Raw genomic sequence first — 45567 nt, 5'->3', positions numbered from 1 at the left:
TGAAGGTGGCCGAGTACGAATCCATGGACGTGACGCTGACGTGGGATGCCATCCAGGGGCGGCCGACTTCGACTGCTGCCCAGATCGACACGGCGGTGAGCCAGACCCACAGCCACACCAACAAGGCCACCCTGGACAAGTTCAGCGAATCCGGCGGCCTTCCCCGATACAACGGCGCGCCGATCCCGAAGGAGTGGGACGGCGCGAACTGGTGACCCCATGGCGGAACTCAAGCTGTTCAAAGTCGTCGCCAGCCTGCCGGCCAGCCTGGAGCCCGATGCCCTCTACCTGGTGCGCGCCGGCGCGGGCTTCGACCTCTACGCCACCAACCACGCCGGAACCGTCGTCAGCTACCCGCTGAACCTGCCTGACCTCAGCACCAAGCAGGATGCGCACGCCAACCTCAGCGCCCTGAGCGGGGTCACCGGCTCGGCCGGGGCGGTGTTCTACTTCACCGCCGCCGGGGCTGGGGCGCTGGCGGCGAGCAGCAGTTTTGGGCGGTCGCTGTGGGCGCACACCAACCTGCCGAGCTTCCGCCTCGCCACCGCTGCGCCGCTGTACCTGAGCAACTACCGGGTGCTCGACGAGTTCAAGCATTCCTATCAGCAGGTGGCGACGGTGACGGGCTGCCTAAAAATCACCCTGCCGGCGTTACCCGTGGGGCAGACCAAGAACACCATGCTGGGGCTGCGCCTGCGCCTCTACGAGTACACCGGGCGCGGCTTGTGCTACGTCGAATGCGGCGGCTACATGATGGAAGCCTCCGACGTTAAGACGTGGTATCAGACCAGCAAGAAGGTCACCTCCATGGTGACGCCGGGCAGCATGAAGGAGGTTACCGAGGTCAAGTTCGGGGTCGAGGCGGGGCGCTACGTGATCCTGCTCGGCAAGACCGCGATCATGACCGACTCCACATGGGCCTATCCCAGCGTGGCGGTGGAGAAGGTGGTCGCGCAGTTCTCGGGTGCGACGGACGAAGCGCTCTGGAACGACCCGGCGCAATGGGCCATCGAGTACGTGGCCGATATCAGCGGTGTGACCATCATCGAAGGTTCGGTGCCGACGCTGAACGATTGGCACTCGGGCAACTTCGATCCGGCGACCAAGGCCAACCTCGCCAGCCCGACGTTCTCCGGCACGGTGACGCTGCCCACCACGTCGGTCACCGGCACCATGACGTTATCCGGCAACTTGATACTGAGGAACGCCAGCGCTGGCAGTATCGCGACGGCACCGTCCAGCGCGGCGGGCTTGGAGGCGCGCGGCGACGCGGACGACGCCGCGTTTATCGCGTTTCACCGCGCCGGCGTCTATGCGGCGTACCTGGGCCTCGACACCGACAACCGACTGAAATACGGCGGCTGGTCGGCGGGTGCCAGCGCCTACGAAATTTGGCACGCGGCGAACACCCCGAAGCAGGCCAACGCCAGCGACACCACGTTGGGCGCCATGCTGGTCAATGGCTCGCATGGTATCGGTATCGGCCTCATCGCCACCGACCCCGAGCTGGACAACTACCTGACTCCCGGCAAGTACCTGACCCCAACATCGGGGCTGACCCCGCTACCTGCCGGCTTCAGCATGACCCGCCAGACGCTGGAGGTCATCGGTTACGAGGCGTCGAGCTACATCACGCAGATGCTAGCTACGGTCGGCGCGGACAGCATTACCACCCCGCGCGTCGCGGTGCGCTCGAAGAAAGGCCCGGTGCAGGGCTGGACCAATTGGGGCGAACTGTGGCACTCGGCCAACTTCGACCCGAACAGCAAGGCCAGCTTGAGCGGCGCGACCTTTACCGGCGGCGTGGTGGCCAACTACCTGCGCTCGCAGGGCAGCAGCGAGGGACTGCGCCTCACCGCGCCAGCTGCCGCCAATGCCGCCTACGCAACGATCTACGACAACACGAACGTGCGCATTGGGTTCGTCGGAAAAGGCAACGCTGGCAGCGACAATATGTATCTGGCCGCAGATATCGGTGAGGTGGTGCTGACTCGCGCCGGCCTGACCGTGCTGACTACGGACGCGGCCGGCTGCACCCTCGGCGGCGTACCGAAGGCGAACACGGCAGCGGCCGGGACCAACACTACCCAGCTCGCCACCACCGCCTTCGTACAGGACGCCAGAACCAAGGATGTCGAGGCGACCGCCTCCACCGCCTACACCCTGGTGCTGGCCGACCAGAACAAGCACAAGCGCATGACCGGTACGAGCGCGGTGACGGTCACCATCCCGCCGAACAGTTCGGTGGCCTTCCCGGTGAGCACCGAGGTGGACATCGAGCGCTATACGGTCAGCACCGTGACCATCGCCGCAGGGGCCGGGGTCACCATCCGCACGCCGGACGACCTCACCATCCCGCTGCGCTGGCAGGTGGTGACCTTGAAGAAGGTCAGCACCGACGAGTGGATTCTGATTCGCTAGGGAGCACCCAATGGCTGATTACCAAGAAAAGACTGTCAACGGCACCAGCTGGAAACGCTGCCGGTCGATCTACATCGACAACCCCCGCCCGCACCTTGGCGCGCCCAGCGTGCAGTTCAACGAGGAACGAGTGGTCAGCTTCGAGGGCGTCGAGCTGGTGTCCCCGGACGGGATGCTGACCGAGGGCTTCACCCCGGACAACGCGCTGACCGAGTTCAATCTGCTGCACCCGGACACCGGCGCCGTGCTGGGCACGGCGACCTTCACCGATGCCTACGTGATGCTGGCCAGTCTCTATCGGCATCTAGCCGAGAAGCGCGATGCCGCGGCGGCTCTTGCAGCGACAGAGTGATCAATCCCATTCCACCACCCACCCCGCTTCGGCGGGGTTTTCATTTCTGGAGACCCGCATGCAGATCACTGAGCAGCAGCTGCTGCTGATCCTCCCGAACGCCCGCCCTGTTGCGGGCGTTTTCGTTGCTGAGCTCAACGCGGCCATGGCGCGGTACCGGATCGACTCCCGGGTGCGTGCCGCCGCCTGGCTGGCCCAGATCGGGCACGAGAGCGCCCAGCTCACGCGCCTGGTGGAAAACCTGAACTACAGCGCCCAGGGCCTGGCCGCCATCTGGCCGGCGCGGTTCCGGGGGGCCGATGGCAAACCGAACGCCCGCGCATTGGCGCTGGCCCGAAAGCCCGAGGCGATTGCCAACGCGGTGTACGGCGGCCGCTTGGGCAACGGGCCCGAGGCGAGCGGCGACGGCTGGCGCTACCGGGGCAGGGGGTTGATCCAGACCACTGGTCGGGCCAACTACCGGGAGACGGGGCGCGCCCTGGGAGTGGACCTCGAAGGCATTCCGCAACTGCTGGAGCAGCCGCGCTACGCCGCTTTGTCGGCGGCCTGGTTCTGGGCCGAGCACGGCCTGAACGAACTGGCGGATGCCGGTAAGTTCGAGACCATCACCCGCCGGATCAACGGCGGCACCCACGGATTCGAGGAGCGCGTGCTGTTCTGGGAGCGCGCCAAGGCGGTGCTGGCATGACCTGGCTGAAGGTGGTTCCGGCTTGGTGCTGGTGGGTGCTGGTGCTGATCCTCGTGGCCGGCGGCCAGCAGTTGCGGGTGGGCTGGGCCCAGGCCGATGCGGCGAAGGCTCAGGCCGAACTGGCCGACTACCGACTGGAGGTCTCGGAGCGTGATCGCCGCGCTGCCGCCCAGGCCCGAACTGAAGAGCAACGCCGCCAGAAGGCGGTCGATGAGGTGGGAAATGAAGCAGATGGGGAATTGGAAGTGGCCCGGGCTGATGCTGATCGGTCTGGGGATGCTTTGCAGCGCCTGCAGCAGCGGTACGCCGAGCTTGAACAGCGCAGCCGAGGCTGCGGCAATGCCCTCACTGCCCAGCTCGGCCAGGCAGCCGAAGGCGAAGCCCGAGTGCGAGCCGACCTGCTCGGCCGGCTCGGAGAGGCTGTTCGATTCTATGCTGCTGAAGCCGACCGCCGGGGAATAGCGGGGCGAGCCTGCGAGTTGGTTTATGACCGCGTGAGGGGAGAGGCGGGCCTTCAGAAGTAAAGGTAGAGCGCGCCGATGCCTACCGAGAGGAACGCGAACAGTAGGAGCGCCAGGAAGAAAGGAGGCCCTGACCTACTTTTGCGAGCTTCAAGGATTTCCTGCGCCTGTAGATGAACGTAGGACGGGGGAGTGCGCGGTTTGGGCGGCTGTGGATTGTGCTGGACCGGCTCGGTGCTCACCTCGGGCTTGGGAGCGGTGAATCGGCCAGGACGCTTCCATTGCTTACCATCCCGTTCCGCGCGAGCTTCCTGGAACCAGTCGCGGTCTTCGAGACCCATATGCCCTCCTTAGCCATCCGTGGTTATCTGCCCGCGTGACGATACCTTGGGAAGATCAGAAAGCATAGAACTGCTATCCAGACGCTAGTCCGCCAGCAGCACCTCTACCGGCTCCAGCAATTCCGGGTAGTCGTTCCGGTTGTTGCCGACGTCTGTGGTGACCGGGTGGGCGGTGAAGTCCTCTCGACTGAGCACGATGGCGCTGTGGACCTGCTCGCTGCTGGTACTGGGCGACAGCCAGAGGTCGAACTGTTCCGGACGCAGGATCACCGGCATCCGGTGATGGATCTCGGCCACGGGGCCGGCAGCGTCTTTGGTTAGCAGGGCGCAGGACAGCACGTCTTGGCCTTCCGGTCCGGTCCAGATGGACCAGAGCCCGGCGATGGCCAGCATCCCGTTGTCGGCCGCGTGGTGGTAGTAGGGCTGGTTGACCTTGCGGCCGGTGCGGCTGCGCACCTGCTGCCGCTCGTTCCATTCGTACCAGCCCAAGGCGGGCATCAGGCAGCGGTGGGTGCGCAGGCTCTGGCGCCACATCGGCTTGCTCGCGGCTTCTTCGCTGCGGGCATTGAAGGTCAGGCCCGGCGGCTTCAGTTGTTTCCACCAGAACGGAATAAGGCCCCAGCGGGCGGAGACCAGTTCCAACTCACCCTGTTCGTCCAGGCGCAGCATGGGCACCTGGGTAGTCGGGGCGACGTTGAAGCTCTGGATCCATCGGCCCGAGTTCCGGGCGCCGATATGCCAGAAGTCCTCAATTGCCCGGTCCGATGGGGTGACGTAGCGTCCGCACATGGCTATCCCTCCTCGTCAGTGAGGTTAGTACCGCTGTGCAGGGTATCCCTGTTTGTCCTTTTCTGGTGGGCGGTTGTCACGACCGACGCCGCGATAGTCCGGTTGGTACTGCGCGAACTTCTTGCGGAGGAATAGCCGGGCGCCCTCGGTGCCTAACTCGGCAACCAACAGCTGGAGCCCGAATTCGGCTAGATCTTCAGCCGTGGATGGGGTCAGCACCCAATCATGCTCGGGGCTCTTTACCAGAATCAGGGACTTGAGGCTGACATATCGGTGCATGGTTGCCTCCTGAATTTTCAACACAACTCACACAAGAGAAGCGGCTGGCCCGGGTGTTCCACCACCCGAGCCAGCCACTGAACCCGCAGACCGTACCTGCAAGCCCAGCCAAGGCTCCTCGCCTCGTGCACGAAGCGCGGCGAGTCTAACTGCTGGATATCCATACAGTAAAGGCTTGCACAATATGACCAATCCGATCGTTCCGTGGATGGGCGGTAAGCGCCGCCTCGCCGACCGTCTTATCCCGCTGTTCCCGCCCCATGAGTGTTACGTCGAGGTGTTTGCCGGCGGCGCTGCGCTCTTCTTCCTCCGCCCGATGCCAGCGCCCACCGAGGTGCTGAACGACATCAACGGCGACCTGGTGTGCCTCTACCGGGTGGTGCAGAACCACCTTGAGGAGTTCGTGCGCCAGTTCAAATGGGCCCTGTCCAGCCGCCAGATCTTCGAGTGGCAGAAGATGACCCGCCCCGAGACCCTGACGGATATCCAGCGCGCCGCACGTTTCTTCTACCTGCAGCACCACGCTTTCGGCGGCAAGGTGTCCGGGCAGACGTTCGGCACGGCCACGACCGCCCCGGCCATCAACCTGCTGCGCATCGAGGAGAATCTCTCCGCGGCTTGGCAACGCCTTTCGGGGGTATACGTCGAGAGCCTACCCTGGCTGGAATGCGCTGAGCGCTACGACCGGCCGCATACCTTCCACTATATGGACCCGCCCTACTGGCAGACCGAGGGCTATGGGGTGGACTTCCCCTTCGAGAACTACGAACGGATGGCCGACTTCATGCGACGCTGCAAGGGGAAGGTCATGGTCAGCATCAACGACCACCCGGACATCCGGCGGGTGTTTGAGGGCTTCCACCTGGAGCGGATAGACATCCGCTATAGCAACACCAATCAGCGGCAGGGTCAGGCGGAGATCACTGGAGAATTGGTGATCACGAGCTGGATTCCGGCTGCCCTTGGTGGTCTTTTCGATGGTCTGACGTGAGCCAACTCTTTTCGAACCAAAATGCAAAAGCCCCGCACATGGCGGGGCTTCTGTTAGCCGTTCAGCTCAATCACGCGATGGCGCGCTGAGTCTCTACTTGATGGACGCGATCATTGATTACGAAACGAATGATGGATTTGAGGTCGTCCGAGCAGTTCTTAAACGAAATTTTCGATAGAACCGAGCGGCCATACTTTAGAACGAGAGCGCCAACCAGTTCGTCTACAAACGACTGAGTAGCGTCCTTGTTGGAAAAGTCGATGGACACGGCGACGCCCTTGGAAAGCTCTCGTTCGATTTCCATTCGAATAGGCGTAGCGGTAGCCCTCATACCCAGAGTGCGAATAGCCTTATTTGACTCGTTCGCCAAACTGATTTGAGTGTGCATGACGCTTCCCTCTGCGATATACGCAAATATGTAATTCATATCCTACTGACGGTCAATGACCGTGCAGTGGCACCCTTCAAGGGGCTTATTCGAAGCTGATATCTGCATCCGCCACGCCCTCAGCTTCAGGGAGGAGGGACGGTATGTTGATCAGGTGCAGCTTCTCACGATGGCAGGTGAAGGCGATGGCTACGCCCTTCCAGCTGCTACCTTCCATCACTACTTCGAGACCGTTGGATGTCATCACCCAAGCGTCTCCACTAGCGACTACTAATAAACCACCAGCCGCTTCTGCAATCCTAGCAGTAGTCGTCAAACCTACACCTTGGTTCTGACTATCTGTCTCATAGCCGACATGTGGGCCTCGGTTGCAGCTCACCCGCTCTTGGAGCGCTGCTTCGATTGCTGCTAGGTGTGTGTGTTCCTTGAGCTGGGCATGACCTTTCAGCGTTGCCAGGAAACCACATCCGTTGTCGACGATAGCTAGACGCACATAGTCGTTCGATTCGAAATGCTGGCAGGCGACCCAGACCGACGCGTTACCATTGCCTTCTTTCTTGGCGTGGGATAACGCATTTTCGAGAAGCTCTTTCAGAGCGTACTCGATGGGGCGGCGATCAGCGTCCAGCTCCTCATCCACTGCAGTCTCGTCTTCGCCACACATTCCCGTCATGGCTTGGATCAAGCGCGAGGCGATCTCCTCGGAATTTCCTTCCCGAACCCGGATTAACTCGACGCAATGGTCGGGCTCGCCCTGAGGGTTACGTGCAGACTGCGTATCGATACCTTCGACTGCCAGCCCTTCGAAAAAGTCCATCCGAACCAGGTACGTGATCAGCTCCTCGTTCATCCAGCGAACAGAAACCTTCTTCGTCGCCGGTTGGCTTTCGAGGGTCGCCCGGAGCATCGCCAGGCCGAACGGATCAATGAATGCCAACTCGGTAGCGTCGATGATGACGTCATCCTGGATGGCGTTGATCTGACTGCAAAGCTCAAGCACGGGAGTAGGTGCAGAGGCGCTGAGCGAAGATGGAGCATAGATAACGTCATCTTCACGAGCTAGTTCATCAAGCGCCACGATCCACTTCCCTGCCAAAAACGGTCGGAGACTATAGCGTTATAGTGGCATAAATCTCAACGCCGCTTCGTCGACATATCGAAGACTGACGGGTGGATAGAAATGACCGAAGAGTGGCGTTAGCGCCGTAGTGGCGCAGGTAGGAAGGGAAGGAAGCCGTACCAAGAATTTTACCACTGCTGGCGTAATTAGGCGTAGTTGACCGGAATGTGGCGGCTGTGGGCTTCGTAAATCTAGGGGGGGCGAGCCGCCGTGACACGCGCACCTAATCGCAGGATGATGCCGGCTTTTTTGTTCCGTTCGTAGTTCAGGGCGTCAGCAGTCGCCCGCCGGCTCCGGCTGATTTGGCTGGGTCTTCCGCCGGAAGCTGCTTATCCTCTACGTAAACTGCCCTGGCAGATGACCGTCTGTCGGGAGACTGGCGAGCGCCGTTTCAGTTCGAGCGACTGCGCTTACAGCGTTGAGAAAAGCGGGTATCAAAGCGGGTAAGGATTCGATCTTTTCTCGGAATGCTTAGGTAAATCAGCGTCTTATGTCGCAAAGAAAAATCGTCCACATTGACTGCGATTGCTTCTACGCCGCCATCGAGATGCGCGACGACCCGTCGCTGGCGGGTAAGCCCCTGGCGGTTGGCGGCTCGCCGGACAAGCGTGGGGTCGTGGCGACCTGCAATTACGACGCCCGCGCCTACGGCGTGCGTTCGGCGATGCCGATGCGGACGGCGGTCAAGCTGTGTCCGGACCTGACCATCGTCCGGCCGCGCATGGACGTGTACAAGGCGGTGTCGCGGCAGATCCATCAGATATTCCGCGACTACACCGAGATCATCGAACCGCTGTCCCTGGACGAGGCCTACCTGGACGTTTCCGACAGCTCGCATTTCAACGGCAGCGCCACGCGCATCGCCCGGGAGATTCGCCGGCGCGTCGCCTCCGAGCTGCACATCACGGTGTCGGCCGGGGTGGCGCCGAACAAGTTCATCGCCAAGATCGCCAGCGACTGGCGCAAACCGGACGGGATGTTCGTGGTTACGCCGGAGCAGGTGGATGAGTTCGTTGCCGCATTGCCGGTGAACAAGCTGCACGGCGTGGGCAAGGTGACGGCGGAGAAGATGGCGCGCCTGGGCATACGCACCTGCGCCGATCTGCGGGACTGGAACAAGCTGGCGCTGGCGCGGGAATTCGGCAGTTTCGGCGAGCGGCTTTATAACCTGGCCCGTGGCCAGGATGACCGCGTCGTGCAGGTGGACAGCCGGCGGCAGTCCATCAGTGTGGAAAACACCTACGATCAGGACCTGCCCAACCTGGATGCCTGCCTGGAGCAACTGCCGGCGCTACTGGACGAGCTGCGCGGGCGCATGGCGCGGTTGGACAGCAGCTACAGGCCGGACAAACCCTTCGTGAAACTGAAGTTCCATGACTTCACCCAGACCACTCTGGAACAGGCCGGCGCTCGCCGCGACCTGGACAGTTACCGGCAATTGCTCAGCGCGGCGTTCGCCCGTGGCGACAAACCGGTGCGGTTGATCGGGGTGGGGGTGCGTTTGCAGGACCTGCGTGGTGCAGTCGAGCAGCTCAGCCTCTTCTAAGGCACGGCTGCGCTGTTCCGTAGGGGGGAATTCATTCGCCAAGGGCAGCAACGCTGCCCCATGCTACTTCTGAGGGCAGACCTTCGGTCTGCTTGGCGAATGAGTTCGCCCCTACAAGAGAGGGGGGCGACGCGGCGAAGCTCAGCCTTCCACCGGCCACAGCCGGATCGGCTTGCCCTCGGCCGGCCACAGCCGGAGCTGGTCGATGGGGGACATGTCCCAGCGCTGCACCTTGCCCAGGGCATCGAGGAAGCGTTGTTCCTGTTCCATCAGCGCGGGCGCGCACATCTTGCGGGTGCTGCCGGCGGCGCCGAAGGTCAGCTGGTCGCCTTCCATGGTGTAGGAGGCGAACCAGTGGTTGCAGCCGGCGTTGCCATAGGCGCGGTTGTCGCTGCCCAGGGTGATGGTCAGGTGGCTGTTATCGATCAGCGGGCGTTCACCGATCCATTCCACCTGGTAGGTCGTGCCAGTTTCCAGTTGCGGACGATCGCTGGCGCAGCCGGTGATGGCGGTGGCCAGAGCGGCCAACAGCAGGGTGTTTCGGGTCATTGGTTGTCCTCCTGACAGTTCGGGCAGTAGTGCTTGCCTGCGTGATTGCGCCAACCCAGTTCGGCGATGCGCGCCTCGGCGGCCGGTGCCTGGGCCTGTTTGCCGAGGCCGCTGTCGACGGCGAATTCGAAGTCCAGGCGCTTGCCGCAGGCGTCGCAGTCCACGTGCCAGTTGTGGATAGCGAGTTCCTTGAAGGCGGGCCCCTTGGCCACCGCCAGCCATTGTCCGGGCGGGTTGATCAGGTGGCGCACCTTGTCCACGGTGAGAAGCATGCTGAGGTCGCGGCTGCCCTTGAGGGTCACCACCAGGGTGTCGCCGGTCTGGATCGAGCCGCCGGTGCCCGTGACTTGGTAAAGGCCTGGGGAGAGGGCGCGGCATTCGTTCAGGGTGTGGGCGGGGTTGAGCAGGTTGTAGCGAAAATCGTGTTCGGCCATAGGTCCTCCGGCTGGGGCGCGCATCCTAACATGGCCTAGGCGTCCACCTGATTGCACGGCCGCCCGGCGGCCCAGGCGCTGATGTTGTCCAGGGTGGTGCGGGCGATGGCGGCCAGGGCCTCGCGGGTGAGGAAGGCCTGGTGGGCGGTGACGATCACGTTGGGGAAGGTCAGCAGCCGGGCGAGTACGTCGTCCTGCAATGGCAGGTCGGAGCGGTCCTCGAAGAACAGGTTGGCTTCCTCTTCGTAGACATCCAGGCCCAGGTAGCCGAGCTGGCCGGATTTGAGCGCGTCGATCAGCGCTGGCGTGTCCACCAGGGCGCCTCGTCCGGTGTTGATCAGCATGGCGCCGGGCTTCATCCGCTCCAGGCTCTGGGCATCGATCAGGTGGCGGGTGGTTTCGTTGAGCGGGCAGTGCAGGCTGATGATGTCGCTGTTGGCCAGCAATTCCGGCAGGTCGACATAGACTGCGCCCAGCGCCTCGACACTGGGGTTGCGCTGTGGGTCGAAGGCCAGCAGGCCACAGCCGAAGCCAGCCATGATGCGGGCGAAGGTCGCGCCGATCTGCCCGGTGCCGACCACCCCCACGGTCTTGCCCACCAGGTCGAAACCGGTGAGACCGTGGAGGGTGAAGTCGCCTTCGCGGGTGCGGTTGTAGGCGCGGTGCAGGCGGCGGTTCAGGGCCAGGATCAGGGCTACTGCGTGTTCGGCCACTGCATGCGGCGAGTAGGCCGGAACCCGCACCACGGTCAGGCCCAGGCGCTTGGCGGCCGCCAGGTCCACATGGTTGTAGCCGGCCGAGCGCAGGGCGATCAGACGGGTTCCACCGTTGGCCAGACGCTCCAGCACCGGGGCGGACAGGTCGTCATTGATGAAGGCGCAAACCACGTCGAAACCATTGGCCAGGGCGGTGGTATCGAGGGTCAGGCGGGCTTGCTGGAAGTGCAGCTCGAAGGTGGGACTGGCGCCGAGGAAGCTCTCGCGGTCATAGGCCTGGCTGCTGAACAGAATGGTGCGCATGGGATCTCCTTGATTGTTCAGCAGCATAGCTGGCCCCTGGCCACTTCATCTTGTCCCGGATCAGGCTTCCGTGCGCGCCACTTCGGCCAGGCGGCTGATCGCCGCATCCAGTTCCTCCAGGGCCTGCGAGGCGTCCGGGTCGTTCTGCTTGAGCAGGGTTTCGCTGCGCTGGCAGGCGGCGCGCAGCTGCGGAACGCCGCAGTAGCGGGTAGCGCCGTGCAGGCGGTGGATCCGTTCCAGCAGTGTGCTCCGATCGCCGCTGCGGGCGGCGAGCCGGATGGCTTCGCGGTCGGCGTCGAGGGAGGCCAGCAGCATGGACAGCATATCGGCGGCGAGGTCGGCCTTGCCGGCGGCCAGGCGCAGGCCTTCTTCCGGATCGAGCACTTCCAGGCCCTTGTCGTCCCGGCGTTCCCAGCCTGTTCCCGGGCGCTGCACCGGCTGGCCACTGAGGCTGAGGCCGGTCCACTTGAGCACCACCTGGGCCAACTGGCGTTCGCCGATGGGCTTGGTCAGGTAATCGTCCATGCCGCCCTGGAGCAGGGCACGCTTCTCGTTCGCCAGGGCGTGGGCGGTGAGGGCGACGATGGGGACCGGGTCGATGCGCTGCTCGTTCTCCCAGCGGCGTATCGCTTCGGTGGCCTGGGTGCCGTCCATGCCGGGCATCTGCACGTCCATCAGCACCAGGTCGAAGCGCTCGCGCTGCACCGCTTCGATGGCGTCGAAGCCGCTGTCCACGGCACGTACCTCGGCGCCCATGTCGGTCAGCAGGGTCTGCACCAGCAGCAGGTTGGCCGGATTGTCGTCGACGCAGAGCAGGCGCGGTGCGCGGCTGCTTTTTGTCTGCAGCGGATCGACGCGCATGGGGCGTGGACCGATCAGCCCGCCCAGTGCCTGTTGCAGCTTGCGCGTGCAGGCGGGCTTGGCCTGCAGCTGGCTGTGGGCCTCGGGCAATGCGCGATGGTAGAGGGCCTGCTCGGTGGTGGGGCAGAGCACCAGGCTCTTGCAGCCGAGCTGCTCCAGCTCCCAGACCCGTTGGCCGAGCTGTTCCGGCGAGAGCGTCTGGACGTCCGTGCCTATCACCGCGAGGCCGATGGGGCGATTGCCGAGGCGGTGTGCGGCGACTTCGTCCACCAGCTTGCCGATGCTGGGGAAGTCGAGCACTTCCAGGCCGCTGTCCTCCAGCTGGTGGCGCAGGGCCTGGCGCGTCAGTTCCTGGGGTTCGAGCACCGCCACGCGGCGGCCTGCCAGGTGGGGTTGCGCACTGTCTTCGATCTCACCCAGGGATTTGGGCAGGCTCAGGGTGATCCAGAATTCCGAACCGACTCCCGGCGTGCTGCTGACGCCGATCTCGCCGCCCATCTGTTCGATCAGGCGCTTGGAGATCACCAGCCCGAGGCCGGTTCCGCCGGCCTGGCGGGAGAGGGAGTTGTCGGCCTGGGTGAAGGCCTGGAACAGGTCGCGCAGGTCGCCGTCGGTCAGGCCGATGCCGGTGTCCTGCACGCTGATGCGCAGCTGGGCCAGCTCGTCGTCGCTGTCGTCTTCGAGCATGGCGCGCACGGCGATGGTGCCTTCGCGGGTGAACTTGATGGCGTTGCTCACCAGGTTGGTCAGGACCTGCTTGAGGCGCATCGGGTCGCCCATGAGCTGTAGCGGGGTGTCGCGGTAGACCAGGCTGACCAGCTCCAGGCGCTTTTCGTGGGCCGCCGGGGCGAGGATGGTGAGGGTGTCCTGGATCAGGTCGCGGAGGTTGAAGGGGATGCTTTCCAGGACCAGCTTGCCGGCCTCGATCTTGGAGAAGTCCAGCACCTCGTTGATGATGCCCAGCAGGCTGTCGGCGGACTTCTCGATGGTGTTCAGGTAGTCCTGCTGGCGCGCGGTGAGGTCGCTTTTCTTCAACAGGTTGGTGAAGCCGAGGATGCCATTGAGCGGGGTACGGATCTCGTGGCTCATGTTGGCGAGGAATTCGGACTTGATGCGGCTGGCCTCCAGGGCCTCCTTGCGCGCCAGGTCCAGTTCGATGTTCTGAATCTCGATGGTTTCGAGGTTTTGGCGGACGTCCTCGGTGGCCTGGTCGATGTTGTGCTGCAGCTCTTCCTGGGCGGTCTGCAGGGCTTCGGCCATGCGGTTGATGCCCGAGGCCAGTTCGTCCAGCTCATGGCTGCCCAGCGGCGGCAGGCGGGTTTCCAGGCGGCCTTCCTTGAGCAGCGCCACGCCTTGCTTGATGCGCCGCAGCGGATCGTTGATCGCCCGGCTCATGCGCAGCGCCAGCAAGGCGGTTACGCCCAGGCCGGTGACGATCAGCAGCAGGCTGGCGAGCAGGCTGCGGTAACCGCGCAACAGGGTGCCCTGGTGGGACATCTCCAGTTCCACCCAGCCCAGCAGGTCGTCATTGGTCAGTTGTGCGTAGTCGCCGGAAAGCGCCCGGTGGCGTGCGAACACCGGTTGCAGGAAGCGAGTGGCTTCGGTGTTGCTCTTGAGCGTCAGGTTGTTGCCCTCGCCGTCGGGGCTTTCATTGAGCATGCGTGGCCCGGCGTGGGCGAGGCGCTTGTGGTCGGCGCCGATGAAACTCACCGCGCGCACGTCGGCCTGGTCCAGGGCGTGGTCGGCAATGTGCTCCAGCAGCACCGCGTCGCCGCGGATCAGGGCGGGGGCGGCGAGTGGCGCAATGTGTTCGGCGATCATCTGGCCGCGCTGCAGCAACTGGGCCTGCATATCGGCCTGTTGTACCCAGGTGAAATAGCCGCCCAGTACCAGTGCCAGCAGGCTGGTGGGCAGCAGCGTCAGCATGAGCACGCGGCCCTTGATGCCCAGATCCTTGTACACGCCCGTCCTCCCCATGGGTTTTCCGCGCAGTGTAGCGGCTGATTGAATGGGAATCCTCCGGCAGTTTTGCCACAATTCGCACTCGTTAATTATTGTCGTTCGCAGGTAGTTTCCATGCTGGCCCCTTCCCGTACCCCCGCGCGCATCCTGGCCATCGAGGACGATCCGCTGCTGGCCGCCCATCTGCATGATCACCTGCAGAGCCGAGGTTTCGACGTCACCGTGCGCCAAGACGGCGAAGAGGGACTGGGCCTGGCCCGTGAGGAGGACTTCGACCTGATCCTCATGGACATCCTGCTGCCTGGCCGCAATGGCCTGGACGTACTGGCCAACCTGCGCCGCGAGCGCAAGGTGCCGGTGATCCTGATGTCCGCCCTGGGCGCCGAGCAGGACCGCATTGCCGGATTCAGCCAGGGTGCCGACGACTACCTGCCCAAGCCCTTCAGCATGGGCGAGATGGAAGTGCGCATCGAAGCCGTGCTGCGGCGGGTGGCCTATGAACGCGGTGGGCCGGAGACGCCAGGCGATGGCTTGGAACTGAATTTCGACGAAGGCCGCTCGGATGTTTCTTATACGGGCCAATGGGCCGGCCTCACACCGACCGAGTACCGCCTTCTGGTGACCTTCTCGCGGCACATGGAAGAGGCCCTGAGCAAGGCCTTCCTTTATCAGCACGTGCTGCACCGGGCCTATTCGCAGCACGACCGCAGCCTGGACATGCACGTCAGCCACATTCGCCGCAAGCTGCAGCGGCTCGGCTACACCGGCAGCCGCCTGGAAACCGTCTGGGGCAAGGGCTACGTGATGACCAACAGGGAAAAATGATGCCGGGCCGCAACTCGCTGTTCTGGAAGCTGGCGATCCTGCTGGTCGGCTTCTGCCTGGCGATGATCGCCCTGACCCTTTCCTGGGGGCAGCGCATCGGCGAGCGGACGTCCTATCTCTCGGATGAGGCGAAGTCCGTCCTGAGTGGTTACGCCGAGCGCGCCGAGACGGCCTGGCGCCAGGGCGGAGCGAGCGCGGTCGATGCCGTGCAGGCTGAACTCGAAGCCACAGAGGGTAGCTGGGCGCTGGTGCTGGACCCACACCTGTTTCCCCTGGGCACCCGCGAGATGACCGCTGACCAGCGCAAACACCTGAGCTTCATGCGCCGGTTGCACGGGAGCATGGGCCGGCAAACGCCGCAGCCGCGAGTCCTGAGCATTCCCTTCAAGGGCGGCGACGGCCAGCTGGTGATGCCACTGCCGCAGCGATTCAGTCCCTGGGGACCGCGGCCCCTTTTGTATTTCCTTGCCTACCGGGTGGCGCCGGTCATCCTCGCGCTGGTGCTCTGCGTCTTCCTGTTCCGTCTGCTGATCGCCCCGCTGACGCGCCTGCGCGAGCAGGCCAACGCCCTCAGTGCCGATGACCTCAAGGCCCGCCTCGGCGCTCCACTGACCAGTCGGCGCGATGAGCTGGGCGAGCTGGCGCGCGCGTTCGATCACATGGCCGAACGCCTGCAAGGCACGGTGGTTTACCAGCGGCGCCTGCTCAACGACCTGTCCCACGAACTGCGCACGCCATTGAGCCGACTGCGAGCGGCGAGTGAGCGGGAAGAGAGCCTGGACAGCCTGCGGCAGCGGCTGGAGCGGGAAGTCGGCGTGATGCAGCGTTTGGTGGAGAACACCCTGGAGCTGGCTTGGCTGGATTCGGAGCGACCGCGATTCGCCCAGGAGGCGGTGCACCTGCGTCCGCTGTGGGACCTGTTGTCCGAGGATGCCAGCTTCGAAACGGGCTGGCCGAAGGAGCGCCTGTGTTTCGAGCTGGACGAGGATTGCGTTGTCAGGGCCAACCTCAATGGCCTGGCAAAGGCGCTGGAGAACATGTTGCGCAATGCCATCCGCCATTCGCCGGATACGGGCCGGATCACCTTGTCCGGCCAGCGCGAAGGCGATTTCTGGTGCTTGAGCCTGCGCGACGAAGGCCCTGGCGTGCCGGAAGAACAGTTGGAACTGATGTTCGAACCCTTCGCCCGGCTCAATCAGGCGCGTCCGGGGGATGGCGGCTTCGGCCTGGGCCTGAGCATCGCCCGCAGCGCGATCACCCTGCAGGGCGGGGCGGTCTGGGCACGCAACCTCGATCCGGGCCTGTGCCTGTACCTTCGTTTGCCGGCCTGGCAGGGCAGCCTGACCTGAGCCGCCCCTTCGCAGCTTGCGTCTGGTCTACCGGCGCGCCTGTGACAGATACGTCTGCAGCGCCTCTTGGTCGCTCTCGTCGCCCAATTCGGCGGCGCGCTGGTAATAGGCGTGGGCCAGCGCCTGGATGCGGGGTTCCGGCGCTTGTGCAAGGCTGGAGCGACCGACCCGCAGGAAATTGAGGTTCCCTCCCGCCAGCGCCCGTTCCAGCCAACCGATGGCTTCATCCACTTCGCCCTGGGCGGCCAGTACGGCGGCAAGGCTGAACTGGCCGCGGAAATCGCCTCCCTCGGCGGCGCGGCGATACCAGGTGAAGGCGACCTCGGGATCGCGCTCGACAGTGATGCCTTCCTCGTAATAGCGCCCCACGAGGTTCATCGATTTGGCATGGCCCAGTTGCGCCGCGCGCAGGTAAAGCGCCAGTGCCTGGCGCTGGTCGCGCTGGACGCCGCGTCCGGTGGCCAGCAGGTTCGCGTAGTTGTACATCCCCCAGTCAAGTCCTGCGGCGGCGGCCGCGCGGAAGTGAGCGGCGGCAGCCGGCAGGTCGACCGCGCCGCCCCAACCCTGTTCCAGGCAGCGGCCGAGCATGTTCCGGGCCATGGCATCGCCACCCTCGGCGGCGATCTGGAACCAGGTGCGCGCCAGTGCGGCGTCCTGCTCGATGCCCTGGCCGTCCAGGAGAATCTGGCCGAGCAGCGTCTGTGCTTCGGTCAAGCCATTCCGGGCGGCATCCAGGATGGTGCGGGCCGCCTGGCGCGGGTCGCTGGCCAGGCGTTCGCGCAGCTCTTCGCTGCTCAGGGTTTCGGTGCGGGTCAGGGTGAAGCTCATGCCTAGACCTCGGCCCAGCGGCGCAGGAGGTTGTGGTAATTGCCGGTGAGCCGGACCAGCGCGGGGTGGTCCGGCACGTCGCGGGCGAGGCTCTGGATGGCCTGGTCCATCTCGAACAGCAGGGTTCGCTGGCTGTCCTCGCGGACCATGCTCTGAATCCAGAAAAACGAGGCAAGGCGCTCGCCACGGGTGACCGGCTCCACCTGGTGCAGGCTGGTGGCGGGGTAGATCACCAGGTCGCCGGCGGCCAGTTTCACGCGCTGGGTGCCGTAGGTGTCCTGGATCACCAGGTCACCACCGTCGTAGCTGTCCGGCTCGCTGAAGAACAGCGTGGCGGAGACATCGGTGCGGACCTGTTCGGGGCTGCCCTTGATCGGACGCACGGCGTTGTCGATGTGGTAGCCGAAGGCGCCGCCGCCCCGGTAGCGATTGAACAGCGGCGGATAGACCTTGTTCGGCAGGACCGCCGACATGAACAGGGGGTGGTTCCACAGGCGCTGCAGCATGGCGCTGCTGATTTCACGAGCCAGTGGGTCGCCTTCGGCCAACTGCTCGTTGTGCTTGGCCCTGGCTGACTGATAACCCGCCGTGGCCTTGCCGTCCGTCCAGTCAGCCTGCTCCAGGGCTTCGCGAATGCGGGTTGCCTCTTCTGATGTGAAGATGCCGGGAATGTGCAGGAGCATGGCGGTTTACCGGGAGGTTCAAGTTGGAGGCGAATAGTATTTATTTTCATTCAGACTGTAAAACCGCCGGCGATGTGGCGCGACTTTGTAAATCTTGTAAAAAAGATGCGAATGAGAATTCCTGCTAATTGTTGCTGCTAATGATTTGAAATAAATTCCGCGGCCTCTGAACTTCCTGGGGAGGAAAACGATGTCGCGTCAACTTGTGGAGCCCACCATCTCGACTCAACGCCTGCTGGCGTCCGCCATTGGCATGGCCATCGGCGCCATGTCCACTGCGCCCGTGGTGCATGCGGCCGAAGCGAAGCAGGAGAGCGACGGCGTCATTTCCCTGGATGCCACTTCGGTGGTGGGTGAGGCGTCCGAGGACACCAACTACCAGGTCGAGCGGGCCTCGTCCCAGAAGTACACCGCGCCGCTGGTGGACACGCCGCGTTCGGTGACCGTGGTTCCGCAGCAAGTGATCAAGGACACCGCCGCCGTGTCCCTGCAGGACGCCCTGCGCACCGTGCCGGGGATCACCATGGGCGCGGGTGAGGGGGGGAACCCGCAGGGCGACCGTCCGTTCATTCGTGGTTTCGACGCCCAAAGCGACACCTACCTCGACGGCGTGCGCGATGTCGGCGCCCAGACCCGCGAGATCTTCGCCATCGAGTCCATCGAAGTCAGCAAGGGCCCGAACTCCTCCTTCGGCGGGCGGGGTTCGGCCGGCGGCAGCATCAACCTGGTGACCAAGAAAGCGCGCCTTGGCGATTTCACCAACGGTGGCTTCACCTGGGGTTCCGACCAGACCCAGCGCTACACCGCCGACATCAACCGCGAGTTCCTCGACAGCGCCGCGTTCCGCCTCAACCTGATGAGCCACGAGAGCAACGTCGCCGGCCGTGACGAGGTGAACTACGATCGCTGGGGCGTGGCGCCGTCCCTGGCGTTTGGCCTGGGCACCGCCACCCGCCTGAACCTCGACTTCTACCACATGGAAAGCAACGACCTGCCGGACTCGGGCATTCCCTATGGCTACAAGGTGGGCACCACTCACACCGCGGCCAATCCGGACAAACCGGTCGACGGCGGCGACAGCAGCAACTTCTACGGCCTGTCCGACCGCGACTTCCGCAAGACCCGCGCGGACATCGCCACCATCAGCTTCGAGCATGATCTCAGCGACACCCTGACCATCAAGAACACCCTGCGTCACGGCAGCAGCATGCAGGACTACATCCTGACCCAGCCGGACGACAGCAAGGGCAACGTGCGCAACGGCACCGTCTGGCGTCGCATCAACAGCCGTGTGAGCAATACCACCACCACCACCAACCAGACCGATCTGTTCGGCGAGTTCCAGCTGGCCGGCCTCAAGCACAGCTTCTCCACCGGTATCGAGTTCACCCGCGAGGAGGGAGATCGCTCGTCCTATACGGTGAACACCGACACCACCCCGGCAACACCCGGGAACTCCAGCACCAACTGCTCCCCTGCAACCATCGGTGCGCCCAGCGGCTACAACTGCACCTCGCTGGCCAATCCGAATCCGCACGACCCCTGGAACGGCAGCATCGCGCGCAACTACGCCGGCACCGAATCCACCGGCGACACCCGCGCCATCTACGCCTTCGACACCATCGAGCTGGACCCGCAATGGCTGCTGAACCTGGGCCTGCGCTACGACAACTTCCAGACCGAATCCAAGTCCAAGTCCGCCGCTGGCGCGACCACCTTCAAGACCTCGGATACCAGCGAGTTCGTGACCGGGCAGATCGGCCTGGTCTGGAAACCCACCGAGAACGGCAGCGTCTACGCCTCCTATGCCACCTCCGCGACGCCGCCCGGCACCATGCTCGGTGAGGGTCAGGAAGGTAACCCGCTGCCCACATCCGTCGGCACGCCGACCAGCATCGTCAGCGACCTGGAACCGGAAGAAACCACCAACTACGAGTTGGGCACCAAGTGGGACCTGCTGGATCAGCGTCTGTCGCTGACTGCGGCGATCTTTCGCACCGAGAAGGACAACACCCGTGTCCTGACCAACAACTACACCTACGAGAACGCCGGCAAGACCCGCGTCGATGGCATCGAATTGACCGCCAGCGGCAGGCTCACCGACAAGTGGCAGGTCTTCGCCGGTTACAGCTACCTCGACAGCGAACTGGTGGACCCGGGCGCGGTGGGCAATCGCAGTGGCGAGGTGACCAGCACCGTCAACCCGGCCAAGGGCAATGAACTGCCCAACACGCCGAAGAACAGCTTCAGCCTGTGGACCACCTATGAAGTACTGCCGGACCTGACCATCGGGGGCGGCGCCTTCTATGTGGATGACGTGTTCGGCGATAACAACAACACCCTGTACGTGCCGTCCTACTGGCGCTACGACGCCATGGCCAGCTACAAGCTGACCAGGAACGTCGACCTTCAGCTGAACGTGCAGAACCTCACCGACGAGGTTTACTACGACAAGGCCTATGGGTCCCACTTCGCCAACCAGGCGGCTGGCCGCACCGCGCTGCTCACCACCAGCGTGCACTTCTGATCGAAGACCAGCAGAAAGCCCCGGCCGGGAAACCCGCCGGGGCTTTCGTTTTTCGGTCAGTGTGAAATGCCTTTCAGCTACATATATATAGCTGCACGCCATAAGCCGAAACGCTTGCGCCATATGGTGCTGCGCGGTTTGCCGTTATCATATGCACCCCCTGCGTCTGGATTGCGAAGCCCGCCATGACTCTGCAGTACCCCACAATCGCCGATTGCATCGGCCACACCCCGCTGGTGCGTTTGCAGCGCCTGGCAGGCGAAACCAGCAACACCCTCCTGGTCAAGCTCGAAGGCAACAACCCCGCCGGTTCGGTCAAGGATCGCCCGGCGCTGTCGATGATCACCCGCGCCGAGCTGCGCGGTGACATCAAGCCCGGCGACACCCTGATCGAGGCCACTTCCGGCAACACCGGCATCGCCCTGGCCATGGCTGCGGCCATCAAGGGCTACAAGATGATGCTGATCATGCCGGACAACATGAGCGCCGAACGCAAGGCCGCCATGACCGCCTACGGCGCCGAGCTGATCCTGGTCAGCCGCGAAGAGGGCATGGAAGGTGCCCGCGACCTGGCCGAAAGCCTGCAACGCGGTGGCCGTGGCAAGGTGCTGGACCAGTTCGCCAACGGCGACAACCCCGAAGCCCATTACGTCGGCACTGGCCCGGAAATCTGGCAGCAGACCCAGGGCACCATCACCCATTTCATCAGCTCCATGGGCACCACCGGCACCATCATGGGGGTGTCGCGCTATCTCAAGGAGCAGAACCCGGCTATCCAGATCGTCGGCCTGCAACCGCAGGAAGGCTCGGCCATTCCCGGCATCCGCCGCTGGCCCGAGGAATACCTGCCGAAGATCTACCAGGCCGAGCGCGTCGATCGCGTGATCGACATGGCCCAGATCGAAGCCGAGGAAACCATGCGCCGCCTGGCCCGCGAGGAAGGCATCTTCTGCGGCGTTTCCTCCGGGGGCGCGGTCGCAGCCATGCTGCGCCTGTCTCGCGAAGTGGAAAACGCCGTGATGGTCGCGATCATCTGTGACCGTGGGGATCGTTATCTCTCTACCGGCATTTACGAAGACCCCAATGTCCCGGCGTAACACCGGCCTGCGCTTCCAGCCCAGCGGCGGAGCGCGGGCTCCGCAAGTTCCCGTGGGCAAGAAGCAGCGGCTGGTCATCGAGCGCTTGTCCAACGACGGACGCGGCATTGCCTTCGTCGAAGGGCGCACCTGGTTCGTGGCCGGCGCCCTGCCACAGGAAGAAGTGGAAGCCCGCGTGCTCGCCGCCCGCAGCCAGGTGGTGGAAGCCCGTGCCGAACGTGTGCTCAGTGCCAGCCCGATACGCCTGGTGCCGCCCTGCGCCCACGCCGGCCAGTGCGGCGGCTGCACCCTGCAGTACCTGCCCCATGCCGAGCAGCTTGCCCTGAAACAGCGCACGCTGGCCGAGCAACTGGCGCGCGTCGCCGACCTCCATCCGCAGGAATGGGTAGCCCCACTTGTGGGGACCGACTTCGGTTACCGGCGGCGTGCCCGCATTGCCGTGCGCTGGGACGTCAAGGCGCGCCAGCTGGACGTGGGATTTCGCGCGGCTTCCAGCCAGGCGATAGTCGGAATCAAGGATTGCCTGGTGCTGGTACAGCCCTTGCAGCCATTGATGCGTTCGCTGCCCGGGCTGCTCAAGGGCCTGGACAAGCCTCAGGCGATCGGACACGTGGAGTTGTTCCACGGCACCGCGTCGGCGTTGCTGCTGCGCCACACCCAGTCCCTGGGTGAGGCCGACCTGCAGCGCCTGCGCGAGTTCTGTGCGGCGCACCAGGCGCAGCTTTGGCTGCAGGGTGAGGGCGAACCCCATCCGGACCAGCCGGACGCGCGCCTCGGCTATCGCCTGGAACCCTGGAACCTCGAACTTGAATATCGCCCCGGCGACTTCGTCCAGGTCAATGAAGCGGTCAACGAGGCGATGGTGGCGCAGGCGCTAGACTGGATGAAACCGCAGCCGGGCGAGCGGGTGCTGGATCTGTTCTGCGGGCTCGGCAACTTCGCCTTGCCGCTGGCGCGCCAGGTGCGCGAGGTGGTGGCGGTGGAAGGTGTCGAGGCCATGGTGCAACGGGCGCGCGGAAATGCCGCCGCCAATGGCCTGGAGAATGTGCACTTCTTCCAGGCCGACCTGTCGAACCCGCTGGCCGATGCGCCCTGGGCCCGGCAGGGATTCGATGCCGTGCTGCTCGATCCGCCGCGTGACGGCGCCTTCGAAGCCGTTCGGCAGATTGCTGCAACCGGTGCGCAACGAGTGGTCTATGTATCCTGCAACCCGGCGACCCTGGCGCGTGACAGTGCCGAACTGGTCAGGCGGGGATACCAGCTGAAGAAGGCCGGGATTCTCGACATGTTTCCTCAGACGGCCCATGTCGAGGCCATGGCGTTATTCGAAGCGGGCTAGGAAGCCTGCGTAATCCGACCGGCCCGACAGAGGCTGGCGACAATTCGACGTGAGGGGTTCACGTCGTAGGGAAGGTAGGTAAGATGGTACAGGTGAGAGCGCAACAGCCGGTCAATACCGACGGCAGCATCAACCTCGAGGCGTGGCTGGACCATGTCATCAGCCTCGACCCGGTGCTCGATCGCGCAGTACTCAAAGAGGCTTGCGAGTTCGCCCGCGACGCCGAGCAACAGGCCATCGCTGCGCAGAACATCTGGGCCGAGGGTACGTCCAGTTTCCAGACGGGCCTCGAGATCGCCGAGATTCTCGCGGACCTGAAGCTGGATCAGGAATCCCTGGTGGCCGCGGTGATCTACCGTGGCGTGCGCGAGGGCAAAGTCCAGCTGCAAACCGTGCAGCAGCGCTTCGGCGCGGTGGTGGCCAGGCTGATCGAAGGCGTGCTGCGCATGGCTGCCATCAGCGCCAGCCTCAATCCGCGCCAATCCATGGTCCTCGGCACCCAGGCGCAGGTGGATAACCTGCGCAAGATGCTGGTGGCCATGGTCGATGACGTGCGCGTCGCCCTGATCAAGCTGGCCGAGCGTACCTGCGCCATACGTGAGGTGAAGAACGCCGACGAGGAGAAGCGCCACCGCGTCGCCCGCGAGGTGTTCGACATCTATGCGCCGCTCGCCCATCGCCTCGGTATTGGCCATATCAAGTGGGAGCTGGAGGACCTGTCCTTCCGCTACCTGGAGCCGGACCAGTACAAGCAGATCGCCAAGCTGCTCCACGAGCGTCGCCTCGACCGCGAGCAGTACATCGCCGACGTGATGAAGCAGCTGCGCGAGGAACTGGCCGCCACCGGCATCAAGGCCGACATCAGCGGCCGCGCCAAGCACATCTATTCCATCTGGCGGAAGATGCAGCGCAAGGGCCTGCAGTTCAGCCAGATCTACGACGTGCGTGCGGTACGGGTGCTGGTGCCCGAGCTGCGCGATTGCTATACCGCGCTGGGGATTGTGCACACCCTCTGGCGGCACATTCCCAAGGAATTCGACGACTACATCGCCAACCCCAAGGAGAACGGCTACCGCTCCCTGCACACGGCGGTGATCGGTCCCGACGGCAAGGTGCTGGAGGTGCAGATCCGCACCCACGCCATGCACGAGGAAGCCGAGCTCGGGGTCTGCGCCCACTGGCGCTACAAGGGCACCGACGTCAAGTCGAGCTCCGACCATTACGAAGAAAAGATCGCCTGGCTGCGCCAGGTGCTCGAATGGCACGAGGAACTGGGCGATATCGGCGGCCTGGCCGAGCAGTTGCGGGTGGATATCGAGCCCGACCGGGTCTACGTCTTCACCCCCGATGGCCACGCCATCGATCTGCCCAAGGGCGCCACGCCGCTGGACTTTGCCTATCGCGTGCACACCGAGATCGGCCACAACTGCCGGGGCGCCAAGGTCAACGGCCGCATCGTGCCGTTGAACTACGGGCTGCAGACCGGCGAGCAGGTGGAGATCATCACCGGCAAGCAGGGCGCGCCCAGCCGCGACTGGCTCAACCCGAACCTGGGCTACATCACCACGTCCCGGGCCCGGGCGAAGATCGTCCACTGGTTCAAGCTGCAGGCCCGCGACCAGAACGTCGCCGCCGGCAAGGCCATGCTTGAGCGCGAACTGTCGCGTCTGGCGCTGCCACCGGTGGACTTCGAGAAACTGGCCGAGAAGTGCAACCTGCGCGGGGCTGAAGACATGCACGCGGCCCTGGGGGCCGGCGATCTGCGCCTGGCCCATGTGGTCAACGCCGCCCAGGCGCTGGTGGAGCCGGAACGCGGTCACAACGAGCAACTGGAACTGATCCCGCGCAAGTCTTCCCAGCACAAGCCGGGCAAGCGTGGCGACGTGCAGATCCAGGGTGTCGGCAACCTGCTGACGCAGATGGCCGGCTGCTGCCAGCCGGTGCCGGGGGACCCCATCGTGGGCTACATCACCCTCGGCCGCGGCGTCAGCATCCACCGCCAGGACTGCCCTTCGGCGCTGCAGCTGTCCGGCCGTGAGCCGGAGCGGATGATCCAGGTGAGCTGGGGGCCGGTGCCGGTGCAGACCTACCCGGTGGACATCATCATCCGCGCCTACGACCGTTCCGGCCTGCTGCGCGACGTGTCCCAGGTGCTGCTCAACGAGCGCATCAACGTGCTGGCGGTGAACACCCGCTCGAACAAGGAAGACAACACCGCCGCCATGATGCTGACCATCGAGATCCCCGGCCTGGATGCGCTGGGCCGGCTGCTGGCGCGTATCTCGCAATTGCCCAACGTTATCGAAGCGCGCCGCAACCGGGCTGCCTGAGCTACTGCGCTCGGTCTGGCGTTGTTGGAATGAGGGCGGAAAATGCTCATTGGCAATAGCCAACTCCACTTTTCCGCCCCCTTCCGCCTAGCCAGCCCTTCGCTCGCGACGCTCAGGGGCAACGGAAATGTAGGGTGGGCTTCAGCCCACCGGCTGGGCCTGGACAATCAACACGGAACTGACATGTACCAACTCAACGACCTGCTGCACCTGATGGCCCGGCTGCGCGACCCGCAGTATGGCTGCCCCTGGGACCTGAAGCAGGACTACGCCAGCATCGTTCCGCACACGATCGAGGAAGCCTACGAGGTGGCCGACGCCATCGAGCGTGGCGACTTCGACCATCTGCCCGGTGAACTTGGCGACCTGTTGTTCCAGGTGGTGTATTACAGCCAGCTGGCGAAGGAGGAGGGGCGCTTCGAGTTCGCCGGCGTGGTGGATGCCATCACCCGCAAGCTGGTCCGCCGCCATCCCCACGTCTTCCCCGACGGCGACCTCTACGGCGCCCCGGACATGGCTCGCCTGGAGGAAGCGGCGATCAAGCAGCGCTGGGAAGAGATCAAGGCCGAGGAGCGCGCCGAAAAGGCTGCCGCCCCCGAGCAGCTTTCCCTGCTGGATGACGTCCCTGCCGCGCTGCCGGCCCTGAGCCGCGCCGCCAAGCTGCAGAAGCGCGCCGCCCAGGTGGGCTTCGACTGGCCCGAGGCGCTGCCGGTGATCGACAAGTTGCGCGAGGAGCTGGACGAGGTGCTGGAGGCCATGAGCGAGAACGACCCCCAGGCCATCGCCGACGAGGTGGGCGACCTGCTGTTCGTGGTGGTCAATCTGGCCCGCCACCTCAAGGTCGATCCGGAAACTGCCTTGCGCGGCGCCAACGGCAAGTTCGAACGGCGTTTCCGCTTTATCGAACAGGCATTGCGCGAAGCGGGCCGTCCCATTGAAGATTGCACCCTGGAAGAACTGGATGCCCTCTGGGGCGAAGCCAAGAAGCAGGAAAAATCCGGCCTTGGCTGCTAGCAGGTAGTGTTTCAACAGCCTGACAACTCGAGAGACTGATTTCCCTTATGAGCCTTTCCCTCCGCGACCAGCTGCTGAAAGCCGGGCTGGTGAATGAAAAGCAGGTCAAGCAGGCCACCAAGCAACAGCAGAAGCAGACCCGCCTGGAAAAGAAGAACCAGGTCGAGAAGGATGAGTCACTGCGCCAGGCGGCCCTGCAGGCCCAGGCCGAGAAGGCCGCCCGCGACCAGGAACTGAACCGCCAGCAGCAGGAAAAGGCCGAACAGAAGGCCCGGGCCGCGCAGATCAAGCAATTGATCGAAGGCACCCGACTGCCCAAGCTGACTACCGACGACTACTACAACTTCGTTGACGAGAAGAAGGTCAAGCGCCTGGCCGTCAACGCCATGATGCGCGACAAGCTGAGCCGCGGTTCGCTCGCCATCGTCCGCCACGGCGGCGGTTACGAGGTGATCCCGCGTGATGCCGCCTTGCGCATCCAGGAGCGCGATCCTCGCCGCATCGTATTGCTCAACACCCAGGTGGAAGAACCGGACGCCGACGATCCGTACGCGGCCTACAAGGTGCCGGACGATCTGATGTGGTGACGCTGCGAAGAAACCGGGCCCTGGCCCGGTTTTCTTTTGCGTGTGCGAAAGAACTGGTGATTCGCAGCCAAACGCAGCCCGGATGAAATCCGGGAGCAGTGGCGGGACTTCCCCGGATTTCATCGATTCCCGGTTGGGTCGCGTTTGTGGGGCGACTTCAGTCGCGAATGAATTGGCTATGTCTCCCACAAGACGTTTCATCCTGTGGCCCGAGTGCAACGACGGCTTTCAGCAGATCTGATTGCCCAGCAGCACCCGGCCGAAACTCGCCCCTTCCGTCAGTGGCGTGATCGCCGTGATCTGATCCAGGCGCAGGCGCTCCTGGCCGCCCTCGTTTTGCACGATGAGGAACTCCTCCTTGTCCGGCGTCGTCAGGGTGGTCATGGCGCGGGCATCGAGGCGGGCGCCGCCGGCCAGCTCGATGTGCAACTGGTAGCGATGCAGGCAGGCAATCTCGATGTAGTCGTAGAGCTCGCAGGAAAGCGGCAGGTATTCCTCGGTCATGGCGGTTTCCTCTGCGGCGTGTCGGGTAGACAGCATAGGCGCTGAGGGGCGCCCGGGCATCCTTCCAAGTATCAGCCTGTTTCGTCTTTCCGGGGCCTTGCCCTGGTTCCCGCGGGCACAAAAAACCGGGCGCGGGGCCCGGTTCTTCGTGAGGGGAGGTGTTACTCCGGCAGGCCTTTTACTGGCTTGCCGTTCACCGTGCCCTCCTTGAGCATGATCTGGTATTCCTTGCCGTCCTTTTCCACCTGGTGCAGGCGGACCAGCAGGAAGTCCCAGTCCTTGGCGAACCAGAGCACGGTCTTGCGGCTGCTCTGGGTGGGATCGCGGACGCGCTCGACCTTGATGGCATCCACCAGGCCGGCCTTGGTGCGTACGCGTTCCTCGCCCAGCACACGGAAGTCGTAGGTCTCGATCTCGTCGCCGTCGATCACCTGGTAGCTCATGCTCTTCTTGCCGTCGGCGACGTCATGCTGGAGCACCAGCTGGTAGGTGGATTTGTCCTGCATGCCTCGGTTCAGGGGCAGGCGCACCTGATTGCCGCGGTCGTTGCCGATGATCTGCTTCTGGGCCCAGTCGAAGTCGAACTCCACCTGCTTGCTCTTGCCGAGGCCGCTGCGGTTGAAGCGGTAGGTCAGAGGCAGGAAGGCGTTGCTCTCGACGCGGAAGGTGCTCACCTCGCTCAGGCTGGCCACCAGCATGGAGGCTTCGAAGTCCAGTTCCCAGCGGCCATTGTCCAGCTGCTTGAGGCTGCGGCCGGCGGTGCCGCTGACCGGCAACTGTTTCCAGTCGGCGGTGTAGCTGGCCTCGAAGGGTTTCAGCTCGGCCGCGACAGTGGGCAGGGTGAAAAGGGCGAGGAGCAACAGCAAGGCACGACGCATTGGCGAATCTCCTAGTTACGCAGTTGTTGCCCCGACGGGGGCAACGCTTGTCCATCCAGTTCGGCGCCGTCCTGGCCCAGGCGCAGCCTGCCTTCGGCAAACCAGCGCATGGCCAGCGGATAAATGCGGTGTTCCTGTACATGAACCCGCTGCGCCAGGCTTTCCGGCGTATCGTCCGACTCTACCGGGATCACCGCCTGTACCACCAGAGGGCCGCCATCGAGTTCTTCGGTGACGAAGTGCACGCTGCAGCCATGTTCGGAATCGCCGGCTTCCAGCGCGCGTTGGTGGGTGTGCAGGCCCTTGTACTTGGGCAACAGGGACGGATGAATGTTCAGCAGGCGTCCCTGGTAGTGGCGCACGAAGCCGGGTGTGAGGATCCGCATGAATCCGGCCAGAACCACCAGTTGTGGTGCGTAGCCGTCGATGGCTTCGATCAAAGCGGCGTCGAAGGCTTCGCGATCGGCGTAGGCCTTATGGTCCAGCACGCGGGTATCGATGCCGGCCTTCCGCGCCCGCTCCAGGCCGAAGGCATCGGCGCGGTTGGAAATCACCGCGCGGATGCGGGCCGGATGGTCGTCGCCGGTGATGCTGTCGATCAGCGCCTGCAGGTTGCTGCCGGAGCCGGAGATCAGCACCACCACATCACAACGTGCGGCCATCAGTGGCTCTTCAGGTTGTTCAGTACGACGCGCTGGGCACCTTCGGCGGCCGCGGCGATTTCACCGATGACCCAGGGCTGCTCGCCGGCGGCGCGCAGGATCTTGAGCGCGGCTTCCGCCTGCTCCGGTGCAACGCAGATGACCATGCCCACGCCGCAGTTCAGCACGCGGTGCATCTCGGTCTCGTCGACGTTGCCCTGTTCCTGCAGCCAGTCGAAGACCGCCGGACGCTGCCAGCTGGCGACGTCGATCACGGCCTGGGCGTTGTCCGGCAGGACGCGCGGGATGTTGTCCAGCAGGCCGCCGCCGGTGATGTGGGCCATGGCCTTCACTGCACCGGTTTCCTTGATCAGCTGCAGCAGCGGCTTGACGTAGATGCGGGTCGGGGCCATCAGCAGGTCGGCCAGGGGCTTGCCGTCCAGCTGGACCTGTTCGATGTCGACGCCGCTGACTTCGATGATCTTGCGGATCAGCGAGTAGCCGTTGGAGTGCGGGCCGGAGGAGGGCAGGGCGATCAGGGTGTCGCCGGTGCGAACCTTGGAACCGTCGATGATCTCGGCCTTTTCCACAACCCCGACGCAGAAGCCGGCCAGGTCGTAGTCTTCGCCTTCGTACATGCCGGGCATTTCGGCGGTCTCGCCGCCCACCAGGGAGCAGCCGGCCAGTTCGCAACCGGCGCCGATGCCGGTGACCACGGTGGCAGCCACGTCAACGTTGAGCTTGCCGGTGGCGTAGTAGTCGAGGAAGAACAGCGGCTCGGCACCGCAGACCACCAGGTCGTTCACGCACATGGCGACCAGGTCCTGGCCGATGCTGTCGTGCTTGTTCAGGTTCAGTGCCAGGCGCAGCTTGGTGCCGACGCCGTCGGTGCCGGACACCAGGACCGGCTGCTTGTAGCCGGCCGGGATCTCGCAGAGGGCGCCGAAGCCACCCAGGCCGCCCATCACTTCCGGGCGCGCGGTGCGCTTGGCCACGCCTTTGATGCGTTCGACCAGGGCTTCACCAGCGTCGATGTCTACACCGGCGTCCTTGTAGCTCAGGGAGGGTTGCTTGCTCATAAATCCAGGCCTATAGGGGGAAATTCGAGGATCGACCGGCAAGTCTGGCTGCCGGTTTGCGAAGGCGCGCGATTTTATCAGGCTTGCCCGGTAGCAGCCATCGGCAGCGGTCGGTCCCGGCGAAAAGAACCGGAAAACGCGCGCGTTGCCCCGGGGCAGGCGGCTGATTAAGGTATAGCCCTTCGACTGCGGCCTATGCTGCATCTGTTTTCCTACAGGGATTCCACCATGCGCCTGCTCGCTCAAGCTGTACTGCTCTGCCTGACGCTGTCCGGTCTTTCGGTCCAGGCCGAGACGGTCAACAACCTCTATCAGGTTCGTGAACCTGTCGCTTCGCAGCAGCCGGAGGAGCGTAACCAGGCCCTGGTGCGTGCTCTGGAAACCCTGGTGCTGCGCCTGTCCGGGGACGCCAACGCCGCCCAGAGCCCGGCTCTGGAAGCCGTGCGCAAGGACCCGCAACAACTCATCAGCCAGTACGGCTATGAAGGCAAGGTGCTGGTGGTGGACTTCGACCCCATCACCACCGAACGTACCCTGCGCCGGGCCGGTATCCCGCTGTGGAGCGCCAATCGCCCGGCTATCCTGGCCTGGTGGCTGAACCGTTCCGGAGAAGGCGGCAACAGCCTGGTGGGCGACGGCCAGGACGCCGCGACGCCCCTGCGTCAGGCTGCACAGAATCGCGGCCTGCCGCTGCGCCTGCCGCTCGCCGACCTCGAAGAACAGTTGTTGGCGACGCCCGAGCAACTGACATCCGCCCAGCCCGGTGCGCTGACCCAGGCTTCCGAGCGCTACGACGCCGATGCCCTGCTGGCGGTCGATGCCAGCGAGGCCGATGGCAAGTGGCAGGCGCAATGGCGCCTGTGGCTGGGCGACAGCCGCGAGCAGGGCACCGCTGAGGGCGCTGACAATGCCGCGCTGGCCGATGCCGTGATGTCCGCGGTGAGCCAGCGTCTGGCAACGCGCTTCGTGGTGGCGCCCGGTGCCGGGCAGAACCTGGAGCTGGAAGTGCGGGGCGCCAATCTGACCCGCTACGCCGAACTGTCGCGCCTGCTGGAACCCTTCGGCGCCCGCCTGCTCAAGGTCGAGGGCGACCGCCTGGAGTACCAGGTCAACGCCAGCCCCGAGCAGCTGCGTGCCCAACTGGCCCTGGCCGGGCTCCAGGAAGCGCCGCCCGAGGCCCCGGCTCCTGCCGCTGATCCCCAGGCGGCTGCGGCGCCCCAGGTGGTGCCGCGCGACAACGTGCTGCGCTTCCGCTGGTAGCGGGCGTAAACTGGCGCCCTACCCGGAACGGGGATGCCATGCACCAGTTGCCCAATCTGTTGACTCTGCTGCGCCTGGCACTGGTTTTTCCCATTGCCGGGTTGCTGCTGTCCGAACGGCATGGCCAGGCGCTGGTGCTGTTCGCCATCGCCGGTGGTTCCGATGCCCTGGACGGTTTCCTTGCCCGGCGTTTCGGCTGGACCAGCCGCTTCGGCTCCCTGCTCGACCCCCTGGCCGACAAGCTTCTGCTGGTGACCAGTTTCATCTGCCTGACCATTACCCAGGTCGTGCCGCTGTGGCTGGCGCTGGTGGTGTTCCTGCGCGACCTGGTGATCCTGCTGGGGGCCGGGCTGTACCGCATGATGGCGGGGCCGGCGGAGTTCTCACCGAGCCGGCTGGGCAAGTTGAGTACGCTGCTGCAGATGCTGCTGGTTGTCTGTCTGCTGCTGGAGTTCAGCTTGGCGCCGGTCCTGGCGTGGCTACGCTGGCCGTTGAGCTGGCTGGTATTGGTGGTGACGTTGTGCAGTGGGGCCCAATACGTCTGGGATTGGGGACGGAAATATCGCTACGCAAGGATGAGGGCCTGATATGACCGACTCGCGCCGCTGGCTCTGGCTGGGTGGCTTGCTGTTTCTGGGCTGGCTGATCTACCAGCTGCATCCGGTGCTTTCTCCCTTCCTGGTGGGCATGTTGCTGGCCTACCTCGGCGACCCGCTGGTGGATCGCCTGGAGCGGCTCGGCCTGTCGCGCACCTGGGGCGTGGTGCTGGTATTCGGCCTGTTCGGCCTGATCCTGCTGGCACTGTTACTGGTATTGCTGCCCATGCTCGGCCGCCAGCTGTTCCGCCTCTATGAAGTGGCGCCGCAGATGCTCGACTGGTTGCAGCAGAGCGCGCTGCCCTGGGTCCAGGCGCAGCTTGGCCTGCCCGGCGACTTCTGGCGTGTCGATCGGCTCAAGGCCGTGATCACCGGCCATCTCGGCCAGACCACCGACATCGCCGGCACCCTGCTGGCGAGCGTCACCGCATCCGGCCTGGCGCTGCTGGGCTGGCTGGGCAACCTGTTGCTGGTTCCCGTGGTGGGCTTCTACCTGCTACGCGACTGGGACCTGATGGTGGCCAAGCTGCGTGGCCTGCTGCCGCGCAACCGCGAATCCTATGTGGTCGGGCTGGTGGGGGAATGCCATGAAGTGCTGGGCGCCTTCCTGCGCGGCCAGTTGCTGGTGATGCTGGCGCTGGGGCTGATCTACGCCGTCGGCCTGATGCTGGTGGGGCTGGACCTGGGCTTGCTGATCGGCCTGCTGGCGGGGCTGGCCAGTATCGTGCCCTACATGGGCTTCGTGGTCGGTTTCGGTGCCGCACTGATTGCTGCGCTGTTTCAGTTCGGCGGCTTCGAACTCTATCCGCTGATCGGCGTTGTAGCCGTATTCAGTGTGGGGCAATTGCTCGAAGGTATGCTGCTGACGCCGCTGCTGGTGGGCGATCGCATCGGACTTCACCCGGTGGCAGTGATCTTTGCGATACTTGCCGGCGGCCAGCTGTTTGGCTTCACCGGCGTGCTGCTGGCCCTGCCCGTGGCAGCGATCATCATGGTTTTGCTGCGCCATGCGCATGATTTCTATAAACTTTCCGACCTTTACGGACAGTCGAGTAGCGGTCCCGACGACCCTCCCAGTACGGCATGACACCGATCCAGCTTCCCCTGAGTGTGCGTCTGCGTGACGACGCCACCTTCGCCAACTTCTATCCCGGCGCCAATGCCGCGGCTCTTGGCTATGTCGAGCGCCTGTGCGAGCCCGATGCCGGCTGGACCGAAAGCCTGATCTACCTCTGGGGTGGCGAGGGGGCGGGACGCAGTCACCTGCTCCAGGCCGCTTGCCTGCGGTTCGAGCAGCGCGACGAGCAGGCCATCTACCTGCCCATGGACGAACTGGTGCACTACGGCCCCGAAGTCTTCGACAACCTGGAGCAGTGCGAGCTGGTGTGCCTGGACGACCTGCATGCCCTGGCCGGGCGCCCGGAGTGGGAAGAGGGGCTGTTCCACCTGTTCAACCGCCTGCGTGATGCCGGCCGCAAGCTGCTGTTGTCGGCCAGCAAGTCGCCTCGCGAGCTGGGTGTGAAGCTGCCGGACCTGAAATCGCGCCTGACCCTGGCGCTGGTGTTCCAGCTGCATGCGCTGTCCGACGAGGACAAGCTGCGTGCCCTGCAACTGCGCGCTTCGCGTCGCGGCCTGCACCTGACCGACGAAGTGGGGCGTTTCATCCTCACCCGTGGCCCGCGCAGCATGAACCTGCTGTTCGATTTGCTGGACATCCTCGATCAGGCCTCGCTCCAGGCCCAGCGCAAGCTGACCATTCCGTTCCTCAAGGAAATTTTCGGCTGGTAGCCTCGCATTTCCAGCCAGCCGTCCAATGAAAAAGCCCGGATCGAAGTCCGGGCTTTTTCATGGCTGGGCGGGAATCACTCCCCGGCGAGCTTGCGGTTGTACTGGAAGCGCCAGCGCGTGTAGAGCAGCGCCGCGCAGAACAGCAGCAGGCTGAGGCCGGCTTCCAGCCAGCCGAACAGGCTGCGCGCCGGGTCGATGGCGGCGAGTACGCCCTGGATGAAGTAGAGGTTCACCACGAAGCAGGCCCAGGCGTGGGCGCGGGCGTTGCCGAGGATCATGCCGGGGGCGAGCAGCGCCAGGGGAACCAGCAGGATGGCCAGCACCACCCAGGTCCGCGCGCCGTGCAGGTCGGCGAAGAACAGGGTATTCACCGCCAGCAACACGGCCAGGGCGATGAAACTCACCAGACTGACTACCCGGCTGGCCGACATGCGTGGCGCCAGCCAGTCCAGTTCCGGCAGTTTCTTGGTTTTTTTAGCCACGCGGAGCCTCCAGGCGCTGGGCGGTTTGCGCCAGGCGTTGGCCCAGGGCGCGGCACAGGGCGATTTCGTGTTCGTCCAGCGGACGCTTGCCATCGGCTCCGGCGTGGTGGCTGGCGCCATAGGGCGTGCCGCCGCCGCGGGTTTCCAGCAGTGCCGGTTCGCTGTAGGGCAGGCCGGTGACCAGCATGCCGTGGTGCATCAGTGGCAGCAGCATCGACAGCAGGGTGGTTTCCTGGCCGCCATGCAGGCTGGCGGTGGAGGTGAACACCGCGGCTGGCTTGCCCACCAGCTCGCCGGTGAGCCAGAGGCTACTGGTGCCGTCGAGGAAGTATTTCAGCGGCGCTGCCATGTTGCCGAAGCGGGTGGGGCTGCCCATGACCAGGCCGGCGCAGTAGCGCAGGTCGTCCAGGGTGGCGTAGAGGGCTCCATCGGCAGGGATGTCCGGGGCGACCGCTTCGCATTCGGTCGACACCGCCGGCACGGTGCGCAGGCGTGCTTCCAGGCCGGTCAGCTCGACGCCACGGGCGATCTGCCGGGCCATCTCGGCGGTGGCGCCGTGGCGGCTGTAGTAGAGGACCAGGATGTAGGGCGCGCTCAAGGCAGGATCTCCAGCACCTTCTCCGGCGGACGGCCGACCACGGCCTTGTCACCGGCGATCAGAATGGGGCGTTCGATCAGCTTGGGGTGGGCGGTCATGGCGGCGATCAGCTGTTCTTCCGAGAGGCTGGCGTCGTCCAGGCCAAGGGCCTTGTATTCGTCTTCACCGGTGCGCAGCAGCTGGCGGGCGGTCAAACCCAGCTTGGCCAGCAGGTCTCGCAGCTCGGCGGCGCTGGGCGGGGTTTCCAGGTAACGCACTATGTTGGGGGCCAGGTCGCGGGCTTCCAGCAGTTCCAGGGCACCACGGGACTTGGAGCAGCGCGGGTTGTGGTAGAGGGTCAGTTCAGTCATGTCGGGGGTCGCATGGGCTTGGTCGAGGCGGCTATTCTAACCGCGTCGTGGTGCCCGCCTGAACCGTGCAGCGCGCTTGCGGTCTGCTGAGCCGGGCCGGGCCGATAAGAATCAAGGAGATGGAATGCGCCAACGCCTCACCGACATCGTCGAATTCTGGCGCTTCCTGCTACAGCGGTTCATTGCCGATCGTGGCACCAACAGCGCTGCGGCCCTGACCTACACCAGCCTGTTCGCCGTGGTGCCGATGATGACGGTGACCTTCACCATGCTCTCGGCCATTCCGGCCTTCCAGGGCACCGGCGAGCAGATCCAGAGCTTCATCTTCCACAACTTCGTACCGTCCACCGGGGAAACCCTGCAGGAGTACCTGCGTGGCTTCACGGTGCAGGCGCGGCACCTGACCTGGGTCGGTGTCGGCCTGCTGGTGGTGACGGCCTTCATGATGCTGGTCACCATCGAAAAGGCCTTCAACACCATCTGGCGGGTGCGTCAGCCGCGCCGGGGCGTCTCCAGTTTCCTGCTTTACTGGGCGATCCTCAGTCTCGGCCCGCTGCTGTTGGGCGCCGGGTTCGCCGTAAGCACTTACATCACCTCGCTGTCGCTGATTTCCGGTCCGGATGCGCTGATCGGCGCCAAGACCCTGCTCGGCTTCACGCCGCTGCTGTCCAGCATCGCCGCCTTCACCCTGATCTATGCAGCCGTGCCCAATGCGCGGGTGCCGGTGCGCCACGCCTTGGCAGGCGGCGTCTTCACCGCGCTGCTGTTCGAGGCGGCCAAGGCGCTGTTCGGCCTCTATGTCAGCCTCTTTCCCGGCTACCAGCTGATCTATGGCGCCTTCGCGACGGTGCCGCTGTTCCTGCTGTGGATCTACCTGTCCTGGGTGATCGTACTGTTCGGCGCCGAACTGGTCTGCAACCTTTCCACGCCCTGGCACTGGCGCCGTCGGGCGCTGCCCCGCCTGCTGGTGCTGCTGGGCATCCTGCGGGTGTTCCACGATCGCCAGATGCGTGGCATGCCGGTGCGCCACCTGGACGTGCAGCGCGCCGGCTGGCACCTGCCGGAGGATGAATGGCTGGAGATGATGGAGCTGCTGGAAAGCCAGCATCTGGTGTGCCGCGCCAGCGGAGCTACCTGGGTGCTCTGCCGTGATCTCGGTGGTTACAGTCTCCATCAGTTGCTCGTCCATCTGCCCTGGCCGCTGCCCCGGCCGGGTCAGTTGCCCGAGCAACTGGATGAAGCCTGGTATCCGCCGCTGCGCAAGGCGTTGGAGTTGCTCCAGGAAGAGCAGCAGGCCCTGTTCGGCGGCAGCCTGGCGCAATGGCTCAAGCCGGGAAACGACTGACGAAAATTGTCACTGCTCTCACGGGTGAACCAGGGAAACTCCGCTACGGTCCATGCACCGACAGGCCTGGATGATTGGCATGTTTATGGCTAAGACAGGGAAGATGCTATCAAAACGATGGCCAGGGGACGGAAGCGATGGGTACCGCGAAAGACAAACTGATTCATTTGCACAAGCGTGCACCGCAACGGGCGCTGGAGGGCCTGAACCGGGTGACCGGGCTGAAATTCCGTCACTGGCCGGAATCCCTGGCCCCACAGGCCGTGCAGGAAGAACAGGACGAAACCGAACGGAAGCCCATTGAGGGCAATCGCGCGCTCCCGGGCTGAATCCGGTTTTAGGCGCGGGCCTGGCGCTTGGCCGGCTCGGCCAGTTCCACCGCCTGTACGAAGAGTTCTTCCACCAGCAACCCCTTGATCGGAACGGCGGCGCGCAGGCGCACCTGCATCTGTTCGACCTTGTGCTTGAACGGCAGGCGGGCGACGCCCGACAGCAGGATCTTGCCCTTGGGGTTGAGCTTGCCGTGATCCACGGCAACCTCGCGGCGCTGGCTGCCATCCATATAGGCCACCATCAGTGAAACGGGCAGGCCCGTGATGCCCGGCAGGTGCAGCCAGGCCGCCACGTTGAAATCCGCCACCCGGCCATCGAAGGCGGTGAGGGTGGAGCGGGCGACTTCGACGACGCGGGCGGGAACCGGGCCGATCAGGCTGTCGTGCTGTTGCATAGGGCATCCAGGCTGGAAAAGGTACGTGCGTACCGGTGGCACTGGATTATAAGCAGCCATTTCCATACGAACTGTGCGCCTTGGCCGCCGACTGGCGTGACCCGCCTCGCAGTTTGGCTACTCAGGCAAGCTGCAGGGGATAGCGCGCCACCAGTGAGGTGCAGAGATTGGGGGCCGGTAGCGGGACGATGGCCTGGTTGTGGACGCTGGCCAGCTGCAGCCAGAGATTCTCCCCTTCGACAAATTGCTTGCCCGGCAGCCAGAGTTCGTGATGCCAGCCATTGCCGGGCTCGGGCGTGCTTTGCAGGACGCCGGGGTGTGTCTGGGCGCTGGGCGCGCGGCGCAGCCACACCGGGCGGGAAAGGCCCTTGAGGTAGCGCACGCCAAGGTGCAGGCCCTCGGTGTTCTGGTAGCGCCAGCGCACCAGCGCGAGAACCGGTGTGCTCTGGGTCTGCACCAGAACCAGTTGGCCTACCGGTAACTGGCTCGCCAGGTCACTGTGGCAGAGCAGGCGGGCGCCGCCGGGGCTGGTATCGAGCATCTGCGCGCTATAGCGGCCGGGATGTTGTGTCAGCAGATCGGCATGGATGGCGCACAGGCCCACCGCCAACTGGCAGTTGCCAGATTGCTCGGTGCGGGGGTGGCGGCGTTGCTGTCGTCCCAGCCAGTACCGGTGGACCCTTTGCAGGAGCTCGTGTTCGCTCTCGCTGCGTAGCGGCGAGGGCTCATGTAGTGCAATCAGCAGGGCGCCCAATTCAAAGCGGCGCAGATAGATATTGGCGCCATCGGGCTTCTGGTCCAGCGGCAGGCAGGGCTGGGACTCGGTCAGGTCGACGGTCGGGCTGCTGTTCTCGTCGTCCTCATCCCACGGCAGCAGCCGCGCCAGGCCGGCGACCGGCGCCAGGGCGCCGAACAGCAGCGGGCATTCGCCTTCGCTCAGGTGGAATGGATTGCTCAGGGCGAGCAGCAGCATCTGCTGGTAGAGCCCGCGCAGGGTATTGGCCGGTGTGGGGACGAAGGCGGCAGCCACCGGTTCGTCCAGGCAACGCTGGTGCTCGCCGATCCAGTACAGCAGATGGCTGTCGCGCCAGAGCCCAGGGTTGGGCTCCTGATAGCGCTGGTAGTGGCGCATCTGGGTCTGGGCGAGAAAGTGCTGGGCCATGTACAGGCACCAGGCCAGGTGCGGGCGCGACGGCTGGTGACCCTGGAGAATCTGCAGCAACAGGCGTTTGAAGCCGCAGGCCAGTTCGTTGCAGAGCGTGACGAAGAGGCTGGACGGACCAGCCCGGTCCTGGACGGCCAGGGTGTAGTGGCGGAACTCCTCGCTGAAGCTTTGCAGCGCACGTTGCCTTTCGAGTAAGGTCAGAGCGCTGCGGTTGAGCCTGAACAAATGAGTCAGGAGCTGCTGAAGGGCACTATCCTGAGGGAGTTGGCGCGCTTGTGCGAGGAGCGTCGGCACGCTCGCCAGTGGAGTGCTGTTCTCTTCCAGGATGTCCGGCACTTCCAGGCGCAGGGCATCCAGCGTCATATCAACCCCGCGTACACGAGGACCGAATGCATGGGATCGCGACTCCAGGCTGTAATAGGGGCGTTCGTTCTGATGGGCGCCGGCCTGCTCCTGGCCGGCTGCTCGGACGACGTGGGCGTCGATCAGAATGGGCAGAAGGTAACGGTTGAGCGCCTCGAAGGCCAGTGGCTGGTCATCAATTACTGGGCCGAATGGTGCGTGCCCTGTCGCACGGAAATTCCCGAGCTGAACGCCCTCGCAGAGCAGCAGAAGGACAAGGGCGTGAAAGTGTTGGGCGTCAATTTCGATGGGTTGCAGGGCGACGAGCTTGGCCAGGCAACGCAGAAGATGGGCATCAAGTTCACCGTACTGGCGGAGGACCCATCCAAGCGTTACGACCTGCCCCGGAGCGAGGCGTTGCCTGTGACCTACATCATCGATGCCCAGGGGAAACTGCGGGAGCGCCTGATGGGGGAGCAAACCGCTGCCGGCCTCACCACCCGCCTCGAAGAACTGCGCAAGGGAGGCTAGCGGTATGGCGAGAATCTGTTTGCACGGCTACGTGAGCGGCAAGGTCCAGGGAGTCTATTACCGCCAGTCGACCCAGGAACAGGCCGAGCGCCTGGAGCTGGATGGCTGGGTGCGCAACCTGGCGGATGGCCGGGTCGAGGTGCTCATGGAGGGGGAGGAAGACGCGGTGTGCGAATTGGCCGGCTGGCTGGAGCAGGGACCGGCCGAGGCAAAGGTGACCGGCGTCGAGCTGCAGGAACAACCACTACAGGGGATTACCGGCTTCATCGTGCGGCGCTGATGCCGCGAGGCGGGAGCGAGATGCGCTCGCTCCCGGATTCACTCAGTCAGAATCGCCCGGGTCGGCTGCCAGGCGCCCGGCGTCCTTCAGCAGCGACTGGAGAAACTCCTGCTGCAGTTCCGGATCGTTGCGGGTCAGCTCGATCAGGCTCTGTTCCAGTTCGCTGGCTTCTTCTTCCAGGCCCAGTTCCGACAGGCGCTTGACGCGGTGGACCCACTGCGGGACTTCATCGTCCTCGAGGTCTTCGAAGATCAGCGCATGGGCCTCCGTCAGCTTGCCGCGCAGGTCGTGGCTGATGCCAAGGCTGGCTTCGGCGCGGACGCTGTCGCTGGGATCTTCGACACTCAGCTGGAGCTTGCCGATACGGCTGATGTCCTGGTCGGCAAAGGGGCCATCCAGCAGGTTGAGGCGCAGGATGCCATGGCGATCGGTGAGCAGCTCATGGGTGTGGTTGCCCAACTTGACCAGCACCGGACGCTCCGCCCAGGGCGTGCTGGAGTATTCCATGCGCTTGTCCATCTGTTTCTCGTCGAGGCTGGCCAGATTCTGCTCGGAACGGCCATTGGACTCGACGTTCATCGCCGGGTTGAGGCCGGCGAAGCCGTAGCTGATCCAGTCCTTGGTGGCGGTGTCCGGCAGGCTGCCGAGCAATACCACATTGAGCACGTTGGCGCCGACGCCAGCGACCACTGCTACCGCACCCAGCGGTACCTCGTAGAGTTCCCGCCAGGGCTGGTAGGGGGTGTAGCGGTCGTAGCGACGGCTGACTTCGAACTCGGTGACTTCAAAGGTCTTCTGCTCGTTGATACGGATGCGTCGTTGCGGCAGTTCCAGGACCTGGGGATCGCCCACCTCGATCTGCAAGCTGTGATTGAGCAGTTTGCGCTCGACTCGCTCTTCGTGCTCGCTGCGCTGCGGCAGATGGTTGGCACAGCCGCTGACGAAGAGGGCGCCGCACAAGGCGGCGCCGACGAGGTAATGGGAACTACGCTTGGACATTTTCTTGAATCAGCGTTTCACGCGGGCGGTGATGAAGGACAGGAGTTCGGCGACCGGCACAGCCTGACTGTCGCTTTCGCGGCGGCTCTTGTATTCCAGGTTGCCTTCGGCCAGGCCACGCTCGCTCACCACGATGCGGTGCGGAATGCCGATCAGTTCCATGTCGGCGAATTTCACGCCGGGGCTAGTCTTCTTGTCACGGTCGTCCAGCAGCACATCGATGCCCGCGGCACGCAGCTCGGCGTAGAGCTTGTCGGTCGCTTCCCTGACTGCCGGAGTCTCGTACTTGAGCGGCACCAGGGCGACCTGGAAGGGCGCCAGGGCCTCCGGCCAGAGGATGCCGCGTTCGTCATAGTTCTGCTCGATGGCGGCGGCCACCACGCGGGACACGCCGATGCCGTAGCAGCCCATGATCAGGGTTACCGGCTTGCCCTGCTCGCTCAGCACGTTCAGCTTCATGGCTTCGCTGTACTTGGTGCCCAGCTGGAAGATGTGGCCCACTTCGATGCCGCGCTTGATCACCAGGGTGCCCTTGCCGTCCGGGCTCGGGTCACCGGCGACCACGTTACGCAGGTCGGCGACTTCCGGCAGCGGCAGGTCGCGCTCCCAGTTCACGCCGAAGTAGTGCTTGTCGTCGATGTTGGCGCCGATGGCGAAATCGCTCATCAGGGCAACCGAACGGTCGACGATGCAGGCCAGCGGCAGGTTCAGCGGGCCGAGGGATCCGGCACCGGCGCCGATGGCCTGGCGCAGTTCGGCTTCGCTGGCGAACACCAGCGGGTTGGCGACCTGGGGCAGGTTGGCCGCCTTGATTTCGTTCAGTTCGTGGTCGCCACGAATGATCAGCGCCACCAGGGTGCCTTCTTCTGCACCATGGACCACCAGGGTCTTGATGGTCTTCTCGATCGGCAGGCCGAAGTTTTCCACCAGGTCGGCGATGGTCTTGGTGTTCGGGGTGTCGACCAGCTTCAGCTCCTGGCTCGGTGCGGGGCGCTCGGTCTCGCGGGGCAGGGCCTCGGCCTTCTCGACGTTGGCGGCGTAATCGGAGCTGTCGCTGAAGGCGATGTCGTCTTCACCGGACTCGGCCAGCACGTGGAATTCGTGGGAACCGGTGCCGCCGATAGAGCCGGTATCGGCCAGTACGGGGCGGAAATCCAAGCCCAGGCGGCTGAACACGTTGCAGTACGCCTGGTGCATGCGGTCATAGGTTTCCTGCAGCGATTCCTGGCTCATGTGGAAGGAATAGGCATCCTTCATCACGAACTCGCGTCCGCGCATCAGGCCGAAGCGCGGACGGATCTCGTCACGGAACTTGGTCTGGATCTGGTAGAAGTTGACCGGCAGCTGTTTGTAGCTGTTCAGCTCATTGCGCGCCAGGTCGGTGATGACTTCTTCGTGGGTCGGACCGACGCAGAACTCGCGCTCATGGCGATCCTTCAGGCGCAGCAGTTCAGGACCGTACTGCTGCCAGCGGCCGGACTCCTGCCACAGTTCGGCGGGCTGCACGGCGGGCATCAATACTTCCAGCGCACCAGCGGCGTTCATTTCTTCGCGGACCACCGCCTCGACCTTGCGCAGCACACGCAGGCCCATTGGCAGCCAGGTGTAGAGGCCGGAGGCGAGCTTGCGGATCATGCCGGCGCGCAGCAGCAACTGGTGGCTGATCACCACGGCATCGGTGGGGGTTTCCTTGAGGGTAGACAGCAGGTACTGACTGGTACGCATGTTTGGCCGTTTTGTCGGTTGCGATGGGGTTGAATGGCTCGGCATTGTACGGCGCTGATCAAGTGGCGTACAGGATTGTGGTCCGGCGGAGGGAGGAGGGCGACGTAGTGAGTCTGACAGCGGAGCAAGTGGAGGCACTCATTCGCCATGGGGTGCCGATGGCGGAAGACATCGACCTTCGGATCGAGCGGATGGACGAACAGGGTGCGCTGGCGCGCGTGCCCTTCCAGCCCAGGTTGGTGCGACCGGGAGGAACCTTGTCCGGTCCGACCATCATGGCACTGGCCGATGCTGCCATGTATGCGGTGGTGTTGGGACGCCTGGGTAAAGTCGAAATGGCGGTGACGTCCAACTTGAACATCAACTTCCTGGCTCGACCCAAAGCTGTAGATCTGCTTGCAGAGGCGAGGATTCTTAAACTCGGTCGTCGTCAGGCGGTATGTGAAGTTTCACTTTATTCGCAAGGGGCGCAAGAGGATCTCGTCGCCCATGTGACTGGCACTTATGCGTTGCCATTGTTTGATTAAAGTTTGAGCAGTTGTCTGATGGTGTTTTGATCAACTCGGGAGTCAAGTTCTTCCATCCAAAAAGAAACCCGGCCTAGGCCGGGTTCCTTTCATCACTTAGGTATACGCAGGGGATATTACAGGATATCCAGCGGGTACTCGGTGATTACACGGATTTCGTCCGAGGCAGTGCCGCCTTGCGAGCCGAAGAAGCCCATATCGCTGTTGCCACGCCAGGTGGCGTGACGCAGGCGAATGGACAGATCCTTGGCCGGACCTTCCTGTACCACGTACTTGGCTTCGATGTCGCGTTCCCACTCTTTGCCGTCATTGCCGATAGCTTGCTCGAACTCGCCGGTATCGTCATTGCGCGCGAAGAAGGCTCCGCCTTGTTGAGCCTTGCTGCCATCCACATCGTCACCGGTGATGTAGCGAACCATGAAGCTCAGGCCCGGAACGCCGTACTCAGCCATGTTCAGGTCGTAGCGAGCCTGCCAGGACTTCTCGCCCGGGCCGTTGAAGTCGGAGTACTGAACGGAGTTGGCCAGGAAGATGGAGTCGCCGGAGTTGCCGCCGTCCATGGAGATGTAGTCGAACGGAGTGTCGGCGTTGTTGCGCTGGTAGGCCAGGGTGAACTTGTGGGCGCCGATGGAGTAGGCGGCAGCTGCGGACCAGATGGTGCCGTCGATGTCGCCGGCCAGGGACTTGCCCTTGTCCGAGGTGCGGTAGATGTTGAAGTCCAGGTTCAGGGCCTGGGCATCGCTGAACGGAATGTTCCAGTTCAGGTTGCCGTAGTACTGACGCCAGACGTCTTCCAGTTCACCACCGTACAGGCTGGCGCTGACGTTGTCGTTGAAGGAGTAGGAGCCGCCTACATAGTCGGCGCTATTGCTAGCGACACCAGCGTAAGTGGTAGTGATTTCGCCGTGGCGGTTGGTGGAAACGCTGCCGTCACGGATGGAGGTGAAGTGGCCGGCGTCAATGTTCAGGCCTTCGATCTCGCTGCTGGTCAGCTGGAAGCCTTCAGCGGAGCCCGGGAACAGGCGAGCGGTACCGGTGGCGAATACCGGAGCAGTCGGGAACAGGTTGCCGTACTTCAGCTGGGTGTTGGACACCTGCATCTTGACGGCGCCGCCAGCGTAGGAGTAATCGTCCGCGGCTTTGCCGTCGTCGCCGATCGGCAGCAGGCCAGTACCATTGGTGCCGCCACCGCTGTTCAGCTTCAGGCCCAGCATGCCGTGGGCGTCAACGCCGAAGCCGACAGTGCCCTGGGTGAAGCCGGACGAATACATCAGGCTCATGCCATGCGCCCACTCGTTACGGTAGCTCTGGTTGATGGTACCGTCGTCGTTGGTTCTGGGGTTATCACGGAAGTCTCGGTAGAACGCGAAGTTCTTGTTCAGCAGAGTCAGGTCGCTGTCTTCTACGAAGCCATTGGACTCTTCCTGGGCGCTGGCGAATGCCAACTGCATGCTACCGGCGGTCACGGCCAGAGCCAGTGCGCTCCACTTCATCACTTGCATTGTGATTGCTCCTTTGGTTTTGAAGATTCTCGCCGCTTTCTTATTAACGTGAAGGCGGTTCTTTCTTTTTGTGTCGGCGCTAACTTATAGCACGGCGACAATATTGGCGATAGTTGAAACCTTGTCCTTACGATTTCTTCACAGTGCTGTCGCAAATCGAGAAGAAGTGTGTCGCATATCTATAGGTTCGCTCTTGCATCCATTCAACCCCTATGTATCCGAGGCCCGTTTCGGGTGGGCTTTCATTGTTTTGGTTGTCGTTCCCGCGTGTGGCCTGGCATCTGCCTAGCAAAAAGTGTGCGCGAACGCTTGGGCCCGTAAAGAAAACGGTCATTTGCCACAGGGCACGCTCGTTACCGCGCTTCCAGTGCTTGATCCAGGCGCGCCTGATACGAAAATCCACTGCCCTGAAATGAGGCACTTTGCGTATTGGATGGCTATTGACAGGCACTGTCTGAATGGCTCGAGAACGCCGCCAACCCGTGCCATGACAGGTGGTGCGTAACCTGGGTGTGGTGGTAGGTAACGAAATGTTAATGGTGCGCGATCCTGGTGCGCGTGGTGACGAAGGCTTCCTCTATATAGGCGGTACCCGTGAGCGAGTTCCGCTCGCCGCTCGTCTTGGCTATGCTGCGCGCGCCCGTGCCGGTCGTGAGGCCGGGGGTGCTAATCTCGAATTTCCTACAGTCGAACAGGAGAGGCCAGTATGTTCGCCCTGGACCCAAGACTTCAGCAGGACACCCTGCCCATCGGTGATTTTCCGCTGTGCCGGCTGCTGTTGATGAATGACGCCCAATACCCGTGGTTCATCCTGGTTCCGCGTCGCGAAGAGGTCAGCGAGCTGTTCCAGCTCGGGGTCGACGAGCAGCGTCAGCTCTGGGAGGAAACCACTTTTCTTGCCGAGACCCTCAAGGACACCTTCGGTGCCGACAAGATGAACATCGCAACCCTCGGCAATGTGGTCAGCCAGTTGCACATGCATGTGATCGTGCGTCGACGTGAGGATGCGGCCTGGCCGGCGCCGGTCTGGGGACGTCATCCGGCGGTGGCCTACTCCCCCGAACAGGTGGCTGCGATTCGCGCCAAGCTGCGCCTGGTGCTGGCCGATGATTTCCGCTTTGTGGAGGAATGAGCCATGAGCCTGGAAATGCGCATAACTGATCTGGAGAGCCGGCTGGCCTTCCAGGACGACACCATCCAGACCCTCAACGACATCCTGGTCGAGCAGCAGCGTCTGGTGGATCACCTGCAACTCCAGGTGACGGCCCTGGCCAGGCGCCAGGAGGAACTGCTCAGTCAGTTCGGATCGAGCGAGGATGAGGCGCCACCGCCCCACTATTGAAATCGAGTAGGAGGAGGCCTCGCGGCCTCCGTCCTCTCACACCACCGTACGTACGGTTCCGTATACGGCGGTTCAGGTCATACGGCTAAGCCGAGTGATCGTATCCAGTATCGACACCAGTCCAAG

Annotated in this window: 48 protein-coding genes and 1 pseudogene; 26 read left to right on the top strand and 23 right to left on the bottom strand. The window is 64.0% G+C overall.

What is annotated here, in order from left to right; all coding sequences use genetic code 11:
• The 5 genes and pseudogenes from ACFW0B_RS23160 to ACFW0B_RS23140 form a co-directional block, all read left to right on the top strand.
• A pseudogene (locus ACFW0B_RS23160) lies at window positions 1-215 on the top strand (hypothetical protein); the annotation flags it as partial.
• A 4-nt stretch (window positions 216-219) separates the two neighbouring features.
• Window positions 220-2421, top strand: a complete 2202-nt coding sequence (locus ACFW0B_RS23155) for a hypothetical protein (protein ID WP_449151323.1) — start codon at window positions 220-222, stop codon at window positions 2419-2421.
• A gap of 10 nt (window positions 2422-2431) precedes the next feature.
• Complete coding sequence (locus tag ACFW0B_RS23150) at window positions 2432-2773, top strand: hypothetical protein (RefSeq protein ID WP_449151322.1); 342 nt, start codon at window positions 2432-2434, stop codon at window positions 2771-2773.
• Between the two features lie 58 nt (window positions 2774-2831).
• Window positions 2832-3461, top strand: a complete 630-nt coding sequence (locus ACFW0B_RS23145; protein ID WP_449151321.1) for a glycoside hydrolase family 19 protein — start codon at window positions 2832-2834, stop codon at window positions 3459-3461.
• Window positions 3458-3985: a DUF2514 family protein gene (locus ACFW0B_RS23140; RefSeq protein ID WP_449151320.1), complete on the top strand. Its 528-nt coding sequence runs from the start codon at window positions 3458-3460 to the stop codon at window positions 3983-3985. The genes ACFW0B_RS23145 and ACFW0B_RS23140 overlap by 4 nt, the downstream gene beginning before the upstream one ends.
• On the opposite strand, the gene ACFW0B_RS23135 is transcribed toward ACFW0B_RS23140, so the two are convergent.
• From ACFW0B_RS23135 to ACFW0B_RS23125, 3 genes are all read right to left on the bottom strand, one after another.
• Window positions 3976-4263: a hypothetical protein gene (locus ACFW0B_RS23135; protein ID WP_449151319.1), complete on the bottom strand. Its 288-nt coding sequence runs from the start codon at window positions 4261-4263 to the stop codon at window positions 3976-3978. The two genes, ACFW0B_RS23140 and ACFW0B_RS23135, sit on opposite strands and share 10 nt — an antisense overlap.
• A gap of 84 nt (window positions 4264-4347) precedes the next feature.
• Window positions 4348-5052, bottom strand: a complete 705-nt coding sequence (locus tag ACFW0B_RS23130) for an SOS response-associated peptidase (RefSeq protein WP_449151318.1) — start codon at window positions 5050-5052, stop codon at window positions 4348-4350.
• A gap of 24 nt (window positions 5053-5076) precedes the next feature.
• On the bottom strand, window positions 5077-5331 hold the full coding sequence (locus ACFW0B_RS23125; RefSeq protein WP_449151317.1) for a hypothetical protein: 255 nt from the start codon (window positions 5329-5331) through the stop codon (window positions 5077-5079).
• A 184-nt stretch (window positions 5332-5515) separates the two neighbouring features.
• Here ACFW0B_RS23125 and ACFW0B_RS23120 point away from each other — a divergent pair, with 184 nt between their 5' ends.
• Window positions 5516-6322, top strand: coding sequence for a DNA adenine methylase (locus ACFW0B_RS23120; RefSeq protein ID WP_449151316.1), 807 nt, complete (start codon window positions 5516-5518; stop codon window positions 6320-6322).
• A 70-nt stretch (window positions 6323-6392) separates the two neighbouring features.
• On the opposite strand, the gene ACFW0B_RS23115 is transcribed toward ACFW0B_RS23120, so the two are convergent.
• Both ACFW0B_RS23115 and ACFW0B_RS23110 read right to left on the bottom strand, forming a co-directional pair.
• Window positions 6393-6710 (bottom strand): STAS-like domain-containing protein, encoded by a 318-nt coding sequence (locus ACFW0B_RS23115; RefSeq protein WP_449151315.1) that lies wholly within the window; start codon window positions 6708-6710, stop codon window positions 6393-6395.
• Window positions 6711-6795: 85 nt separating this feature from the next.
• Window positions 6796-7788, bottom strand: a complete 993-nt coding sequence (locus ACFW0B_RS23110) for an ATP-binding protein (protein WP_449151314.1) — start codon at window positions 7786-7788, stop codon at window positions 6796-6798.
• A 532-nt stretch (window positions 7789-8320) separates the two neighbouring features.
• On the opposite strand from ACFW0B_RS23110, the gene dinB reads away from it, so the two are divergent.
• A complete protein-coding gene (gene dinB / locus ACFW0B_RS23105) occupies window positions 8321-9376 on the top strand; it encodes a DNA polymerase IV (protein ID WP_449151313.1) in 1056 nt (351 codons plus the stop codon).
• A 141-nt stretch (window positions 9377-9517) separates the two neighbouring features.
• Here the strand turns inward: dinB and ACFW0B_RS23100 are convergent, their stop codons facing one another.
• From ACFW0B_RS23100 to ACFW0B_RS23085, 4 genes are read right to left on the bottom strand one after another with little or no spacing between them, the layout of a single operon-like run.
• Complete coding sequence (locus ACFW0B_RS23100) at window positions 9518-9925, bottom strand: META domain-containing protein (RefSeq protein WP_449151312.1); 408 nt, start codon at window positions 9923-9925, stop codon at window positions 9518-9520.
• The gene (locus ACFW0B_RS23095; RefSeq protein WP_449151311.1) at window positions 9922-10359 is read right to left on the bottom strand and encodes a hypothetical protein; all 438 of its coding nucleotides are present in this window, start codon (window positions 10357-10359) and stop codon (window positions 9922-9924) included. The genes ACFW0B_RS23100 and ACFW0B_RS23095 overlap by 4 nt, the downstream gene beginning before the upstream one ends.
• A 35-nt stretch (window positions 10360-10394) precedes the next feature.
• Entirely contained in the window at window positions 10395-11378 is a 984-nt protein-coding gene (locus ACFW0B_RS23090) for a 2-hydroxyacid dehydrogenase (protein ID WP_449151310.1), read from the bottom strand.
• Window positions 11379-11438: 60 nt separating this feature from the next.
• A complete protein-coding gene (locus tag ACFW0B_RS23085) occupies window positions 11439-14201 on the bottom strand; it encodes a response regulator (protein WP_449151309.1) in 2763 nt (920 codons plus the stop codon).
• A gap of 114 nt (window positions 14202-14315) precedes the next feature.
• Between ACFW0B_RS23085 and ACFW0B_RS23080 the strand changes: the two genes are divergently transcribed.
• Together ACFW0B_RS23080 and ACFW0B_RS23075 are read left to right on the top strand one after the other, a co-directional pair.
• Complete coding sequence (locus tag ACFW0B_RS23080; RefSeq protein ID WP_449151308.1) at window positions 14316-15026, top strand: response regulator transcription factor; 711 nt, start codon at window positions 14316-14318, stop codon at window positions 15024-15026.
• Window positions 15026-16375: a HAMP domain-containing sensor histidine kinase gene (locus ACFW0B_RS23075; RefSeq protein WP_449151307.1), complete on the top strand. Its 1350-nt coding sequence runs from the start codon at window positions 15026-15028 to the stop codon at window positions 16373-16375. Before ACFW0B_RS23080 ends, ACFW0B_RS23075 begins: the two co-directional genes overlap by 1 nt.
• Window positions 16376-16402: 27 nt before the next feature.
• Here ACFW0B_RS23075 and ACFW0B_RS23070 read toward each other — a convergent pair whose 3' ends face one another.
• Both ACFW0B_RS23070 and ACFW0B_RS23065 read right to left on the bottom strand, forming a co-directional pair.
• Entirely contained in the window at window positions 16403-17203 is an 801-nt protein-coding gene (locus ACFW0B_RS23070; RefSeq protein ID WP_449151306.1) for a tetratricopeptide repeat protein, read from the bottom strand.
• 2 nt (window positions 17204-17205) lie between these two features.
• Window positions 17206-17886, bottom strand: coding sequence for a Fe2+-dependent dioxygenase (locus ACFW0B_RS23065; protein ID WP_449151305.1), 681 nt, complete (start codon window positions 17884-17886; stop codon window positions 17206-17208).
• A gap of 190 nt (window positions 17887-18076) precedes the next feature.
• On the opposite strand from ACFW0B_RS23065, the gene ACFW0B_RS23060 reads away from it, so the two are divergent.
• From ACFW0B_RS23060 to ACFW0B_RS23035, 6 genes are all read left to right on the top strand, one after another.
• Window positions 18077-20413 carry a TonB-dependent receptor gene (locus ACFW0B_RS23060; protein ID WP_449151304.1) on the top strand — a complete coding sequence of 779 codons (2337 nt, stop codon included), beginning with the start codon at window positions 18077-18079 and terminating at the stop codon, window positions 20411-20413.
• 185 nt (window positions 20414-20598) lie between these two features.
• The gene (cysM, locus tag ACFW0B_RS23055) at window positions 20599-21510 is read left to right on the top strand and encodes a cysteine synthase CysM (RefSeq protein WP_449151303.1); all 912 of its coding nucleotides are present in this window, start codon (window positions 20599-20601) and stop codon (window positions 21508-21510) included.
• Window positions 21497-22849 (top strand): 23S rRNA (uracil(1939)-C(5))-methyltransferase RlmD, encoded by a 1353-nt coding sequence (gene rlmD / locus ACFW0B_RS23050; RefSeq protein ID WP_449151302.1) that lies wholly within the window; start codon window positions 21497-21499, stop codon window positions 22847-22849. The genes cysM and rlmD overlap by 14 nt, the downstream gene beginning before the upstream one ends.
• Before the next feature lie 83 nt (window positions 22850-22932).
• Entirely contained in the window at window positions 22933-25179 is a 2247-nt protein-coding gene (relA, locus tag ACFW0B_RS23045; RefSeq protein WP_449151301.1) for a GTP diphosphokinase, read from the top strand.
• A gap of 183 nt (window positions 25180-25362) precedes the next feature.
• Window positions 25363-26193, top strand: a complete 831-nt coding sequence (mazG, locus tag ACFW0B_RS23040) for a nucleoside triphosphate pyrophosphohydrolase (protein WP_449151300.1) — start codon at window positions 25363-25365, stop codon at window positions 26191-26193.
• A 47-nt stretch (window positions 26194-26240) separates the two neighbouring features.
• Window positions 26241-26780 (top strand): DUF2058 domain-containing protein, encoded by a 540-nt coding sequence (locus ACFW0B_RS23035; protein ID WP_449151299.1) that lies wholly within the window; start codon window positions 26241-26243, stop codon window positions 26778-26780.
• A gap of 228 nt (window positions 26781-27008) precedes the next feature.
• Here ACFW0B_RS23035 and ACFW0B_RS23030 read toward each other — a convergent pair whose 3' ends face one another.
• From ACFW0B_RS23030 to purM, 4 genes are all read right to left on the bottom strand, one after another.
• Complete coding sequence (locus tag ACFW0B_RS23030) at window positions 27009-27284, bottom strand: Rho-binding antiterminator (RefSeq protein WP_449151298.1); 276 nt, start codon at window positions 27282-27284, stop codon at window positions 27009-27011.
• Between the two features lie 161 nt (window positions 27285-27445).
• Window positions 27446-28162: a DUF3108 domain-containing protein gene (locus ACFW0B_RS23025; protein ID WP_449151297.1), complete on the bottom strand. Its 717-nt coding sequence runs from the start codon at window positions 28160-28162 to the stop codon at window positions 27446-27448.
• An 11-nt stretch (window positions 28163-28173) separates the two neighbouring features.
• The gene (gene purN / locus ACFW0B_RS23020; RefSeq protein ID WP_449151296.1) at window positions 28174-28824 is read right to left on the bottom strand and encodes a phosphoribosylglycinamide formyltransferase; all 651 of its coding nucleotides are present in this window, start codon (window positions 28822-28824) and stop codon (window positions 28174-28176) included.
• Entirely contained in the window at window positions 28824-29882 is a 1059-nt protein-coding gene (gene purM, locus ACFW0B_RS23015; RefSeq protein ID WP_449151295.1) for a phosphoribosylformylglycinamidine cyclo-ligase, read from the bottom strand. The genes purN and purM overlap by 1 nt, the downstream gene beginning before the upstream one ends.
• 228 nt (window positions 29883-30110) lie before the next feature.
• On the opposite strand from purM, the gene ACFW0B_RS23010 reads away from it, so the two are divergent.
• Genes ACFW0B_RS23010 through hda form a run of 4 tightly spaced genes read left to right on the top strand, consistent with a single transcriptional unit; the run spans window position 30111 to window position 33526 of the window.
• Window positions 30111-31142 (top strand): DUF2066 domain-containing protein, encoded by a 1032-nt coding sequence (locus tag ACFW0B_RS23010; RefSeq protein ID WP_449151294.1) that lies wholly within the window; start codon window positions 30111-30113, stop codon window positions 31140-31142.
• Between the two features lie 38 nt (window positions 31143-31180).
• Entirely contained in the window at window positions 31181-31729 is a 549-nt protein-coding gene (gene pgsA, locus ACFW0B_RS23005; RefSeq protein WP_449151293.1) for a CDP-diacylglycerol--glycerol-3-phosphate 3-phosphatidyltransferase, read from the top strand.
• Between the two features lies 1 nt (window position 31730).
• Complete coding sequence (locus ACFW0B_RS23000; protein WP_449151292.1) at window positions 31731-32825, top strand: AI-2E family transporter; 1095 nt, start codon at window positions 31731-31733, stop codon at window positions 32823-32825.
• Window positions 32822-33526 carry a DnaA regulatory inactivator Hda gene (gene hda, locus ACFW0B_RS22995; protein ID WP_044873840.1) on the top strand — a complete coding sequence of 235 codons (705 nt, stop codon included), beginning with the start codon at window positions 32822-32824 and terminating at the stop codon, window positions 33524-33526. The genes ACFW0B_RS23000 and hda overlap by 4 nt, the downstream gene beginning before the upstream one ends.
• Before the next feature lie 74 nt (window positions 33527-33600).
• Here the strand turns inward: hda and ACFW0B_RS22990 are convergent, their stop codons facing one another.
• The 3 genes from ACFW0B_RS22990 to arsC are packed head-to-tail and all read right to left on the bottom strand — an operon-like array spanning window position 33601 to window position 34956.
• On the bottom strand, window positions 33601-34008 hold the full coding sequence (locus ACFW0B_RS22990) for a DUF2069 domain-containing protein (protein WP_449151291.1): 408 nt from the start codon (window positions 34006-34008) through the stop codon (window positions 33601-33603).
• Entirely contained in the window at window positions 34001-34606 is a 606-nt protein-coding gene (wrbA, locus tag ACFW0B_RS22985) for an NAD(P)H:quinone oxidoreductase (protein ID WP_449151290.1), read from the bottom strand. The genes ACFW0B_RS22990 and wrbA overlap by 8 nt, the downstream gene beginning before the upstream one ends.
• Entirely contained in the window at window positions 34603-34956 is a 354-nt protein-coding gene (gene arsC / locus ACFW0B_RS22980) for an arsenate reductase (glutaredoxin) (RefSeq protein ID WP_449151289.1), read from the bottom strand. Before arsC ends, wrbA begins: the two co-directional genes overlap by 4 nt.
• 124 nt (window positions 34957-35080) lie before the next feature.
• Between arsC and ACFW0B_RS22975 the strand changes: the two genes are divergently transcribed.
• The gene (locus tag ACFW0B_RS22975) at window positions 35081-36301 is read left to right on the top strand and encodes a virulence factor BrkB family protein (protein ID WP_449151288.1); all 1221 of its coding nucleotides are present in this window, start codon (window positions 35081-35083) and stop codon (window positions 36299-36301) included.
• Between the two features lie 137 nt (window positions 36302-36438).
• A complete protein-coding gene (locus tag ACFW0B_RS22970) occupies window positions 36439-36630 on the top strand; it encodes a hypothetical protein (RefSeq protein WP_449151287.1) in 192 nt (63 codons plus the stop codon).
• Window positions 36631-36638: 8 nt separating this feature from the next.
• Here the strand turns inward: ACFW0B_RS22970 and ACFW0B_RS22965 are convergent, their stop codons facing one another.
• Window positions 36639-37028, bottom strand: a complete 390-nt coding sequence (locus ACFW0B_RS22965; RefSeq protein ID WP_449151286.1) for a hypothetical protein — start codon at window positions 37026-37028, stop codon at window positions 36639-36641.
• A gap of 121 nt (window positions 37029-37149) precedes the next feature.
• Window positions 37150-38556: a PilZ domain-containing protein gene (locus ACFW0B_RS22960; protein ID WP_449151285.1), complete on the bottom strand. Its 1407-nt coding sequence runs from the start codon at window positions 38554-38556 to the stop codon at window positions 37150-37152.
• Between the two features lie 30 nt (window positions 38557-38586).
• Between ACFW0B_RS22960 and ACFW0B_RS22955 the strand changes: the two genes are divergently transcribed.
• A complete protein-coding gene (locus ACFW0B_RS22955; protein ID WP_449151284.1) occupies window positions 38587-39066 on the top strand; it encodes a TlpA disulfide reductase family protein in 480 nt (159 codons plus the stop codon).
• 4 nt (window positions 39067-39070) lie between these two features.
• Complete coding sequence (locus ACFW0B_RS22950; RefSeq protein WP_449151283.1) at window positions 39071-39346, top strand: acylphosphatase; 276 nt, start codon at window positions 39071-39073, stop codon at window positions 39344-39346.
• A 42-nt stretch (window positions 39347-39388) separates the two neighbouring features.
• On the opposite strand, the gene ACFW0B_RS22945 is transcribed toward ACFW0B_RS22950, so the two are convergent.
• Window positions 39389-40345: a hypothetical protein gene (locus ACFW0B_RS22945; RefSeq protein ID WP_449151282.1), complete on the bottom strand. Its 957-nt coding sequence runs from the start codon at window positions 40343-40345 to the stop codon at window positions 39389-39391.
• A gap of 9 nt (window positions 40346-40354) precedes the next feature.
• On the bottom strand, window positions 40355-42070 hold the full coding sequence (locus ACFW0B_RS22940; protein WP_449151281.1) for a proline--tRNA ligase: 1716 nt from the start codon (window positions 42068-42070) through the stop codon (window positions 40355-40357).
• Window positions 42071-42183: 113 nt separating this feature from the next.
• Between ACFW0B_RS22940 and ACFW0B_RS22935 the strand changes: the two genes are divergently transcribed.
• Window positions 42184-42597 carry a PaaI family thioesterase gene (locus ACFW0B_RS22935; RefSeq protein WP_449151324.1) on the top strand — a complete coding sequence of 138 codons (414 nt, stop codon included), beginning with the start codon at window positions 42184-42186 and terminating at the stop codon, window positions 42595-42597.
• Between the two features lie 116 nt (window positions 42598-42713).
• On the opposite strand, the gene ACFW0B_RS22930 is transcribed toward ACFW0B_RS22935, so the two are convergent.
• Window positions 42714-44099, bottom strand: a complete 1386-nt coding sequence (locus ACFW0B_RS22930) for an OprD family porin (RefSeq protein ID WP_449151280.1) — start codon at window positions 44097-44099, stop codon at window positions 42714-42716.
• A 706-nt stretch (window positions 44100-44805) separates the two neighbouring features.
• Between ACFW0B_RS22930 and ACFW0B_RS22925 the strand changes: the two genes are divergently transcribed.
• Window positions 44806-45231 (top strand): HIT family protein, encoded by a 426-nt coding sequence (locus tag ACFW0B_RS22925; RefSeq protein ID WP_449151279.1) that lies wholly within the window; start codon window positions 44806-44808, stop codon window positions 45229-45231.
• Window positions 45232-45234: 3 nt separating this feature from the next.
• On the top strand, window positions 45235-45441 hold the full coding sequence (locus ACFW0B_RS22920) for a SlyX family protein (RefSeq protein ID WP_449151278.1): 207 nt from the start codon (window positions 45235-45237) through the stop codon (window positions 45439-45441).
• Window positions 45442-45567 lie beyond the last annotated feature (126 nt).

It is taken from the genome of Metapseudomonas phytobenefica, assembly GCF_043392685.1.
GTDB lineage: Bacteria > Pseudomonadota > Gammaproteobacteria > Pseudomonadales > Pseudomonadaceae > Metapseudomonas.
Note: the sequence above shows the minus strand (reverse complement) of the source record. Positions and strands in the feature narration are given on the sequence as shown.

Coding starts and splice junctions, on each gene's coding strand:
- ACFW0B_RS23155 (WP_449151323.1), top strand. CDS start 220: ATGGCGGAACTCAAGCTGTTCAAAGTCGTCGCCAGCCTGCCGGCCAGC.
- ACFW0B_RS23150 (WP_449151322.1), top strand. CDS start 2,432: ATGGCTGATTACCAAGAAAAGACTGTCAACGGCACCAGCTGGAAACGC.
- ACFW0B_RS23145 (WP_449151321.1), top strand. CDS start 2,832: ATGCAGATCACTGAGCAGCAGCTGCTGCTGATCCTCCCGAACGCCCGC.
- ACFW0B_RS23140 (WP_449151320.1), top strand. CDS start 3,458: ATGACCTGGCTGAAGGTGGTTCCGGCTTGGTGCTGGTGGGTGCTGGTG.
- ACFW0B_RS23135 (WP_449151319.1), bottom strand. CDS start 4,263: ATGGGTCTCGAAGACCGCGACTGGTTCCAGGAAGCTCGCGCGGAACGG.
- ACFW0B_RS23130 (WP_449151318.1), bottom strand. CDS start 5,052: ATGTGCGGACGCTACGTCACCCCATCGGACCGGGCAATTGAGGACTTC.
- ACFW0B_RS23125 (WP_449151317.1), bottom strand. CDS start 5,331: ATGCACCGATATGTCAGCCTCAAGTCCCTGATTCTGGTAAAGAGCCCC.
- ACFW0B_RS23120 (WP_449151316.1), top strand. CDS start 5,516: ATGACCAATCCGATCGTTCCGTGGATGGGCGGTAAGCGCCGCCTCGCC.
- ACFW0B_RS23115 (WP_449151315.1), bottom strand. CDS start 6,710: ATGCACACTCAAATCAGTTTGGCGAACGAGTCAAATAAGGCTATTCGC.
- dinB (WP_449151313.1), top strand. CDS start 8,321: ATGTCGCAAAGAAAAATCGTCCACATTGACTGCGATTGCTTCTACGCC.
- ACFW0B_RS23100 (WP_449151312.1), bottom strand. CDS start 9,925: ATGACCCGAAACACCCTGCTGTTGGCCGCTCTGGCCACCGCCATCACC.
- ACFW0B_RS23095 (WP_449151311.1), bottom strand. CDS start 10,359: ATGGCCGAACACGATTTTCGCTACAACCTGCTCAACCCCGCCCACACC.
- ACFW0B_RS23090 (WP_449151310.1), bottom strand. CDS start 11,378: ATGCGCACCATTCTGTTCAGCAGCCAGGCCTATGACCGCGAGAGCTTC.
- ACFW0B_RS23080 (WP_449151308.1), top strand. CDS start 14,316: ATGCTGGCCCCTTCCCGTACCCCCGCGCGCATCCTGGCCATCGAGGAC.
- ACFW0B_RS23075 (WP_449151307.1), top strand. CDS start 15,026: ATGCCGGGCCGCAACTCGCTGTTCTGGAAGCTGGCGATCCTGCTGGTC.
- ACFW0B_RS23070 (WP_449151306.1), bottom strand. CDS start 17,203: ATGAGCTTCACCCTGACCCGCACCGAAACCCTGAGCAGCGAAGAGCTG.
- ACFW0B_RS23065 (WP_449151305.1), bottom strand. CDS start 17,886: ATGCTCCTGCACATTCCCGGCATCTTCACATCAGAAGAGGCAACCCGC.
- ACFW0B_RS23060 (WP_449151304.1), top strand. CDS start 18,077: ATGTCGCGTCAACTTGTGGAGCCCACCATCTCGACTCAACGCCTGCTG.
- cysM (WP_449151303.1), top strand. CDS start 20,599: ATGACTCTGCAGTACCCCACAATCGCCGATTGCATCGGCCACACCCCG.
- rlmD (WP_449151302.1), top strand. CDS start 21,497: ATGTCCCGGCGTAACACCGGCCTGCGCTTCCAGCCCAGCGGCGGAGCG.
- relA (WP_449151301.1), top strand. CDS start 22,933: ATGGTACAGGTGAGAGCGCAACAGCCGGTCAATACCGACGGCAGCATC.
- mazG (WP_449151300.1), top strand. CDS start 25,363: ATGTACCAACTCAACGACCTGCTGCACCTGATGGCCCGGCTGCGCGAC.
- ACFW0B_RS23035 (WP_449151299.1), top strand. CDS start 26,241: ATGAGCCTTTCCCTCCGCGACCAGCTGCTGAAAGCCGGGCTGGTGAAT.
- ACFW0B_RS23030 (WP_449151298.1), bottom strand. CDS start 27,284: ATGACCGAGGAATACCTGCCGCTTTCCTGCGAGCTCTACGACTACATC.
- ACFW0B_RS23025 (WP_449151297.1), bottom strand. CDS start 28,162: ATGCGTCGTGCCTTGCTGTTGCTCCTCGCCCTTTTCACCCTGCCCACT.
- purN (WP_449151296.1), bottom strand. CDS start 28,824: ATGGCCGCACGTTGTGATGTGGTGGTGCTGATCTCCGGCTCCGGCAGC.
- purM (WP_449151295.1), bottom strand. CDS start 29,882: ATGAGCAAGCAACCCTCCCTGAGCTACAAGGACGCCGGTGTAGACATC.
- ACFW0B_RS23010 (WP_449151294.1), top strand. CDS start 30,111: ATGCGCCTGCTCGCTCAAGCTGTACTGCTCTGCCTGACGCTGTCCGGT.
- pgsA (WP_449151293.1), top strand. CDS start 31,181: ATGCACCAGTTGCCCAATCTGTTGACTCTGCTGCGCCTGGCACTGGTT.
- ACFW0B_RS23000 (WP_449151292.1), top strand. CDS start 31,731: ATGACCGACTCGCGCCGCTGGCTCTGGCTGGGTGGCTTGCTGTTTCTG.
- hda (WP_044873840.1), top strand. CDS start 32,822: ATGACACCGATCCAGCTTCCCCTGAGTGTGCGTCTGCGTGACGACGCC.
- arsC (WP_449151289.1), bottom strand. CDS start 34,956: ATGACTGAACTGACCCTCTACCACAACCCGCGCTGCTCCAAGTCCCGT.
- ACFW0B_RS22975 (WP_449151288.1), top strand. CDS start 35,081: ATGCGCCAACGCCTCACCGACATCGTCGAATTCTGGCGCTTCCTGCTA.
- ACFW0B_RS22970 (WP_449151287.1), top strand. CDS start 36,439: ATGGGTACCGCGAAAGACAAACTGATTCATTTGCACAAGCGTGCACCG.
- ACFW0B_RS22965 (WP_449151286.1), bottom strand. CDS start 37,028: ATGCAACAGCACGACAGCCTGATCGGCCCGGTTCCCGCCCGCGTCGTC.
- ACFW0B_RS22960 (WP_449151285.1), bottom strand. CDS start 38,556: ATGACGCTGGATGCCCTGCGCCTGGAAGTGCCGGACATCCTGGAAGAG.
- ACFW0B_RS22955 (WP_449151284.1), top strand. CDS start 38,587: ATGGGATCGCGACTCCAGGCTGTAATAGGGGCGTTCGTTCTGATGGGC.
- ACFW0B_RS22950 (WP_449151283.1), top strand. CDS start 39,071: ATGGCGAGAATCTGTTTGCACGGCTACGTGAGCGGCAAGGTCCAGGGA.
- ACFW0B_RS22945 (WP_449151282.1), bottom strand. CDS start 40,345: ATGTCCAAGCGTAGTTCCCATTACCTCGTCGGCGCCGCCTTGTGCGGC.
- ACFW0B_RS22940 (WP_449151281.1), bottom strand. CDS start 42,070: ATGCGTACCAGTCAGTACCTGCTGTCTACCCTCAAGGAAACCCCCACC.
- ACFW0B_RS22930 (WP_449151280.1), bottom strand. CDS start 44,099: ATGCAAGTGATGAAGTGGAGCGCACTGGCTCTGGCCGTGACCGCCGGT.
- ACFW0B_RS22925 (WP_449151279.1), top strand. CDS start 44,806: ATGTTCGCCCTGGACCCAAGACTTCAGCAGGACACCCTGCCCATCGGT.
- ACFW0B_RS22920 (WP_449151278.1), top strand. CDS start 45,235: ATGAGCCTGGAAATGCGCATAACTGATCTGGAGAGCCGGCTGGCCTTC.